A 54,634-nucleotide genomic window follows, 5' to 3' on the forward strand; every position below is an offset into this window, starting at 1 on the left:
GGGCGAACCCCGGTCCGGCGCACGACGTGTCACAGCTAGCTCACCACCGGTGCCACTTCACCTGGACCCCCTGGTAGACAACGAGGTTGCCGTCGTCCTGGATCTTCAGGTACGCACCGGGGCTGCCGCTGGTGGAGGTCGTCCAGAGCATGGCCCCGCCCGTGCCGTAGAGCACGAGGTTGCCGTCGGTCTGCATGGCGAGGTGGTCGCCGCGGCCGACCGTGTCCCAGGTCTGGGCCACGCCTCCGCCCGGGGCGTACATCACCAGGTTGCCGTCGGTCTGCATGGCCAGCCGGTACCCGCCCGGCGCGGTGATGGACTCGCCGCGGTAGAGGGTCTCCCCGGCGGCCAGAACCGCGTCAGGGCCCTGGGCGAGGCCGAGATCCTTCCACGGGTAGGAGTCCTTGCCCGGCGTGTCGCTGGTGCCGGGCGCGACGTGCTGGGTCCACCACTGGGCGAGCCAGTTGTGCCCATTGAAGAACACCGTCCGGTCGGACGCGGCCTGGTCGGGCGTGTAGACGGCGCTGGCGTCCCAGTCCTTGGCACGGGGTGCCCGGGGGCTGTCGTTGAGGTACCACAGCTGGTTGGTGTTGCCGGTGTCGCAGCCGGCGACGAGCGGCTGGGCCATGGCGCCCTCGTACGTCAGGCAGTGCGTGCCCTGCTGGTTGTGCAGGTACACCGTGCCAGTGCCGTCCGGTCCCGGCGCGACCCACCAGCGCTGGCTGGAGCCACCGTTGACGCCCCTCGCGTACACCTTCCAGGTCGCCGGGTCCAGGTCGAGGGCGGCGTTGTCGGAGTTGGCCCGCAGCAGGAGCCAACCGCTCCGGTCGTCGACGCTCGCCGCCGTCCAGTCCCAGGCGTGGCCGTCGTCGGCGAACGGCCAGGTCTCGGCCGTGCCCGCGTTGGAGCCGGTCAGCAGCGCGCCGTTGGCGGCGGCGGACTGGATCCGGTAGCTGTTTCCGGCGCTCAGGGCGACGCTCGGCTTCCCGGCGAACATCGGCCCGCTCTGCGGCGGGTCCGGCACGGGCAGCACGCAGGTCCCGGCCGCGGCGGCCGGGGCCACCGTGCCGACGCCCCGCCGGTTGTCACTGGTCAGGCCGTAGGTCTGGCCGCCCTGGGTGAGGGTGAAGTCGACCGGTCCGGTGATCGGCAGGTAGTACTTCAGCGGGATATCCCTGGACGCGCCGCTCGGCAGATCCTCGCACGCGCCGAGACGGATCGTGACGCGGTGGAAGTCGCCCTTCAGGCCGCCGACGTTGCTGCCGGTGTGCCCGGGCGCGACGTTCTTGATCTCCTTCCAGTTGCCGTCCTTGACCAGCGCGGGCGCGGAGGTCGGGATGTCGAAGGCGATCTGCGCGTCGCCGCGCAGCGTCACACCGCTGTTGTTGGTGATCCGCAGGGTCGGCTGGAGCGGCCACAGGTCCTTGACGGCCGTCGGGAAGGCGACCAGCTCGGCCTTCACGTCGGCCACCTGGGAGGGCAGCGTCACGCTCGAACCGGCCGCCCGGGAGTTGCCGTAGGCACCCTGGCCGCGCAGCTTTGAGTCGAGCAGGCTGGTCATGGTGTAGCCCGTCCCGCACTCGCCCTGGGCGGGGCAGGCGTAGTCGCCCGCCAGCTCCCAGATCATCACGCCGCCCGCGCCCTTGGCGGACACGTAGTCGGCGACGGCGCCCACGCCCTGCTCGTCCTCGGTGGAGATGAACGTCTTCGTGGTGTCGTTCCACAGCCACGAGGACTTGAGGGTGTCGTCCCACTGCCGGGTGTAGCCGGTGGAGACGCTCTGGCCGCCGAGGCCGTAGGCGGGCAGGTAGGAGGGCGTGATGCCGCGTTCGAGGTTCTTGGCGTGCCACATCGGGTTCGACCCCGCGCCGAGCTCGCTGCCGTCCGGGTTGGTGTCGTGCCACAGGTTGTCGACGCCCGTCGCGCCCGCGCCGCAGGGCGAGGTCCCTCCTTGCTGACCGGTGCCGGCGGGGCACTTCGTCTGGTCGGGCATCGACGCCGTGCCCCACAGGCCGTTGCCGACTCCGCCAGTCACTCCGCTCCAGCCGCGGGTGTAGTACGGCACGCCGAGGTTGATCCGCCCGGCTTGCAGGGCGCCGCGGTAGTAGTGGTACGCCCAGTCCGTGTTGAAGTAGCCCTCCGCACGGTACTCGGGGTTCTTCGCCGTGTCGTAGATGCCGGCCGCGGCCAGCTCGCTGTCCCGGCCGTCGTCGTACAGCGGCGCGTTCGGGCCGACGTTGTTGTTCCAGCTGCCGTGCAGGTCGTAGGACATGACGTTCGCGAAGTCCAGGTACTGGAGGGCGGCGAAGTTCTCCATGCCGCGCACCATGTAGCCGGAGCCGGAGCCGGCCGTCGTCAGGAGGTAGTACCGGCCGTCGGCCGTCGCCGCGCGGTCGAGCTTCTCGCGGATCGTCTTCATCAGCGCCGTGTAGCCCGCCGACAGGCCCGGGCGGCGGCTGTCCGACACCGGACGGTCGCTCGGGTTGCCGGCCTGCGGGAGGGCGGTCGGGTACTCGTAGTCGATGTCCACGCCGTCGAAGGAGTACTGGCGCAGGAAGTCCACGACGGAGTCGGCGAAGGTGTCGATCCGGTCCTGGGCGACGCTGCCGTCGCCGTTGACGGTGAGGGCGTAGAAGCCGCTGGACTGCGCCCAACCGCCCACGGAGATCAGGGTCTTGACGCGCGGGTGCTGCCGCTTGTAGCGGGTGAGGAGGTTGAGCTCGCCTCGGTACGGGAGCGACTCGTCCATCTCCGCGCCCGGCACGCCCGGCCACGTCATGCCGACGTTCGGGTTGCTCGCGTCGGCGGGGTTCCCGACGGAGATGCGGTTTCCGTCGATCCAGGCGAAGGCGTAGTTGACGTGGGTGACCTGGCCCCACGGAATGCTGTTCGGGAGGTACATGTCCTGCCCGTTCTGCCCGGTGCGCCAGCTGCTTTGGTAGCCGACGACGCGACGGGGGTGGGCGGCACCCATGCGCTCGCGGCCCTGGTCGTCGTACGCGGTGCAGTACGGGGCCGAGACGCCCGCGGTCGGGGTCATGCCGTCGGGGCGGCAACTCGACTGGTCACCACCGGGGTTGGGGGCCCAGTGGTCGGCGGCGTCGGGGTCGGGCGGGGCGGTGGGGCCGTTGCGGGCTTGCACGGTTCGGTTGTTGATGGAGTTCAGCACGGTCACCATCGCGGCCATGGCGACCGCAGAATAGCCCAGATAGCTCTTCCGGTCCCGGATCGCACGAGAGATCTTGTCCCAGTCCTTGATCTCGGTGAACATTCGCGCCGCTCGCCAGACGTTCCCCGACCACATCGCGCTCCTGATGTTCTCCCGGACCAAGCGGTTACGGATCGATTCCGGGAACGCCACGACCAGGGTGGCCAGAGCACCCTTGAGCTCGTCGAGGCTTCGTAGGGACGCCGCGTTCAGAAGGGCGTCGACCGCAGCCTGCAGCGAATGGACACCGACGTCAATGTTGAGGGAATCACGCCCCATACCGCCGTAACTGGCGTCGAACGACAGCACTTTCCGCTCCACAACGACGTCCCTCGCCAGCCCAAGGACGTTCCTGATGGCGTCAGTGGTTAGCGCCTCACCCGAGAAGACGTAGGCCGTCTTCGTGGCAGTGACGTAGAAGGCATCAATGAACGTGTTCCTCTGCTTGAGGATCAACTGAACCGCGTTCTCGGCGACCTTGCCGTCGGTCCCCAAGTCACCTACCCCAAAAGCCAAGTACCCGGGCGTGGTGGGCAGAGTCGTCCCCGGGTGGGTGTAGTGAACGTTGCTCCCGCTCGCTCCCATCCCGTCGACGGCCACCCGGGCCGCGCCCGCGAGCGCCTGGAACGCCGTACGAACCACCCCGGTCCGCGTGAAGTACCGCGCGGCGTACGCTTGATCGGCATTCGGAGCGACGGCGACGGCCTCCGTCGGCGTCACCACGGCGAACAGGGCGAGGGTGAGCAGCGCGGCAAGCGCGCGCAGCGGGCGCCTCATGCCCAGTACTCATAGGTCGCACGGACATTCCACTTCCAGGTGAAGTACGCGATGGTGTACTTCTTGCCCTTCTGCAGGTCGAGGTCGTGCCGGCCCATTCCGCTGGTGTCGGTGACGAACGTCGACCCCATCGAATCGCAGGAACCGCTGCGCGGGCAGGCCCAGTCCCAGACTTTGTACTTCCCCAGGTCGGCGTCCGCGGGTAGATCACCCTCGTAGATCGCGATCCAGTCCGACGCGCCGTTCGGGTCGTTGTCGGCAGGTCCCGACCAGTTCACGGTGATCCCACGCACGGCGAACGTTCCGTCACCCACCGAGGCCTGTCCGACGGAGACATTCGTGATCTCGTACTCGACGTTCACCGACGGCTTGTTACCCGACCGCTCCGAGATCGTCCCCGGCCCCGAACGGGACACCCGGGTCGGCGGCGGCGCGTCGTCGCCGGACGCGGGCGTCATCTGGACCATGGTCGCCGCGAGCGCACTCACGAGGGCGACGGCGCCGACCGCGCGCCGCCACAGGGTTTTGGACATGAGGAAATGCCTTTCACGTTGTCGGGCCGGGAGGGCCACGGACCGGTGGCGGCAGTAGACCAGCCCGGCGTCGACAAAAGATCAACGACAGTCGTTGACCCACCGGATGCGGAGCTCGTGGGCGCCGAGGGGGATCGAAAAGGTGGGGTGGGTGGTGAGGTAGGCGGAGAGGGAGCGCTCGGCGCAGGGGCCGAGGAGGTAGCGCTCCAGGAAGTGGTGCTGGTCGCGGGGCATGGGGAGGAAGCGGATCGCATCCCAGAGGGAGGCGAGGTTCGCGGCGGTGAGGTCGAAGGCGACCGGCGGGCGGTGGATACCCGTGATCTCGACGGTGATGACGTGGTCGGCTCTCATCGGGCGAGGACCTCGCACCAGACGATCTTTCCGATGAGATCGCGGGGGCAGCAACCCCACGTGTCGGTAACGGATTTGACGAGCTGGAGCCCCCGCCCGGCCTCCTCGTCGAGGCCAGGCGGGGAGAGGACGGGCGCGCGGTCACCCCGGACGTCGTGGACCTCGATGCGGAGACGGGAGGGGGAGACGTCGAGCGCGAGGTAGATGAGGTACCCGGTGGGCGTGCCGTGGAGGACGGCGTTGGTCACGAGCTCGGAGACGGCGAGGAGCCCGGATTCGAGGAAGCAGCTGCTGTTCGGGACGTCGGCGAGCAGCGAGGCGAGCCGCCGCCGCGCCTCGCCCGGCGCCCGCCGGCTGCGCGGCAGCCAGATGGAGGAGATGTTGACGGACATGGCGAAGTCACCAGCGGTACCTGCCAACTGCAGATCTCGGCGAATAGGTCAAATGGACCTCGATGCTCTCACCGCCCCTCGACGCCGGGCAACGAACTTCAGATCGGCAGATCCCAACCCGGACCGTCCTCCGTCCCGATCCACACCCGCTGTCCCGACCCCGAGACGGTGATCCCGAAGCCTTCCTGGTGAGGCTCGCCCTACTTCTGCCACGCCTCGATCGCGCTCTCCACTTGGTCCCAGAGGCGGAGCGGGCCGCGCTGCCCGACGGTCCAGCCGCCGTCCGGGGTGGGCATGGTCCGGGCCTGTGATCCGGTGGCCACGTCGGAAAGGATCTGTTGCCCGCCGACCCCCATCCGTTCGGCCGAGGGAGCCGCGAGCTGGGCGACCCAAGCGCCGGTCCACGTGCCGATCATCTCGGGGTCGATCCGGGTCCGGCGTTCGTCCCCGAGGAGCAGCGAGAGGCTCTGGCGGTGCGGCCGGTCGTGCGGTCGGGCGATCATGAAGCTGGTGTAGCCGGGCAGGAAGCGGCCGGTGGCCTCGCCGGGGCGCGTGACGACCAGCCGGGCGAGCCCGAAACCGAAGGACCAGCCGGACAGGGTGACCAGGATGGCGCCGCCGGGCTTCACTTGGTGCAACCACGGGGGCGGGACGTACCGGACCGCACAGGTGGCGATGAGCCGGTCGTACTCTCCGCCGTCCGGGTCGCCGAGCAGCCCGTCAGCGATGATCAGCCGCGGGGAGTACCCCGCTGCCCTGATGGCCGTGGCTGCTGCCGCTCCGATTTCCGGGTCGTAGTCGATAACCCGGGCGGCGGCTGCCCGGCCGCGACCCTCGGCGCCGAGGCGGCGAGGGCCGAGCCCGGCAGCGCGGTCCGCACGGCGTTCACGGCCGGCCTGCGCGACCTCGTCGACGGCCTGCAACGGCTGGACGGCGACGGACGCGAGACCGCACTCGCCGACCTGTCCACCCTCGTGGGCGCGATCCTCCTCGCCCGCGCGAGCGACGACGCCGAGCTGTCCGAGGAGATCCTCACCGCCGCACGCCACCACCTGACCACCCCGGGCGCATAGGAAGTCGACCCCGCCGACTTCTCGCGCACGTGTCGCGGCGGCCCGTCGGTTGTGGGACGGCCCCAGGGCTCCGGGCGGTGCTCGAACTGTTGCCGCTCCGGCATTCGGGTGAAAAGACCCGGAATGGCCTGGCGCGAATGGAAGGCGGTTCGGGCGCTGCCAGAATTCGGTTTCCTTGAACTCCACCCCCACAGGCGGTTCCGCCGAAAGCTGGAGCAGACCGTGCGAATCATCACATCACGCAACACCCCGGAACAGGCGACCGGTGGAGTCGCGGGGCGTTTCCCGTGGACGTTGATGTACCACTCCGTGGCGGCCGCAAGTGAGGATCCCTATCTGATCACCGTCGACCCTGCGCGGTTTCGCCGTCAGCTCCGCTGGCTGGCTTCCCGAGGACTGCGCGGGGTGGCGGTCGGCACCCTGCTGCGCTGTCATCGGGACGGCACCGCCGGGGGGATGGTCGGGCTGAGCTTCGACGACGGGTACCGCGACTTCGCCGAGGAGGCCATGCCCGCGCTGGTGGAACACGGCTTCACCGCGACGGTGTACGTGGTGGCCGACCGCGTCGGCGGATACAACGACTGGGACCGGAAGGGCCCGCGCAAGCCGCTGATGACGGCGCACCAGGTCGACGAAGTCGCCGCCGCCGGGCTGGAGATCGGCTCGCACGGGCTGACGCACCGGCGGCTGGCCGGCCTGGACGCGCGGGACCTGGCGGCCCAGGTCACTGGCAGCCGCCACGCACTGGAGGACCTCACGGGCCGGGCGGTCGAAGGGTTCTGCTACCCCTACGGTTCGCTCGACGCCGCTGCCGTGGAGGCGGTGGCCCAGGCCGGCTACGACTACGGGTGCGCGGTCAGCCCCGGTGCCCACAGCGGGGTGTACGCGCTTCCTCGCTGCTACGTCGGCGACCGGGACGGGCCGCTGCGCATGACCGCGAAGCTGATGCGCGACCGCTGGCGGCGATGACGGCCGACGGAGGTCCGCCGGGCGCCACGGAGGGTGACGGCCGACCGGTCACGGCGCGACGGCGACGGGTTCCAGTCGCAGCCAGGACTCGTGCCAGAGCAGGGCGCACTGGCGGTCGCACCCTGTGATGAGCGGCTCGCCGCCACAGCGCAGCCCGTGAAGGATGAACCAGCGCCCCGCGGCGGGCTGTTGCCACCAGGCGAGCGACCGGTGGCGGAGTTCGGAGGCCCCGTGCCGGGTGCCGGCGTGACGTTCCATGCCCGGCTGGAACGGCACGCCGTTCAGGCGTCCGTCGGGCCCGAGGGTGGCACTGATCTCCGCGAGGCTGCGGACGGTCGCCCACCGAACGGCCGGCCGGGAGACGGGGACCGGCGCGGGCGCCGGCTCCAGCCACTCGTCGCGGAACAGCAGCGCGCAGTCCAGTCCGCAGCCCTGCGTGCCGTCGGCTCCGTGACAGGTGGCACCGGCCAGGGCGACGGTGCCCGACAGGCGTCGCATGCGGTAGTGGTCGTCGACCATGCGCCGCACGATGCGCTCGACCCGGTAGACACCTCCGCAGAACGACCACTGGCTGAGGGTGAACCACAGGCCGCGGTGGCGGTCCTTGGCATCGAGGGTGGCACGCACCGCCGCCTCGTCCTTGACACGGACCCAGTCCCCCGCGGAGAAGCGGGAGGGCCGGCCGAGTGCCGGAACACCACTGTGGCGCTCCCGCAGGCCTTCACGTGCGATCCGGGCGCGGCGCACGACACCGAGCGGGGGAAGATCGCGCAAGGGGAGGTTCTTGTACTGGCACCGGTTCGCGGCCGTTCCGCAGGGCAACTCCGTGGAACCGGTCAACCAGGATTCCTCGACGGTCATCGGTAAAATCCCATCGGGTCGGAGATATTGGCACAGGCTAGCGCACCCTGACCATTCCGGACCGGCCCACCGGACCCTGTGGCTGCCATGTCGAGAGAAATACAGGCCCCCGGTGCGGCCAGCCATAGGACGCGGGTTCGATTCTTCTCCCCACTCCCTTCTCCGGGGAAGTGGCACGGAGATTCCGGATCGGGGGAATTGCCGGATCAGTGACCCACGGAACCGGCCTCCACCAGGACGACTGCCTGGTGGAGGCCGGTTCACGAATGCCCTCGAACCCTACTCACGCTCCCGCGCAACGGGTTCGATCAGGTGCGCCGTCGGCTGAGCCGCATCGCGGCCGCGCCGGCCGCGAGGAACGCGGCGGAGAGCCCGAGGAGAACCGGCATCTCCGGAGCGCCCGTATGGGCCAGCTCGCCGTGGTGGTGTCCGGCGAGGTGCTCCTCGCCCCCTCCGTGGTGGCCGGGCACCACCTCGTGCCCGTGCCCGCCGTGGTGGGCCGGCTTGTGCGGCGGCCGCACCGCCAGCTCCTCCGCAATCAACTTGATCTTGTTCAGGTTGTACGCGGACTGCTGGTTGGTCTGGCTCTGCTGGTTGGAGAGGTTGTTGGCCTGCGAGGCCGACTGGTTGTTGAGGGCCGTGTTCTGGGCGCTGTTCTGCGCGGAGTTGTTCGAGTTGCTGGTGGCGCTGTTGTTGGCGCTGTTGTTCAGGTTGTTGGCCACGGTGTTCTGCACGATGACGGTCACGTCGACGTGCTGGTCCTGACCCTGGTTCTGGTCCTGCTGGGTGTTCTGGTTCTGGTCCTGACCCTGGTTCTGGTTCTGGTTCTGGTTCTGGTCCTGACCTTGGCCCTGGTTCTGGTTCTGCTGGTCGTTCTGACCCTGGCCCTGCTCCGAGCCGCCGTGTTGGCCGTGCTCGCCGTGGTCCCCGTGCTCCCCATGTTCGCCGTGCTCGCCATGTTGGCCGTGCTCGCCGTGCTCGCCGTGTTCCCCGTGCTCGCCGTGCTCGCCGTGCTCGCCATGCTCGCCATGCTCGCCATGTTCCCCGTGCTCGCCGTGGGGCTGGCCGTGCCCGGCGGGGGTGCCGGGAACAGCGGGCAGGCAGATGCACTCGCCGGGGCCTTGCCCGGGGATGTGGCCGTGCGACTCGTGGCCGGGCATCTGGTCGCAGTGCTCGCCGCCGTTGGCCCAAGCACCCTCGGGAAGCACCGATTCCGGCGCCTGCTCCATCGGCCGGTCCTGGTCGCCGGGCCGGAGGGCACCGTCCAGCGGCACTGCACCCGACTCCTGGCCATCGGCCGAGAGCCCCTCGGGCTCGCTGCCGCCGTCGGTCCGGTGGGCCGGTCGGGCGGCCTGCGTCGACTGGAGATCGCTGCGGCCGGCGGAGGCCCAGTCGCCGCCGAGCGAGACACCGTCCTCCTGGGCGAGCCGCAGAAGGCTGTCGACCCATTCGCCCTGGGCCTGCGGCGAGTCAAAGGCCACACTGTGGTCGCTGATGGGCGAGGCATGGGCCACCCCGCCGGCGCCCCACACGAGGGCGGCCGACGTCAGGCCCGACAGGACCAGGGTGGTGATTCGAGTTCGCATGGCGCTCCTGGATGATCCGCAAAACGGATCTTCTGAATACGCGCCTGTACCACCGGGCTGCGGCGCGCGGCGCCGCGAGTTAACCGGCCTGGCCCAATGAATTACCGAGTACGGGCGAATGCCGCCCGCGTGGGCCGCCCTACCGTCCCCGCCGCTGCTCCACAGCCACACCCGCGCCCCGACGACACCCCGTGACCGCGCGACCGCCTTCGGCGACATGCAGGGATCGTGGATTGCGGTGAGCATCCCTTCCATGAGGATCTCACTCCCGGCGGCGGCCCTTGCCTGCTGCACCGCCGCCCTGCTCGTCCATCCCTCGGTCGCCGCCGCGGACAGCCCGGTTGCACCTATGCCGCGCACCTCCGCCGGAGGCGGCTCGGTCACCTCGGTGGCCCTCACTCCCGGCGGAAGAGTCATACCCCGGGCCACCCGCGCGTTCGAACTCCTCGGCGTGGTCTGGGACGGCTCCCCCGCTGCCCTTGCCGGAGGGTCCGTGCGGGTCCGCACCCGCGACGCCGTCACCGGCCGCTGGAGCGACTGGCACACGCTGGAGACCGATGCAGTAGACGGCCCCGACACCGCCCCGCACGGTGCCACCGCCCCCTTGTGGGCCGGCCGCAGCGACGGCGTCGCGGTCGACGTGCGCCCCGGTCCGGCCGGTCTCCCGCGCGGGCTGCGGGTCGAGCTGGTCGACCCCGGCCAGGGCGCGGCCACCGTCGACGCCCGGACCCTTCCCGAGCGCCCGGCCGGGCCCGCCGCACCCGCCGCACCGCGGCCCGGCATCGTCACCCGGGCGGGATGGGGCGCGGACGAGTCCATCCGCGAACAGGGCTTCGTGTACACCGGCGCGGTCCGGGTGACCTTCGTCCACCACACCGCGACCGCCACCGACTACGCCTGCAGCGACGCACCCCGGTTGATCAGATCGATCTACCAGTACCACGTGCAGAGCAACGGCTGGCGGGACATCGGCTACAACTTCCTGGTCGACCGCTGCGGGACCATCTACGAGGGCCGCGCCGGCGGCGTCGACCAGCCCGTCTTCGGCGCCCACACCCTCGGCTTCAACACCAACTCCTCCGGTATCGCCGCCATCGGCACCTACAGCTCCGACGATCCCCCGCAGGAGCTGCAGGACGGCCTCGCGAAGATCTCCGCGTGGAAGCTCGGCCTCACCGGCCGGACGGCCGACGGGACGTACCAGCTCACCTCCGGCTCCGACGCCAGCCGCTACCCCAAGGGCACCGTCGTCGACTTCGACGCCATCTCGGGCCACCGCGACGGCTTCGCCACCGAATGCCCCGGTGACGCCCTCTACTCCAGGCTCCCCGCCATCCGCGGCACGGCGGCCGGCCTCCAGGGGTAGCTCCGGCCGCGTCAGCCGCGCAGAAGCGGAATGACCTGTGACTGCCGGTCGTCCTGCCCGAGGGTCAGGGCGACCGGCAGTTGGCGTTGCCTGCGGTCGGGGGAGCCGGACTTCGCGAACGTCAGGCCGGAGCCCAGCGGATGCGGAGCTCGTGGGCGCCGAGGGGGATCGAGAAGGTGGAGTGGAGAGTGAGGTAGGTGGAGAGGGAGCGCTCGGCGCAGGGGCCGAGGAGGTAGCGCTCCAGGAAGTGGTGCTGGTCGCGGGGCATGGGGAGGAAGCGGATCGCGTCCCAGAGGGAGGCGAGGTTCGCGGCGGTGAGGTCGAAGGCGACCGGCGGGCGGTGGATGCCCGTGATCTCGACGGTGATGACGTGGTCGGCTCTCATCGGGCGAGGACCTCGCACCAGACGATCTTCCCGATGGGGTCGCGAGGGCAGCAACCCCACGTGTCGGTGACGGATTTGACGAGCTGGAGCCCCCGCCCGGCCTCGTCGTCGAGGCCGGGCGGGGAGAGGACGGGCGCGCGGTCGCCACGGGCGTCGTGGACCTCGATGCGGAGACGGGAGGGGGAGACGTCGAGCGCGAGGTAGATGAGGCAGCCGGTGGGCGTCCCGTGGAGGACGGCATTGGTCACGAGCTCGGAGACGGCGAGGAGCCCGGGTTCGAGGAACTGGCCACCGCTGGGAGCGGCGGCGAGGAGCGAGGAGAGCCGCCGCCGCGCCTCGCCCGGCGCTCGACGGCTGCGCGGCAGCCAGATGGAAGACACATGGATGGACATGGCGAAGACACCTTCCGCACACATGACTTGGGGGTCAAAGCGCCAGCCATGTCACGCAATGCCAGCACTTCGTCACTCACAGCATGGAGCATCACGACTACGCACCGCAAGGCATGTCGTCGAAATATGAAAACTTTCAGCTCTCATCGCAAGGTGCCGCCTCTAGGCTCACGAGGGTGGTGGCGAACCGTCACCACTCGCATGCACACTGGTGCCTGGACGTTCTGGAGGGCTGGGTAGATGGCAGTAGCAGTGCCAGCGGTGCGGTACCGACGCATCGCCGCCGAGCTGAGGAGGCTCCGCGAGCTCAAGAGCCTGTCGGCAGAGGAAGTTGCCGCCCAAGTCCCGGGCATCAACCTCGTCAAGCTCAGCAGGTACGAGAACGCCCGCGTCCAGCTGAAGCCCGACGTCGTCCGCGCGCTGCTCGACTTCTACGGGTGCGAGGAGGAGCTCAAGGAAGTCCTCGTCGAGATCCTCCGCGACAAGCGCCGGCCCGGCTGGATGGCGGGCTACGAGCAGCTGAACCCGCTCTACACGGATCTGATCCGCCTTGAGGAGACGGCGGTAGGCAACAAGACCTACCAATCCGCCTACGTCCCCGGCCTGCTCCAGACTCGCCAGTACGCGCACGCCATCATCTCCAGTGGCGTGATAAACAGGCCCAGCGTCGAGGAGCGCGTCGAAGTACGGATCAACAGGCAGTCGGTCCTCACTCGATCCGAGAACCCGCTCAAGCTCTGGGCCGTCGTTCACGAAGCAGCCCTGAGTATGAGCGCCGCCCCAGGCGTCATGGCTGACCAGTTGGACAAACTGCTGCAGTTCAGCCAGCTTCCCAACATCAGGGTGCAGATCATGCCCGCGATGGCGCCACCACATCCCGGGATGACAGGCCCCTTCGCGCTCCTGGAGTTCCGGCAACGCGATCTCGATCTGGTCCTGTTGAGCGGAATGCTCAGCAGCGACTGGGTCGAAGACCCGGATCAGGTCGACATCTATCGAGAGGCGTTCGACGAGATCATGGCGACCGCCTTAAACCTGGACCAGTCTCGCAACCTCATCGCACAGAAGAGAGACACGCTCAAGTGACCCACTTCCCTGTCGCCTCCGCACTCCCCGCCGAGTGGAGGAAGGCAACCGCCAGCAACCCGAACGACGACTGCGTCGAAGTAGCCGACGGCATCTCGAACGTCATCCCGGTCCGTGACAGCAAGGACCCCCACGGGCCGGCTCTCGGCTTCAGCCCCGAGGCCTGGCGGGCGTTCATCACCGGCATCCAGGCCGGCGACTTCCCGACCACCCTCTGAACCTCTGCCTTGGGGAGGCCCCCGCGAAGCGCGCGGGGGCCGCCCGATCGGCCAGCTCGGAAGGGCACGCATGTCCACTGACTTGATGTGGCGCAAGAGCAGCTACAGCGGCGGCGAAAGCGGCAACTGCGTCGAAGTTGCCGACGGCATCTCGGACATCGTCCCGGTCCGCGACAGCAAGGACCCTCACGGGCCGGCTCTCGGCTTCAGCCACGAGGCCTGGCGGGCGTTCACGTCCTCGATGGTGCGCAGCCGGATGCCGGGCTGGTCGGGCACGGCGAACCCGCGCGCCGCCAGCAGCGGCCGGACCTGCCGGATCGCGGCGGACAGCATGGAGCGGTCCACTCCTAACAGCGCTGCCAGGGCCGAGTACGGAAGATCGTGTCGCAGGTGCGCGAGCGTGGCCGGCACCCGGTCGACGAACACCAGACGATGCTTCGGGTCGGCACCAGCCTCGCGGCGGCGGTCGCCGCCGCGCCGCTCCCGCAGCGCAGACTCCTGCTGTGCCTCCCAGGCAGGGACGAGCTCAGCGACGAGTTCGGCACGATGCTGCCGGGATGTGCCCGATAGGGCGTGATGAGACAAGGCCGCGCGGGCCGATGACGTCACATCCACGGGCGCCGCGCCTCGCGCCACCTACGCCTGCCGCCGCTCCCACTGCTCCTTCGTGATCTCGTACCGCACACCCCCGTGCTCGGAACCCTCGACCGCCATCATGCTGTCCGGCGTGGGGATGTTCTCCGCGAGCGTCATCCCGAGCTTCTCCATGACGTTACGCGAAGGGCGGTTCACGGTCATCGTCTCGGCCCAGACCATGCGGATGCCTAGCTCGGCGAACCCCTTCGCCAGCAGCGCCTGCGAGACTTCGGTGGCGTAGCCCCGGCCCCAGGCCGCCTGGCGCAGGCGATAGCCGAGTTCGGCCTCCTCACGCGGGCCGCTGCGCCGCGGACGCAGGCAGAACCAGCCGACGAACGCGCCGCCGTCCTTCTCGTGCGCGGCGAACAGGCCGAGGTCATGATTCCAGCGCTCGTAGCCGGCGAGGATGCTGGGGATGGCGAGGTCGCGGACCTCCTCCGGCGGGGTTGGAGCGCCGCCGGTCAGGTAGCGCATCACCGCCGGGTCGCTGTCCAGCTCGATCAGCAGGTCCGCGTCGGCGGCGGCGAAGGGGCGCAGGGTCAGGCGCTCGGACTCGAGGTAGGTGGCCACGTGAGGATCATGGCCGAGACGGGTCGGACGGTCCAGGGAGTTTTCGGGCCGCGTCCGTCACCGGGTGGCGTGCCGGAGGAACAGCAGCATGACACGGCCGCCTTCACGTCACGGTCGAGGACCCGCCTGTGTCCTCTGAAGCTCGAAGCCGCCCCCGCGAGACTCGTGGGGCGGCCTCCCTCTTGCTCACACGGGCGGGATCAGATCGCTCTCGCTGATGGTGTACGCCAGCGCGGGGTAGGCGAAGTCCGTCTCCTGGTTCTCACGCCGTCGTAGTTGGTAGAACTCGCGCTGCTGCTCGTCGTCGGCTGCCAAGAGGCGCGCGCCCTGCGGGAGATGCGCGTGTCCGTCGTGGAACCGGACCACAGTCTTCGACGTTCGGAAGGTCACGCCCAACCACTGGTTGTCCGGCGCCTCGTCGGGCGCGTCCAGGACGATCTTGTGCCTGAGCCGCCGATTCGCATCGACGGAGAAAACAACCACGCTGTTGTGGGCGAGGGGGATCTCGAACTCCTCCCCACCAGTCCCCTTGGACTCGAAGATCAGCTTCCTCTGCGAACCCTCCTCGGGATGCCGGTAGCAGGAGAAGACGGCGATGAACGAATCACCGGCCAAATCGAGGGCTTGGTCGGAATGGCCGCCCATCTTCCGGTAGGCGTTCGTGTAGCTCTCGATCAGAGCGTTGTTGAAGCCGACCGGAAGCGCCGCACGTTCCTGGATCCGCTGCGCCAGCCGCTCGTGCACTGCCCGGAATCGCTGCGCCGGGCTGCCGTACCGAGTGGTCGTCCGCACGAGAGGCACACCACCCGCCTCGTCGACCCTGGCAAGAACGGCTCCGCGCCGCCTCTTCCCCACGTCTTCCCAACGAGTCGACGCGGACAGCTCCGCGAACAGATCCTCCTCGATCGACAGATCGACCGTGCGGACCTCCTCCGAGATCCTAGATTCGCGGGGCACTGTAGTCCCCCGCGTTCATGCTGAAGCGGAACCGGTCGCCGTAGTCGATGAACGACGAGCTCCTGTTCTCCTCGGCGTACAGCCCGCGCAGCTCGTCCATGCCTTCCTCGGTCGCCGGCCCCAACTTCACCAACTCCCCCTCCCCCTTGAGGAACGTCTCCCCGTCCTTGTGAACGGCTTCGGCGCTCGAGCAGCGCACGACGTATCCCAGTCGGGTCGGAAGCAGCTCGGCGTCCAGCGCCGAGGGCTTGATCTCATGCGTGTACAGGCGGTTGGTGGACAGCGGCATGAAGAACACGGAGCCGGGATAGAGCGTCACCGTGAACTGCGCGGGCAGCGCGACCGCGTCGTGGTCTTCAGCCGGCCCCTTCAGGCGGAACTGAAGCCTGGTCAGCCCGCTGACACCCCTCACCCCGTAGTCGAAGCCGTCTTCGCCCAGCGGCCGCAGCTTGTCGAGCCCCTCGTAGAAGGTGCAGAAGGCCATGATGCCGTTGGCGGGCATGTCCTTGGTCTTGTCCGCGTGGGACGAGATCTTGGCCTTGGACTGCTTGCGCTCAGTCGTGGCAGCGGTGTTGCGGTAGATCTGCGCGAGGACGTGATTGAGCGGCGCCTGGCCCCGGAAGATGCCGGCGGCCTCGCGATTCAGAGCATCGACGATGCCCGTGTCGGTGGGGCGGAAGCCCTCGGTCGGCCCCGAGAGGTTCGTGGAGCACCGGAGCAGGCGGAAATGCAGTTCGTCACCGTCCTGCGTGACGGGCGTCAGGTAGATCCCGCTGCGATGAGCCGATCCGGGTTTGGTGGACTCCGTCAGGGACTGGAACTCGTGCTCCGCGCGGATCCGGCCGAAGTGATCCCCATCGAGTGCGAAAAAGCGCCGGTAGTACACGCCGACACCGTGGACACGGACGGGAACTCGCCCGACCTCGACGAACTCCCAAGCCTCCCCGGCGTCCTCGCGGAAACCGTGCGACAGCTCCCGAACGACGAAAACCCGCGCGGCACCGCCCAATTGGCGTCCGCCGATCCCGGAGATGTCGCCACACAGGTAGACGGTCTTCTGTGCGAGATCGAGCGAACCGGAAGCAAGCTCCTCCGGCGAGATCACGGACCCGAAGAAGTCCCGAACCACGTCATCGTCGTGCAACGTCGAAGGAGCGACCAGGATGTTGTTCCCATCCTCGATGCACGCCTCTATTGGCCCCGTTGTGTTCATCAGCGGTACCTGCCACCTGCAGATCTCGGCGAATGGATCAAATGAGCCTCGATGCTCTCACGGGGCCTCGACGCCGGGCAACGGAAATGGCCCCCGGCCCGGCGTCGGCCGGGCCCGGGGCTGGGGTGGTGCGGGGTGGGTCAGCCGACCGGGGCGAGGGTGAAGCGCTCGTTGTCGTAGCGCGACCCGCCCCATTGGACGAGCGGAGCGCCGTCGTCGTGGCCGGCGCCGTACACGTCGAGGACCAAGTCGCTGTCGAAGCTGACGACGGCCAGCGTGTTGCCGTCGACGTTGACCTTGCCCCAGCGCTGGTTGTCACCGCCGTTGCAGTCCCACTGGCCGATGGCCGTGCCCTGGGTCTTGCTCCAGCCCGGCACCTCCAGGCACTTGCCGCTGTTGACGTTGACGGCGAAGCCGTCGGAGATGTTCCACCGCTGGCCCGGGGCGCCGTTGCAGGTCGCCTGGACGACGGGAGCCCCGTTGTCGGTGCGGGAGTCCGCGATCTGGAGGCACTTGCCGACGAAGGTCCGGATCTGCACGGTGGAGTCGGCCGCGAGCGGGTGGTACGTGAAGCCGGCCGCGGCCGGGGCGGCGAGCAGGCCGACGGCCAGGCCGAGGCCGAGCCCGGCGGTGGCGACGGAGCCGATGCGGCGCTTGGCAGTGGAGTTGATGGTCATGGCCCCCCCTGTGGGTCCTGACTGATGTCGTATGGCGCGAACGGAACTTGGTGTTCCCCCCACTGTCCGCAGCGCCGAGGATCGGCGCCCTGACGCGCCGAAGGTGGCCCCCGGCCCGGTGGTGGCCGGGCCGGGGGCCGGGGTGGTGCGGGGTGGGTCAGCCGACCGGGTTGAGGGTGAAGCGCTGGTTGGCGTGGTAGTCCGAGTACCACTGGATCACCGGGGTGCCGTCGGCGTGGTTCGCGCCGGAGATGTCGAGGATCAGGCCGCTGTTCCAGTTGGGGATGGCGATGGTGTTGCTGCCGACGATGTTGATCTGACCCCAGCGCTGGTTGTCGCCCTGGTTGCAGGTCCACTGGTCGATCGCGGTGCCCGCGGTGCGGCTCCAGGCCGGCACCTCAAGGCACTTGCCGCTGTGGACGTTGAACGCGTAGCCGTTGGTGATGTTCCACTGCTGGCTGTCGTCACCCGTGCAGGCCGCCTCGACGACGGGCGCGCCGTCGTCGGTGCGGGCGTCTGCGACGGCCAGGCACTTGCCGCTGAAGTCGGCCTGGATCTGCACGGTCGTGTCGGCCGCCAGCGGCGTGAACTTCGGCCAGGGGTTGTTCCCGGCCGAGGCCGGGGCGGCGGCGACCAGGCCGGCCGTGAGGCCCAGGACGAGCACGGCGGCGGCAGAGCGGATGGACATGGTTCCCCCTATGGAGCCATACGTGTGTGTTGTGGAAGTGAGAGGCACTTGGCGATTCCCCCGCCTCTCACTTCCACAGACGTGTGGGTGCCACGGAGGTTGCAGGTCCGTTCGAAAAAATATTTCTGCCCGTCAGCTGCCCACGGCAGCGGCCGTTCTCACCGTTCCGGTACCCGCCGTCCTGCGGACTTGGAGGGCGAGGACGGCGGACGCGGCGACGATCACCGTCACCGCGCCAGTGCCTGCGGCGATGGACAACAACGGGGTACCGCCCTGAAGGAGCCCCGCCTCGCCCGTCGGTCCGGGCCATCCGGTTTGCCGTCACTTGCTCAGTGCCCTAACTCTGCTCCTGGTGAGCGGAGTTCGTCACAGAGGGAGCGGCGAGCCCCCCGGCAGGTGATGGGCGTAGCCCAGCCGACTGTCGGCCCAGGCGACGCGGGCGTCGATCAGGCGGGTGAGCTTGTAGCCGACCGGTGCGAAGCCGCGTCCGCGCCAGAAGGAGTCGCTCACCGGGTTCGCGGACGACCAGCCGACGGCGACGTTCGCGAAGCCCCGGCGGGCGGCCCAGTCGCAGACTCCGGCCAGGAGCGCCGTGCCGAGGCCCCCGGACCGGACGGACGCCGTCACCGAGGCGATGCCGATCACCGCCGTGGAACGGTGCCGCTGGTCGGCCTCCGCCTGCATCATGCCGACGACGCGCCCGTGCTCCTCGGCGACGAGGAGCAGCCGCCGGTCGTCGCCGAGAGCGGCGAGGAAGCCGTCCCGAACGGCGGGGACGTCGAGGAGCGCGGGCCGGAGGATCGGCGAGGTGGCGTGGAACTGCTGCAGCTCGACGGTGAGTTCGAGGAGTCTGCGGAGGTCCGTCGGCCCGGCCTCGCGCAGCCGGACGTCCTGCCCGGTGGAGGCGACGGCGGGCCGCAGGCCCTTGATCTGGTCGATGCCGAAGCCGAGTTCGAACAGGGCCGTGGTGACCTCCCCGTGGACGGCCGAGACCGTGATCGTGTGCTCGAACCGTCCGACGGCGGCGAGTCGACCGGCCAGGGCCGCGTAGAGCCGGCGGTAGGCCTCGCGCTTCCGGCCGCCGACGGCAGCGTGCTGCTGGAGCCGGATCGACGCCTGCTGGGGCCCGGGAACGCCGTCGACCGACGCCGCCAGGAATCCGACGAGCTCGCCGCCCTCGACGGCGGCCACAGCGGGGCCCGCACCCTGCCACGCCGCCACGAGGCGACGGGCCACGACCGGGTCGGCGAGGTCCAGCCCGCCGTCCGGATGCTCCCCGGCGAGCAGCGTCGCCGCGGGCTCCGCGAACCGCTCCTCGAACGGGACGACGTCCAGGCCCATCCGCTCCCCTTTCGAGTCCCGGCCATCCTCTCACCGGGAGCCTGTGGCTCTCCTCCGGCCGAGCCGCCACGAGACCAGGACCACCAGCGCCGCGGTCCCCAGCGCGTAGACCGGCAGCCACAGCGTCGTCGTGGCCGCGAGGCACGCGTCGACGGCGTGCCGGGCCTGGTCGGCCTGGGCGTGGGCCACCGCCGCGCCGTCCTGTACGGCCAGGCCGCCCACCGCCTGCCGCGCGGTCAGGGCCTGGTAGCGGCCCAGTTCGGCGCAGCCCGCGCGCGTACCCGGCATCGGGAACAGCCACCGCCACCGCTGCATCGCCGGGGCCAGCGCGATCGCCACGCACAGGCCGACGACCAGTGCGTACGCCGTCAGGCTGCGCACGTACCCGGTGACCGGCCCGGGCGCGCGGGTCGGCAGGCGGGTGCAGGCGAGGACCACCGCGAGCAGCATCACGCCGAGGTAGGTGGAGAACCACTGCCACGAGCCCTGGGCGAACACGACCGCCAGGACCGCGCCGAGCGCGATGCCGAGGACGCCGACCTGGCCGTCGGTCTTCTCCCGGGGGCTGTTGTCGGCCACGGTCTCTCCTGTCCGGCGGCGGGCGGCGACGGCCCCCAGTCTCCGGCCGCGAACCGCCGCTCCCCCGCAGCCCGGGCCGGGCGGCACGCCCCCTCGCCCGTGCGGGTCAAGCACCGCGTGGGTCGAGCGGCACGTGGGTCGAGCGTCGCGTGGGTCGAGCGTCGCGTGGGTCGAGCACCGCGTGGGTTGAGGGGCACGTAGGTCGAGCACCGCGTGGGTCGAGCGCCGCGTGGGTCAAGCGCCGCGCACGCCGTGACGGGCCGCATACGACTCCAGGCCGTCCGCCGTCGTGCCCGCCCAGCCGACGTAGCCGTCCGGACGGATGAGGAACACGCCGTCGCCGTACGCCTTGTAGGGCGGGATGCGGACGGCGGGGACGCCGAGGTCGGGCAGGTCGGCGTCGGTGCCGACGGCGAGCAGGGTCCAGTGCGGGCCACGGAAGGCGTCGAAGAGGCGGACGCCGCCGCGGCGGCCGTCCGGGGCGCGGTCGCCGGCCCGGAGGGCGTCCGCCGGGAGGCCGGCGCGGGTGTCCTCCGAGAGCGTCGACTCCCGGTAGCCGAGGCCGAGTTGCTGGGTCGCGCGGCCACGGCGGACCTCGCCGCGGTGCACGCGCGTCGAGAGGTCGAGCATCTCCGCCGCGTTGGCGCGGCGCTCCTCCTCGTAGGTGTCGAGCAGCGCCTCCGGGGCGGCGCCGGAGAGCACGGCGGCCAGCTTCCAGGCGAGGTTGTACGCATCCTGGATGCTGGTGTTCAGGCCCTGCGCGCCGGCCGGCGAGTGCACGTGTGCGGAGTCGCCGGCGAGCAACGCGCGTCCGTCGCGGAACCGGTCCGCGAGTCCCGTCCGCGGCCGGAACTCGGATGCCCAGCGCACGTCGACGACATGACCGGCCGCCAGGTGGGAGCGCGCGGCGACGACCTTGCGGATCCCCTCCAGGGTGGCATCCACGGCCGTCCCCTCCGGGAACCTCGCGACGAGCTGGAAGTCGTCCGTCCCGGCGAGCGGGCAGAGCGCCAGCAGGTCCTCGCCCGCGGGGAAGACGTGCCAGTGATCGCGGTCCAGCGCCCCGTCGGCGAGCCGGACGTCCGCGACCAGCATCGTCGCCGGGTCGATGTCCTCCCCCGCCATGCCGATGCCGAGCAGTCGACGGACGGTCGAGCGCCCACCGTCGGCCGCGACGGTCCACCGGGCCCGGACCGGGCCGCCCGACGCGAACGCGGCCGTCACGCCGTCCGCGTCCTGCGCGAGGCCGACCAGCTCGCGGCCGAAGGCGACGTCGCCGCCCAGCTCGCGCAACCGCCCGTACAGGACGCGCTGCGTGCGCCACTGCGGCAGCATCAGCGTCTCGGTGTACGGCTCGGCCTCGGAGGGCTCGGTCGGGTCGTACATGCGGCGCTCGCCCTGGGGCTCGCCGTCCTTCCAGAACAGGTTCGCCGGGTAGTGCCCGGCCACCGCGCGGACCCCGGCCAGCACGCCGAGGTCGTCCAGCACCTCCAGCGTGCGCGGCTGGAGCCCCTTGCCGCGCGAGCCGGGGAACAGCTCGGCGGCGCGCTCGACGAGCAGCGCCCGGACGCCGCGCCGGGCGAGGTCGAGGGCGAGCGCGAGGCCGGTGGGGCCGGCGCCGACGATCAGGACGTCCACGGATTCGGGCAGCGCGGATTCGGACGGCACGGATTCGGGCGACGCGGACACGGGCAGCGCGGACACGGGCCACTCTCCTTAACGTTGTTAAACGGCGGCTGTCCGCAGCCTGCCCTTAACGGCGTTAAACTGTCAACCGTGACGCCGCAGAGAACCCCGGGAACCCCGAAGCTCGACCGGAAGCTGGTCGCCGACACCGCGCTGAGACTCCTCGACGAGGTGGGCCTCGACGGCCTCACCCTCCGCGCGATCGCCGCCGAACTCGGCGTCAAGGCACCGGCGCTGTACTGGCACTTCAAGGACAAGCAGGCGCTGCTCGACGAGATGGCGACCGAGATGATGCGCCGCATGTCGGCCGGGTCCGCCTGGCCGGCCGGGGGCGACTGGCGCGACGCGTACCGCGTGACGATGCGCGCCCTGCGCGCCGAGCTGCTGCGCCACCGCGACGGTGCCAAGGTCTACAGCGGCGCCCGCTTCACCGACACCTCGTACGCGCCCGGCCTGGACGGCGCCCTGCGCCTGCTGGTCGACGCCGGCTTCGCACCGTCCGCCGCCGCCCGCGCCTGGTACACGGCGTACAGCTACACGATCGGCTACGTGGTCGAGGAACAGGCCATGGGCGCCGACCCGTTCGCCGGCGGCGAGGCGTACGACGTCGACTCGCGCGCCGAACGCCTCGCCGCCCACCCGCTCGCGGCGGAGGCGGGCCGGGTGATGTTCCGGGACTTCGACGAGGGCTTCGAGCTGGGGCTGACCGCCGTCCTCGCCGGGGTCGAGGCGACGCTGCTCACCTGAGCGGCGCCGCCCCTGACCCCGGACCCGCCCCCGGCCGCCCCTCGGCCGCTGCTCAGCCCCGCCGGACCGCGTCGAGGTGCGCCGGCGCGGCACCGAGCCACCACGTCGGATCGGCGCTGCCGTCGACGGTGCTGCCGTCGCGGCGGACGTAGTGCCGCACGTCCCGCCCGGGCGTCGCGAACTCGCCCGCCAGCGCCCGCTCCAGCCACTCGGCGCCGAACCGGAAGACCTCGGCCGCCACACCGCCGAGCGGGTGGAACTCGTCCTCGTAGACCCGCAGTTCCTTCGGCACCCGGACCTTCTCGAAGCTCTCCAGCGCCTGCCCGAGGTCGGTCAGCTCGTCGAACTCGCCGATGCCGTACAGCACCGGGCAGGTGATCCGGGCCACCAGGTCACCGAGGGGCAGGTGGCGGACGAGGTCGCGGTCGAAGGCCTCCTCGTCGGTGTACCCGGCCATGTACATGTAGTTGTTCTTGAAGGTCGGCTGGGCGCGCTCGAAGATGGTCGCGAAGTCGCCCGTGACGGCCTCGAACGCGGCGAGCGCGGCCAGCCGGCCGTCGGTGGCGGCGGCGCGCGAGCCCCAGTAGCCGCTCATCGAGATGCCGAACATGCCGATCCGTGCCGCGTCGACCTCCGGCAGCGCGGCCAGGTGGTCGAGGTAACGGCCGATCGCGCGCTCGTAGTTGGTGAGGTCGACGGCGAGCCCGCCGGCCCGCGTCTCGCCCTGACCGGGGCCCTCGATGGACAGTGCGACGACCCCGCGCGAGGTGTAGTAGCGCTCAGCCGCCCAGATGTAGTCCTCCTTGATCATGTCCATCCCCGGGCCGAGGATGACGGCCGGCGCGTTCTCGACCGGCCCGGCGGGCAGGTGGAGCAGCGCGTGGATCGCTCCGCCCTCGAAGTCGAGGACGACGCGCCGCACCCGGCCGTCACGCAGCGCGCCCAGGCGCTCGACGCAGTGGTCGGTGCGCGTGCGCATCGCGGCCTTGCGCGGATCGGTCGCGTCGAAGATCGAGTACTGGGCGCGGCCCCACATCACCGCGGCCCGCCCGTAGAGGTCGGCGGCGGTCCGCGCGAAACCGCCGCGCTCGTGGTGCGCGGCGCGCTCCTCCGCCTGGGCGGCGACCGTCGCCCAGGCCTTGGGCAGCATCGCACCGCTCCTGACCAGTGCGAAGACCTTCGCGAAGTCGGTGTGGTCGTGGCCGAGCTGCTCCATGGTGCCGACGGCCTCGGGGTGCAGCGCGTCGAAGCCGCCCTGGGCGAGCGCGGTGTCGAGGGCCCAGCTCTGGCCGGTGGAACGGGTGGTCATGGCGGTCTCCTTCTCGGGTTCCGGATCACTAAGTACTTAGTGATTAAGTACTTAGTTATTAAGTACTTAACCTAAGCTGGTGTCAAGCCACCACCGCCGAGGAGACCCGCACATGACCGAGCCGACCCGCGAGCCCGCCCCCGAGCCCGCCCCCGAACGCGCCGACGCCCTCGACCGCCTCGCCCGGGCCGCCTACCGCCTCAGCGCCGCCGACGCCCGCCTGCGCGGCCGCGCCACCCGCACCCCCGGCGCCCTCTCCCTCACCCACGCCCGAGCCCTGCGCACCCTCGCCGACCGGGGCCCGCTGACGATCAGCGGACTCGCGGCCGGCACCGAGACCACCGGCGCCGCCGCCACCCAACTGGTCAACGGCCTGGTCGCGGCCGGTTACGTGACCCGCACCCGGCCGCCCGAGGACAAGCGCTCCGTCGTGGTCGCCCTCACCGACGCCGGCCGCGAGCGGCACCGCCGGCGCCAGCAGGCGCTCACCGACGCCCTGCACGCCGACCTGTCCGACTACGACGCGGACGCCCTCGACCGCGCCGCCGAGGTGCTCCAGCGGCTGTCGGCCGTCTACGACCGGCTGTGAGGACCAGCCCGACCGACTCGGCTGTCGGTGGGGTGCGCCAGGATGTGCGGCCATGAAGATCAACGAACTGCTGCAGGACCTGGCCGACGAGTACGTCCAGGGCGACCCCACCGAGTTCCACCGCATCGGTGACCTGAAGGTGGTCGAGGGCGTGGTGTTCAGCTGCCCGGCGCCGCCCGAGTGGAGCGCGTGCGGTGACGTCCCGCCGGGCTCGCACCCCGTGTACGTCGGCGTGCGGCGGTTCCGGGACCCCGGGACCGGCCGGGAGTCGAGCACGGTGGAGATGGTGTTCGTCCCGCTGGCCGGCCCCGAGGAGATCGCCGGGGCCGAGTTCGAGGACGCCGTCGAGGACTGGCAGCCGCTCGGGCCGGACTTCGGCTTCCTGTGGGACTCGACCGCCATGGACGCGTTCCGCGACCGCTCCGTCCGGCCGGACGCCTTCGAGGACCTGGCCGCCTTCGTGGACCACGTCGGGGCCGAGCTCGACGCCGCCGACGCGGCCGGCAAGGTCCCCGCGTGGGTCGACGCCGTGGTCAACGAGGAGACGGGCGCCAACGTCCTGGCCTTCCGCGTCGGCGACGAGTCCGCCCTCTGCCTCGAAGGCCGGGACGACGCGGGCAATCTGGTCGCCCTGCTGTTCTCCGGCACCGTGTGACGGAAGCCCGGGACGGCTCCGCCCGGGACCGCCCGGGACCGCTCCGCCCGGCGCGCTGACGGCGCCGGGCGGTGTCAGGCCGTCGGCGTTGATCAGGACGGCCGCCGGCTACTACTGGGCCCGGATCAGGACCAGCGAGCCTTCCAGCACCGCCTGCTGCCGGAGGTGGCCGTACCGCTCGTCCCACGCGCCCGAGGCCAGGTCCCGCTCCAGCCGGTCGGTGTACTCGCGGGCCACCTCCGCCGGGACGAAGCTCCACGCCGAGCAGGACTGCCGGGCGGCCGGGTCCAGCAGCATCTCGGGGCGCGCGTAGTAGGCCTCGTTGAAGCCGTCGACGCAGTCGGCCGGGACGGGCACCACGGTGACCTCGACCTCGCCGCCCAGGGCCTCGGTGATGTCGGCGACGGACGGGTAGCGCCGCGCCTCGGTGTCCAGCACCAGCGGCGCGTACTCGTACAGCCAGAAGTCCCGCACGAGGTCCGGGTCGCAGGTCAGGACGACCACCGGGCCGCGCGTGACCCGGCGCAGCTCGCGCAGGCCGGCCTTCACGTCACTCCACTGGTGGACACTGAACGTCGTCATCGCGCCGTCGAACGCGTCGTCCGGGAAGGGCAGGTCCTCCGCCACCGCGTCGACCGCCTGCGGCAGGTGCGCGGGCCGCTGCGCACGCATCGACGCCGACGGCTCGACCGGCGTCACGTCGAAGGCCTCCGACTCGTACGAACCGGCCCCGGCACCGACGTTGAGCACCGTACGGGCCCCGCCCAGGGCCTGCTCGATCAGTGCGGCGATCCTCGGTTCGGGGCGCCGGTAGGCGGCGTACGAGCCGCCGATCGCACCGTAGTCCGCGTCGCCCGCACTGCCGTCCGCCGTCCGCCCGGTCCGCTGCGCCATGAGGTCCCCCTTCAGCCGGTCCAGCACCCGCCCGGCGTGCTCGCCGGGCTCGTCGGCGGGCCGGGGCCTCCCAGGCCGGTCCTGCCTGCCGTTGGTGTGATCGTAGACCCAGCCCCGAAGGCGAGGTCGGCTCAAGGCCGCACGGAAGTCGCCAACCGTCTCGACCTGCCCCTGCGCCTCGTCCCGTGCTCCGGCCGGGCGTCCGTCGCCGAACTCCCCTGGCGCCCGAGCGCCTCGGAGGTGCGACTCGCGGGCGTTCCGGCCCGCTAAACGGTCTCCTGGCGATCAAGAGCGCTGGGGACAGGTGCAGCCGGACGTGGCGACGAACACGATCGCTACCGCTCGACCACCGCTTAACGTGCCGGCCCGATCCCCTCCGGCAGGACGGCGACCACGAAGGCGACGGCCTCCTCCGGCGTCTCGAAGCGCGCGAGCAACTCGCTCCGGTTCCGTACCCCATAGAACCCCTCATCGTGCGGCCAGATCATGTACCCGACCCGTGTCGTATTCCATCGCGCCGTGGTACCGGTGGAGAACCAGAGGTTGAAGTGGCTGGTCACCGGCATCAGTTGGCGGAGCACCGGCTGGGCGTACGCGGCCGCCAACAGCGCATGCACGCGCGGGAACCGGTTCATCGGCGGCATGTGGACGCCGTCGAGCTTGAGGCACCACGCCAACTCGACAGCACCGAGCGGCTCCCGCTCGTGCGCGAGGGCCCAAGGGCGGAACTCGATGCACGGAGCCTGCTCCTTGGTCTCCTCGAGCCCCGCTCCGCCGGTCCAGGCCACCGCCGCCCTGACCACCTCGGCCGGATCGGCGGTCCACCCGCAGGCCAGGCGCCGGCCGTTGCTCTGGAGGTACACCCAGAAGGCACGCCGCTGCTCGCCGGCCGGACGCACCGACACCCGCCGGCCGAGCCCCGCGTCGACGTACACCGCTGTGCCGCTCCACTGCCCGTCCGGCTCAGGCAAGACGACCCCGAGGCCCTCCGCCACACGCCCCAACGTCTCCTGGAGCACCCCGCCACCCCAGTTGCTCTCGCCGGACCCCACCCCGAAGCTCATCCCGCCAGTATGCCGCCGAGCGCATCGACGGTCCCGGTCGATCAGGTGCCGGCCCTCCCGGCTCCGGGCAAGGCGGCCCCGGGTTCGACCAGGTGCCCTTCGACGACCCAGCCGGCCCGGGGCTCCTGGCTAGCCGATCGGCGGGCTCTTCGGCCAGTTGCGCAGGAGCGTGTCGAGGGCGTCGAGGATGCGCGCCCAGGTGTCCTCGGTGTCGCGCGGGGTGTGGGCGAAGCTGCCGCCCGTCTCCAGCGTGACGTAGCCGTGGAAGGTGCTGCCCAGGAGCCGGACGGCGTCCGTCTCGTCCGGCTCCACGAAGTCGTAGCCGCGCAGGATAGCGCGCGTCATCTGCGAGTGGCGGACGGCGGCGCTGGCGCGCGCGGTCTCCGGGTCCAGCTGGAGCCGGGCGGCGGCGTAGCGGCCGGGGTGCTCGCGGGCGTAGTCGCGGTAGGCGTCGGCGAAGGCGGTCAGCGCGTCCTTGCCGGCCCGCCCGGCGAGGGCGGCGGACACCCGGTCGGCGAGCTCCTCCAGGGCGAGCAGGGCGATCCTCGTCTTGAGGTCCTGCGAGTTCCTGACGTGCGAGTAGAGGCTCGCATCCTTGACGCCGAAGCGCCGGGCGAGCGCCGAGACGGTCACCTTGTCGAAGCCGACCTCGTCGGCGAGTTCCGCCCCCGCCCTGGTGAGGCGTTCGGCGGTCAGTCCTACGCGCGCCATGCGGTTCCCCTCTGCTTCCCACGGTCTCCTGGAGCAATAATACATTTGCCTAATGCTCCTAGGTAATTTACGTTGATCCCTATGAAGCCGCTGACCGAACGAGACATCCGTGCCGCCTTCGTCAACACCACCAAGGGCGAGGCCTCGCGCCTGAACGTGCCGCGAGACCTCGCCGAACAGCCCTGGGAGGACCTGGACTTCCTCGGCTGGCGGGATCCCCAGGCCCCCGACCGCTCCTACCTCGTCGCCGAACTCCCCGGCTTCGGCGACCGCCCGGTGGCCGTCGCGCTGCGCTCGTCCTCCGGGGCCTCCTGGCAGGCCCGGCGCAGCATCTGCTCGCTGTGCGTGACCACGCACACGGGTGGCGTCTCGCTGCTGGTCGCCCCGCGGGCCGGCAAGGCGGGCAAGGAGGGCAATTCGGTGGGCGCGTACATGTGCAGCGACCTCGCGTGCTCGCTCTACGTGCGCGGCAGGCGCGAGGTCGGCACCAAGCTGCACGAGTCGCTCACCGTGGAGGAGAAGATCCAGCGCACGGTGGCGAACCTGGCCGCCTTCGTCGCCAAGGTCACCGCATGACCGCGGGTGGCGGCCCGCTGTGGGACGTCACCCTGAGCTGGCTCCTCTCCCCCGCCCCCGCACCCGCACCATCCCGGCGCCGGCCGTCACCCGACGGCTGGCGCCCGCAGCTCGACGTGCCCGTACCGGAGAGCGGTGCGGTGCCCGTCGGTGAACTCCACCCGCAGCCGCCCGTCCGGCCGGACGTCCACGACCACGGCCCCCTCGACCGCACCGAACTCCGAGTCCCGGTACACCCACACCCGGTCCCCGACGCGGAACTCCACCGTCTCCGAGCTGATCACCGGACTCACCTTCCCGCTTCCCCGCCGCACCCGCCCCGCCACTGACCCATACGTCCCCCCGGGCCGCGGGACTCAACGCATCAGCCGCAGGCCCGCGGGCTACAGCTCGTACGGGTACAGCCGGAGCGATGTGACCCGTGCCGCCACGACCTCGCCGGGCCGCACGTCCCAGCCGTCCGCCGGCGGCTCCAGCAGGACGATGTCGTCGCCGAGCCGGAGGTCGACGACGGGGTCGTCCGCGTCTCCCGTCCCGAGGACGGTCCCGGTGAGCACGGCCCCGCCCGCCGGGGTTCCGGTGATCGCTCCCGGTCCGGTGGTGGCTCTCGCCCACGCGGCGATCGGCTCCCCCACGTCCAGCTCGACGTCGAAGAGTCGGCCGGGGCCGGGCGACATCGCCCCGGCCCACAGGGCGTGCGCCCGGCCGAGGGCGCAGCGGAAGTCGACCCGGCCGCCGTCCAGGACGGCGACGATCTCGACCCGCATCTCAGCACCCCTCCGGCGACTTCGACGACTTCGACGAGCGCTTCGAGCTCGGCCTCGACCGGATCATCGGCGCCGGCCCCGACGGGAGCCGGGTGAGGGCGCGGTCCGGGGCTTGCTTCTTGGTCACCGACCCAGTCTTACTGACAACCAGTCATTGGTCACCGGCCAAGACGGTGGGGACCGCGCACCTGGGCCGGGCCCCCACCTGACCGCTCCCACCAGGGCGGTACGCTCGCCCGCGTGCGGAACACGATCGAACAGCTGGTCGACGGCCTCGCCGGCAGCGTCATCATCGGGGGCGTCCTCGACCTCGCCGACGAGCATCTCCGGCGCGGCGACGCGGACTTCGTCGCGGAGCTCACCGCGGCGGTCCACGCGCGCTACGGCGCGCGCGCGAAGGGCACCGAGCACCACTACCTCTTCTCCCTGCTCCTGTGGAGGCTCGCCACCACCCACCGGCGCGACGCCATCGCCCACGCCCTTCGGCTGGGCTTCGCCGACCTGTCGCCCACCAAGCGGCCCGAGCGCAGGGCCGCCGCCGTGCTCGCCGCCAACCAGTCCCCGCGCGACCTCGCCCAGCTCTTCGCTCCGGGCGAGGCCGCGTACGGGGACACCCCCGACGAGCTGCGGGCCTGCCTCGTCCACGAGCTGGTGCTCCGCCGCTCCACGCCCCCGCCGGAGGCCGTCGAGTGGGCGGCGAACTCACTGTTCTGGCAGGGCCATCCGCTCGCCTGGCTGCCCTGGTCGCTCTCCCCGCTGGAGGGCACGCCGCAGCTGACCCGCTACTGGCTGGGCGGCGGAGGGGGCGGCATCGGGTACGGCCTGCCCGAGGGGCGCGAGCTGCCGAACGACCCCGCGCCCGTCCCTGCGGTGCGCGCCAACGACCTCGACTTCGCCCTGACCACCGCCGTCGACCGCTGGGACGGGCGCCACAACGGCCGGGTCGAGGCCGGGATCCACGTCACGGACGCCCCCGTCGACGCCGACGCCCTCCACCCGATGCTGGCCTCGCTCCCGCTGGACTGCCTCGACGGCCTGACCGGCGCCAGGAACCTCGCCGTCGTCGCGACCACCCCCGCCGAGGCGTGGCGCCAGCTCTTCGCCGCGGCGTCCACCGGCGGCGGCCGCGAGGACGAGTGGTGGTACGGCGCGCACGGCCGGCTCGCCGCCTGGCGGTCCCTGGCCGCCCTGGCCGGCGCCCCCGGCGACGCGACGCCCGCCGAGGTCGAACGGCGGGTCGCCACCTGCGCCTGGTACGGCTTCCGGGCCTGGACGGACTGGTTCAACTGCGACCTGTGGGACCTCGGCCTCGCGACCCTCTCCCCCGACCGCACCCGCCTCACCGTCCTCGCGGCCACCGACTACAACGGGGGCTGAGCCGTGCCCGCACCCGAATGGTCCGGCCGGCTCGGCTGCCTGTGCGCCGAGCTCCGCACGGCCGACGACGGCAGCCAGGTGCTCACCGCCGGCGACCGGCAGGTGGTCATGCGGCCCGACGCCGCCGTCCGGCACCGCGGCGGCCTGCTGCACCACCGGATCACCGTCGAGCAGCCCGGCGAACCGGTCTTCACCGTCCGCTACCGGCCCTCCTGGCACGCCCGGCTAGGGCCGCTGCCGGACGCGACCCACGACCGCTGGGCCGCCGAATCCGACGACCCCGGGCTCGAACTGACCGCACGCTGGGGGGCACCGACGACTGGGTGGACGACCGGGCCGATACTTGACCGTCGGGTTCTCCGTCAGGTTCTCCGTCGGGTTCTTCGTCGGGTTCGAGGCGTTTCGGGGGAAAGCCGATGATCAACGATGCCGTCCCGCTGTCCGTCGACCACGACGCGGCGTCAGGGCTGTGGACCGTCACCGCGCCCAAGGACAGCCTCGGCCCGATCGCCGTCGCCGACGGGCAGGTGCTCGTCCCGTTCGACGGGCGGATGACCGCGTTCGACGCCCGCGACGGCGGGATGCTCTGGCGGAGCCCGCACCCGCTCGGCGGGACCGGGCTCCGGCTCGCGACGGCCTTCACCACGGCCGGGCAGCACGTCGTCGTGCCGAGCCGCAATCCGAGCCCGCACGGCACCGAGCCGATCGGTCTCACCTGCCTCCGCCGCACCGACGGCGCGCTCGCCTGGATCCGGGACGCCGCCCCGCTCTCCGGCTACCTCGCGGACGGCCGCACGCTCGTCCTCTGGCAGAGCCACCCCGACGCGCCGCGCCACGTCACCGCCGTCGACCTCGTGGACGGCCGCCGCCTGTGGCGGCACGACTACGTGGACTTCGGGAGCGTCCTGCTGACACAGGGCCGGGTGATCGTCACCGTCGGGACCCAACGGCGCCACTACACCCGCGCCTACGACGCCCGCAGCGGCAAACAGCTGTGGCGCACCGCCATGAACCGCTACCCGGCCCGCCTGCACCTCGTCGCCGTCGATCACCTGCCCGGGCCGGTCGTCTTCACCGCGCACCCGCGCAGGGACACCGTGCAGTGGTTCGACCCCGCCACCGGCACCGCACTCGGCTCCCTCACCACGGGGTACCCCTCCACTCGCTGGCGCGGCGCCGGGACGGACGGCGAGGTGCCCTCGGCGGCCTGGGCCCGGGTCGACGACCGCCGGGTGGCACACCTCCGGCCACTCGGAGAGATCGGAGAGGTCGGAGAGGTCGGAGGGATCGGAGAGGGACGGGTGCGGACCTTCTTCTCCCCGCGGCGACCCCTGCGCCTCTCGGACCCGCAGGTCGTCGAGGTAGCCGGCAGGCTCTACACGACCGTCCGGCTGGACGGGACGCACGACGACCCGGCCGCGATCCGCGGGGAGCGGATCGTCTCGGCCCGGCTCGGCGGCCGCGGCCGGCCGCCGCGGCTCACGGGGCTCCGCTGGCCGCTGAAGGTCCCGCGGCGCGAGCGCCGGAACTTCTACGCCCACCTCGTCCCGGCACCCGGACGCCTCTATGCCCTGCTGATCCACCGCGCGGCGTGGGCCGTCGTCGCCGTCCGGGGCGGCCGGGTGCTCTGGCGGCGCGGCTCGCGGGCCACACCGCCCGTCCCGCTCGGCGACCGGGTGCTCCTGCTCGACGACTGCGGCGAGCACGACCACCTGCGGCTGGTCGACGGCCGGACGGGCGCCACGACGAGGCCCTGCCCACGCAAGTGAAGCCCAGCGACAGTGAAGCCCGGCGAGAGTGAAGCCCGGCGGGCACGCTACTCGACGGACTCCGCCGGCCGGCACGGCTGCCGCCGCCGGAACGGGTACGTCGGCAGGTCGACCCGGCGCGCGCCGGGCGGGAGCATCGGCGTCCAGTCCACCGGGGCGCCCCGGACGAACGCCTCCGCGAGCGAGCGGGCGAACCGCTCCCGGCCGCCCTCGCCGCGCGCCAGCGTGCCGCACACCACGGACGCTCCGGCGGCCACGCCCGCGTCGGCCAGCGTCGCCCCGATCGCCGTCGTCATCACCGGGTGCGCGCTGACCTCCACGAAGCCGGTGAACCCCTGGGCCGCCAGCGCCCGCACGGCGGGGTCGAGCAGCACCGGTTCGCGCAGGTTGCGGTACCAGTACCCGGCGTCGACCGGGCCGGCCACCCACGCCCCGTCGACGGTCGAGAACCACGGCACCGTCGGCGTCAACGCCCGCACATCGCCCAGGAGTTCGGCGATGTCGCGCTCGACCCCGACCACCTGCGCGGTGTGCGACGCGTAGTCGACCGGGACCATCCGCACGTCGATGCCGCGCCCCACCAGCTCGGCGTGGAAGGCGCCGAGCGCCGAGCTCTCCCCGCCCACCACCGTGCGCTCCGGCCCGTTGACCGCGCCGACCTCGACGCCGTCCCCGCACGCGCGGATCCAGTCCCGCACCCGGCCCTCGGGCAGCGGCACCGACACCATGCCGCCCCGGCCGGCCAGCCGGTCGCCGATGGCGCGGCTGCGCAGCGCGACCGTCCGGGCGGCGTCCTCCAGGGACAGCGCGCCCGCGACGCAGGCCGCCGCGATCTCGCCCTGCGAGTGGCCCAGCACGGCCGCCGGGCGGACCCCGTACGCCTCCCACAGGGCCGCGAGCGAGACCATCACCGCGAACGTCACCGGCTGGGCGATGTCCACGCGCTCCACCGGCGGTGCGCCGCCGACACCGTGCACGACGTCCACGAGCGACCAGTCCACGTGCGGGGCCAGCGCCCGCCCGCACTGCGCCATCCGCTCCGCGAACACCGGCTCGTCGTGCCACAACTCCCTTCCCATGCCCGCCCATTGGCTGCCCTGGCCGGGGAAGACGAAGACCACGCCGCCGTCCCGGCGGCCCGGTGGCGCGGCACCGGCGACGAGACCGGGCGCCGCGCCGCCCTCGGCCAGCGCCCGCAGGGCCGCGCGGACGGCGTCCGAGTCGGCCGCCGCCACGACGGCCCGGTGCTCGAACAGGGCCCGCCCCGCGAGGAGCGAGAGCGCCGCGTCCTGCGGGCGCACGCCGCCGTCCAGCGCATCGGCCAGCCGCCCGGCCTGCGCCGCCAGCGCCCCCGGCGTCCGCGCGGACACCACGAGCGGGGCGAAGCCGGCCGACTCGCCTTCCACCCGGGGCTCTTGCGGCACCTGCTCCGGGAGGCCGTCCCGAGCCGCCCGCCGCGGGACGATCCGGGGCGCGGCCGCCAGCAGCAACCGCAGGGCGGTCGGGTCCGCCGTCCCGGCGCCGTTGCGCGGGATCGCGTCGACGAGGTGCAGCCGGACCGGGAGCGCGTGCGGTGCGAGGCGCCCGGCGCCGAACTCCCGCACCGCGTCGAGCGTCGGGGCGCTCCCCGGCTCCGCGACGGCCACCAGGGCGACGGCCGCGCCCCGCTCGTCGTGCGGCGCGCCGACGGCGGCGAGCTCCCGCAGGCCGGGGCAGCCGGTGAGCGCGCGCTCGACCTCGGCCGGGTGGACCGTCCCGCCGTCCCGGACGAGCGCGTTCGCCAGCCGGTCGACCAGGTACAGGCAGCCGTCGGCGTCCAGCCGGCCGAGGTCCCCGGTGCGGAACCAGCCGTCGTCGTCCCGCAGGGCCTCCTCGCCGCGCCAGTAGCCCGGTGAGACGTGCTTCCCGCTCACCCACACCTCGCCGGGCTCGTCCGGCCCGGACACGTCCGCGCCCGAGTCCGGGTCGACGATCCGCAGCCGGGTGAACGGCATCGGCCGGCCCGCCGAGCCCGCCTTCGCGACGGTGAGTTCCGGCGGCAGGTAGGAGGCGAAGGACGCCGTCTCCGTGAGCCCCCACGCCTGTTGCAGCATCACCCCGCGCGCCGCGTAGTCGAGGACCAGCCGCGCGGGCACCGGGGCGCCCGCCACGACGGCGCAGCGCAGCGCGGACAGTTCGGCGGCGGCGAACCCGGGCAGGCGAGCGAGCGCCGCGTACATCGAGGGGGCGGCGAAGAACGTGTTGACCCTCAGCTCGACGAGGTCGCGCAGCGTCCGCTGCGGGTCGAAGCGGCGCCGGACGACGGTGGTGCCGCCGTGGCCGAGGCTGCGCAGGGTGAAGCACGCGAGCCCGCCGACGTGGGACAGCGGGGTGACGACCAGGTTGACGTCCTCCTCGCGCGTGACCATCGCCGCGTCGACGTTGGCACCGCTCCACCAGAGGTTGCCGTGGGTGATCCTGACGGCCTTCGGGCGGCCCGTGGTGCCCGCGGTGTGGAGCAGGACGGCGAGGTCGTCGGCGTCCAGGGACGCCGGTTCGCGCGGCGGCTGCGTGGCGGCGGCGAGCGCGGCGGCGAGCGGCGTCCAGTGCGGACCGGGCACGTCCGTCAGGGGCGCGGCAGGGTCGTCGTCGATGAGCAGCAGGCGCGCACCCGGCGCAGGGCCGACCAGTGGCGCGCGCCCCGGCTCGGCGACGACGGTGTGCGCCCCGCAGTCGCGCAGCACCTCCCGGATCTCCGCCGCGCCGAGCCGGTGGTCCACCGGGACGAAGGCGGCGCCCAGCCAGCCGCAGGCCAGGTAGGTGGTGAGCAGCGTCGGGCTGTTGAGCCCCAGGTAGGCGACCCGCCGCCCGGCCGTCACCCCGCCCGCGGCGAGCACCTCGGCGAGGCGGCCCGCGCGGTCCAGCAGTTCCGGGTAGCCGACCGCGGATTCCTCGTAGTGCAGGGCGGGGCCGCCGAGGGGGCGGGCGGCCGCACGGCGCAACGCGTCGATCGGGGTGATCTCCAGGTGCATGGCTCGTCCTCCTGTGGTGCGGGGGCGGTCAGGCGCACGCACCGTGGTCGGGTGTGCGATCTCTATCAGATGTGACTCACCGTGACCACCGCCACCCGAAAAGTATGGAGAGCTGGTAAATCAGGCCGCCGCATCGCACCCGGCGCCACGGCGTTGCGCCGCCGGGTGCCCGCGCCCGGCTGGGATCCTCGCCCGGTGGAGACGGTGGAGCCGGCGCGGCCGGTGGCGACAACGGACACGGGCCGGGTCGAGGCGTTCAGCGACGGGGTGTTCGCGATCGCGATCACGCTGCTGATCCTGGAGATCAAGGTCCCGCAGGGCCACGGCGCGGCCGAGCTGTGGCGGGCGCTCGGCGCGCAGTGGCCGTCCTACTTCGCGTACGCGGTGAGCTTCCTGGTGATCGGGGTCATCTGGGTCAACCACCACACGCTGTTCGTGCACCTGGCCCGGGTGGACCGCACGCTGGTGTTCGTCAACCTGCTCCTGCTCATGCTGGTCTCGGCGCTGCCGTTCCCGACCGCGCTGGTCGCGCAGAACCTGCGCAACGGCTCGGCCGCGAACGTCGCCGCGGCGGTGTACGGCGGGGTGATGGTCGGGCACGCCGTGCTGTTCTCACTGTTCTGGAACCACGCGACGCGCACCGGCCACTGCTTCGACGCGCGGGTCGACATCGCGGCGGCCCGGGCCGCCCGATGGCGGTTCGAGGTGGGCATGGTCGTCTACCCGCTCACCGTGGGCCTGGCGTTCCTGTCCGCACCCGCGGCCCTCGCCGTCCACGGACTGCTGGCCGTCTACTACGCGTTCAACCAGGTCAAGGTGCCGACGCTGCCCTGAGACAGGCCCTACGACTTCCGCTTCCGCCGCACCAGCGACACCGCCGGTTCGGGCCGGTCGAGTTCGGTGGCCGTGCGCACGGCCTCCATCGCCCGCAGCTCGGTGGGCACCCGGGGCCGGGCGCCGAGGCCGAAGAAGCCGCCCTCGTTGTTGGCGTCGGCGACGACCGTGGCGATCTCCAGCAGGAACTCCCGGAACCCGTCGACCTCGTCGGGGGCGACCCTCGCGACGATCCGCGTCGCCTCGCGGATCACCGCCAGCGCGGGCCGCTCGTAGTCGGCGTAGCGCGTCGCGGGCTGGAGCCCGGTGTCGAAGGTCGACGACGCGGCCAGCTCCCGCACGAAGCGGCGCGGGTGGGTCACGCCGGCCTCGCGCAGCAGCTTGACCAGCGCGATGATCTCCTCCGCGTCGGCGACGCCCTCGGCGAGCGCCACCAGCACGCCGGAGGCCATCAGGGACCGGCCCAGCGTCGCCCACTCCTCGGGCGTGAAGTCCGGCTCGCCCGGCCCGTCGGCGCCGTGGCCGGTGCGCAGCACCTGGAAGCCGACGTCGGCGAGCACGGCGGGCAGGCGGCGCACCGAAGCGACCGTCCGCGCGCGGGCGTTCGGGGACAGCTCCGCCCACGGCACCTGCTCGGCGTCCCGGCCGTCCCGCTGGCCCGGCAGCGCGCCCGGGCCGAGGACGGCGGGCGCGCTCAGCCCGTGCTCGTGCTCCAGCCGGGCGAGGACCTCCGCCTCCTCCTCGGTGAAGTCGACGGGCGGCGGGCCGTCGGCGCCCGGCGGCTGCTCGGAGGTCGGCACCATCAGGCAGCCGACGGCGGCCAGCCGGTCGCCGAGCCGCCGCGCCTGGCGGCGGTTGGCCTGCCGGAGCTCCTCCGGCAGTTCGTCCCAGGGCAGCAGCCCCGGCCCGCTGCCGGGTTCCCGGCCGTCCTCGACGGCGGCCTCCAGGCGGCTCTGGTGGATGGCCCGCGCCAGGTGCTTGGTGACCTGGGCGCTGGTGTAGTCGGCGAGGCTGTCGATGACGCGGTCCTGCGCCTCCAGGCGCGCCTTCATCCGGCGGCACTCGTGCAGGACGGCCTCGGCGTCCAGCAGCGTCTGCTCGGCGCGGCGGTCGCCGGCCCGGCCGATGACGTCCTGTCCGACCATGATGACGATCATGAAGACCAGCTGGGCGAGGGTGGACAGGAAGCTCATGAACGCGAACGGGTACGGGTCGAAGGTCTGGAGGCCGGACTCGGCCATCCCGATCCACACCACCTGCGTGCCCGCGGCGACGTAGAACGCCCACATGCTGCCCAGCCGTCCGGTCAGCCACGCGGCGATCCGCCCGTTGACCGTGGTCGCCTGGTCGATCGCCTGCGGCGGGTGCTGCACGCGGTGGCGCTCGATCCACGGGTGGCGGCTGGTCTCCAGCAGGCTGACGCCGCGCCCGAGCGCGAGGTCGTGCCGGTCCAGGTGCGCCTGGAGGTCGGCGACCCGCTCGAAGATCGCCTCGGCGCTCTCGTAGGTCTGCACCGCCCGCCGGTCCGCCGCCATTCCGAGCACCCGCTGGCCGACCAGGATCACCAGGCAGAGCACCAGTTGGACGACGTTGTCGAGGAACAGCAGGAACGCGAACGGGTACGGGTCGAGCGTGTGCAGCGGCCCCCAGGTCGCGAGCGCCATCCATCCGCCGACGATCGCCAGCGTCACGTACAGCGCGGGCATCGAGCCCACCACACGGGTCAGCGCGGCCGCGAACGCCCCGTTGAACCCGACCTGTTCGTACGCCATCGCCACCGGCTGCTGCCGCGGCGCCTCCGGCCCCGCACCGACCGCACTCACGTCCACTCCTCACGCAGATTGCCGAGGACGCACTGAACCCGTTTCCGGACGCTCTGTCAACGTCCTTTCTACGGACCGTGATTCCGTGTCGCCCGGAACCCCGAAGGCTGGCACCGGTCCGGCCCGACCGCCGATGATGGCCCCATGTGGATCAAGTGGATCAACTGCCGCGTGCTGCCCGGCGGACGGGAAGCCTTCGCGGACGCGCAGCGCGAATGGGCGGCCATCGCGGACCAGCCGGGGCTGGTCGGGCAGGTCGGGGGCTGGGAGGCCGGCGGCGAGCGGGCGCACGTGCTCGGCGTCTGGGCCGACGAGGAGGCCTACACCGCCTTCATGGCGGTGCGCCACGACGAGATCGTCACGGCGGCGTCCGCCGAGCGGTCCGGGCGTCGCGACGGGGAAGGACCCGAGCCGAGGAGCTGGCAGGTGACCTCGGTGACGACCGGCGCCTCCGTCCTCGACATCCCGGGGGAGGCCGCCGGCCTGGACGACGCGCTCGCCCGCGGCACCGCCCTGCGCGTCGCCGACTGCCACCTCCACCCGGGCCGCGCCGAGCACTTCCTCGACGCCCAGCGACGCGTCTGGAACCCGGCCATGGCGGCGGCCGGCGGCATGCTCGCCGGCGCCGTCACCCGCCTCGCGGACGACCGGTACCTCGTCGCGACGCTGTGGACGGACGCGGACGCCCACCAGCGCTACGCGGAGCGGGACGTGGCCGCCCTGCGCGCACGCGCGGACGTCGCCGCGGACGTCCGCGCGCTGACCGGGCTGGCCCTGCCGCTCGAAGCCGACTGGCAGGTCCTGCCCGGCCTCGGATGAGCCGTCGGCTCGGACAGCCGGCCGGCGCGGGCCGCTTGACGCCGGCCGGGCGCGACCGCCGATGATGGTCCGCATGTGGATCAAGTGGAGGGACTGCCACGTCCGGCCGGAGGCACTGGAGCGCTACCGGAGCGGGCGGAGCGAGTGGACGGCGCTCCCGGGCCACCCGGGGCTGGTCGGGCAGGTCAGCGCCCGGGAGCCCGACGGCCCGCGCGCGTGCGTGCTGGACGTCTGGGCCGACGAGGCCGCGTACCTCGACTTCAGGGACGAGCGCAACGCCGCCATCGACGCCGACCAAATGGGCTACGCCCGCTTCCGCATGAGCGAACCCGCCGAGGACGAGCCGACACCGGAACAGCGGTACGCGGTGCTGGAGAACGCGGCCGGCCCCACCGTCCTCGACATCCCGGGGGAGGCCGCCGACCTGCACGAGGCCCTGACGCGCGGCACCGTGCTGCGCGTCGACGACTGCCGCCTCCACCCCGGCCGCGAAGAGCACTTCCTCGCCGCCCTGCGCTCGGCCCGGGGCCTGGGGTCGGCCGCGGCCGGCGACCTGCTCGGGGGCGTGGTCGCCCGCGTCGTCCCGGACGTCTTCCGCGACCGCGAACACCACCTCGTCGTGACGCTCTGGGCCGGCCCGGACGCCCACCGGCGGTACGCCGAGGCCGGCGCGGGCGCCCTGACCGCCTTGGACGCCCGCGCCGACCGCGCCGACCGCACCGCCGACGTCCGGGAGCGGACCGGGCTGGTCCTGCCGGTCGAGTCCGACTGGCAGGTCCTGCCCCGCGTCTGGTTCTGATGCGCCGGCTCCGCCGACCTCACGAACCCGGCAACAAGCCTTCAATCCCCCAAAAGAAGCGTTTCCGCCGTCAGCTCAGGCAGCCGACGTGCGCCAGCGCCCGCTTGAGCAGCACCCCCTGACCACCCGGCATGTCCTGCTGCACCAGCGGCGAGGCGGCCTCCGCCGGGCTGAACCAGACCAGGTCGAGCGCGTCCTGGCGCGGCCGGCAGTCGCCGGAGACGGGCACGACGTAGGCGAGCGACACGGCGTGCTGGCGGGGGTCGTGGAACTCGGTGATGCCGAGCGTCGGGAAGTACTCGGCGACGGTGAAGGGCTGCAGCGAAGCCGGGATCCGCGGCAGCGCCACCGGCCCGAGGTCCTTCTCCAGGTGCCGCAGCAGCGCGTCGCGGATCCGCTCGTGGTGCAGCACGCGCCCGGACACCAGCGTGCGGCTGACCGTCCCGTCCGGCCCGATCCGCAGCAGCAGCCCGATCTGGGTGACCTCCCCGGACTCGTCGACCCGCACCGGCACGGCCTCGACGTACAGGATCGGCATCTGCGCCCGGGTCGTTTCGAGCTCCTCGGGCGCGAGCCAGCCCGGCGTGGTTTCCGTGATGTCAGACATTGCTTGATCGTACGATCCCCGGACGGCCGGACGACGGCTGCCCCGCCCGGTGATGACCGTCCGTCACCGGCCGCCCGGCCCGGGCGGCCCGCCCGGGCGCCGTCCAAACCCGCCCGACGGCTAGAACCGCACGAGAGTTTGGCATAGGCACGGCAAAGCCTTCGCGCCGCCGCTTCCGCACGTCTGGACGGACGCCGCCCGAACTGGTGAGGTGTCGGGGCTCCATCCGAACACCCTTCCGCACGCAGGCAGTTCGCCCCGCCCTCACACCCTCACATCCGGGAGCAGACGCATGCGCACAACCTTCAAGGCCGCCGCCCACACCCTCGCGGCGCTGGCCCTGGCGGCCTTCGGGACCACCTCGCTGGCCACCGGCGCCCAGGCGGCGCAACCCGCCACCGCCGCCGCCCACTTCGGCCTCAAGCCGCTCGACCCCGCCGCGGCCGCCTCGCAGCGCGCGGTCACGGCCGCGTCCGACACCCTGTCGGTCGGGTCCAGCGCGAGCCAGGGCGTGGTCTCCCCCACCCCGAAGGTCTACCTGGTCTTCTGGGGCACCCAGTGGTCGTCCGACCCGGCCGGGGTCGCGACCGACATGCAGAACATGTTCAAGGGCCTCTACGGCGCCAAGGACACCTGGGGCACCATCCTCGACCAGTACTGCGAGGGCGTCCCCAAGGGCACGGTGACCTGCGGCACCAAGGGCGTCCACGTCAACCACCCGGCCACCTCGCCGTTGGCCGGGGTCTGGTTCGACAAGTCCGCCGCCGCGCCGGCCAACGCGACGGCCGCGCAGATCGCCGCCGAGGCCGGCAAGGCCGCCGCGCACTTCGGCAACACCACCCAGGCGCCGAACCTCAACGCCCAGTACGTCGTGCTCTCCCCCACCAAGACGCACCCGGACGGCTTCCCCAACTCCGGCTTCTGCGCCTGGCACGACTTCACCTCCACGTCGTACGGCAAGCTCGCCTACACCAACCTGCCGTACATCCCCGACAACGGCGCGGGCGCCTGCACCACCTTCACCGACGGCCGCCTGCTCTCGGGCATCGAGTCCACCGAGACCCACGAGTACGCGGAGACCGTCACCGACTTCTGGCCCAGCATCGGCTGGAACGGCGGCGGCGGCGAGATCGGCGACGCGTGCGTCCAGCTCGACGCGTACGTGACGCTGAGCACCGGCACCTTCGACCTCCAGGGCCTGTGGTCGAACAGCGCCAACAAGTGCGTGACGCACGGCTGACGCGTCCCACCCCTCGCCACGGCCCTCCCGGACCGCACCCGCCCGAATTCGGGGTGCGCGGCCCGGGAGGGCCGTGGCATCCTCCGGAGATGAGCCTGCCCGAACCGGTGATCGACCTGAACGACGGCCTGCTGCTGCGCACCTTCCGCGGCCAGGCCGACCTCCCCGAGCTCTTCCGCGTCATCGAGGAGTCGCTGGAGCACCTGCGCCCGTTCATGCCGTGGGTGGCCGGGCACAGCCTGGAGTCCACCACCGACTTCCTGGCCCGCCGCGAGGAACAGTGGGCGAACGACAACCACACCTACGCGATCGTGCAGGACGGCTCCATCGTCGGCGCCTGCTCGCTGTACCGGCGCGAGGACTCCCCCGACGAGGGCCGCGAGATCGGCTACTGGCTGCACCCGGCCGCGACCGGCCGCGGCATCGCCACCCGGGCCACGCGCGCCCTGGTCGAGCAGGCGTTCCGGCTGCCCGGCGTCGAGTACGTCGAGGTCTGCCACGACCCGGCCAACCTGGCCAGCGGCGCGATCCCGGCCCGGCTCGGCTTCACCGAGCACCGCCGCCTGCCCGCCGAGCCCGTCGCCCCGGCCGAGACCGGCGAGGACCTGTTCTGGCGCCTGACCCGCCCGGCAGCCCGGTAGCGCATGACCGGATCGTTCCGCATCGGGGCCCGATGGTGTCTACGCGCGGGCCCCCGCCGAGCGCCATGATCGAGGCATGAAGAACGCACTCCTCGTCATCGACGTCCAGGAATCCTTCCGGCAGCGCGAGAACTGGGCCGCCGTGTCCAACCCCGCGATCGTCGAGCGGGTCAACGAGCTCGTCGAGCACGCCCGCGGCCGCGGCGACCTCGTCGTCTGGGTCCTGCACTCCGAGCCCGGCACCGGCACGGTCTTCGACCCGGCCCGCGGCTTCGTCCGCCTCATCGACGGCCTGGCGCCCGCCGAGGGCGAGCCCGTCGTCACCAAGACCTCGCACAACGCGTTCACCACGACCAACCTCCAGCAGGTGCTCACCCAGCACGGCGTCGGCGGCGTCGTCGTCAGCGGCATCCGCACCGAGCAGTGCTGCGAGACCACCACGCGGGTCGCCGGCGACCTCGGCTACGAGGTCGTCTTCGTCACCGACGCCACCGCCACCCACCCCATCGAGCACCGCGACGCGCCCGCCGGGCGCAGCCTCGCCGAGGTCCTCGCCGACCCGCGCACCCTCTCGACGGACGACATCATCGCCCGCACCGAGTACGCTCTGGCCGGCCGCTTCGCCACCGTCACCACCGTCAAGGAGCTGACCGGATCGTGACCCGAGTCGTCTTCCTGCTCGTCCCCCACGTACACCTGCTGGACCTCGCCGGGCCCGCCCAGGTGTTCTCCACCGCGGCCGACCACGGCCTCGGCTACGCGAGCGCGTACGTGGCCGAGCAGGAGGACGTCCCCACGGCGCAGGGCATCGCGCTGCGGGCCGCCACCGCGTGGCCGGAGCTGTCGCCCGGGGACCTCCTGGTGGTCCCCGGCTGGCGGTCGGTCACGCTGCGGCAGAACGGCGCGCTGAGCGCGGCCACGCTGGAGCGGCTGGCCGCGCACCACGCCGCCGGCGGGACGGTGGCCAGCGTGTGCGCCGGCGCCGACGCGCTCGGCCGCGCCGGGCTGCTGGACGGCCGGCGGTGCACCACCCACCACGACCTCCAGGAGGAGCTCGCCCAGCGCTACCGGCGGGCGAGCGTCGTGCGCGACGTGCTCTACGTCGTCGACGACCGGGTCGTGACCTCGGCCGGGATCGCCAGCGGCATCGACCTCGCGCTGCACCTCGTGGCCGTGCGGAACGGCCCGGCGGCGGCCGCCCGGATCGCCCGCGAGATGGTCGTCTACGCCCGGCGCAACGGCGACGAGCGGCAGGCCAGCGCGATGCTGCGGCACCGCGGCCACCTCGTCGACGCCGTCCACCGCGCCCAGGACCTCATCGACGCCCGCTTCGACACCCGGCTCGGCCTCACCGACCTCGCCGCCGCCTCCGGTGTCAGCGAACGCACCCTCACCCGGCACTTCACCGAGGCCACCGGCCGCACCCCGCTGCGCTACCAGCAGGAGCTGCGCGTCGAGCGCGCGGAACACCTCATCGCCCACGGCGCGACCACCGAGACGGCCGCCCGCGCGGTCGGCTTCCAGGACGCCCGCATGCTGCGCCGCCTGCGCGCCCGCACCGGCCCGGGTGCCGGTGCGGGCGCTGGCGCCTGAAGGCCCGGGTCACGCTCTGGCGGCGGCCTCGATCCGCTCCTTGACGGCCCGCATCTGGACGACCGTGTTGGCCGTCAGGTGCTCGGCCATCTCCTTGTCCCCGAAGGGGAGTTCGTCCCGCACGTGGAAGTCCTGCACCCAGCGCATGTGGACGCCGTCCGGGGTCTCCCGGTACTCCCAGAAGATCTTCATGTACTCGAAGGGTCCGGTCTCGACCCGGTGGGCCCGCACGCTGCGGGTACTCAGGTCGCTGGTGCGCTCGGAGACCCAGGTGCGGGCCACGCCCGCCTCGTCGGGGTGCATGGTGAGCCTGAACCGCACGGTGTCGCCCCGCTGTTCGAGGATCTCCGCGTCGGCGTACTCGGTGAACAGCCGCGGCCAGCCTGCCACGTCGTTCGTCATCTCCCAGACCAGGTCGAACGGCGCCGCCACGACCGTGCTCGACTCGGTGTGCCCGTGTTCGGTCATCGCGCTCAGGCCTCCGCGCGCTGCCGGTTGACGTACTCCAGCAGGGCCGCGGGGGTGCGCAGGTCGTCGATCACCTCGTCCGGGATGGCGACGCCGAGCCGGCCCTGGACCTGGGTGACCACCTCCAGGACGGCCAGCGAGTCGTAGCCGAGCTCGCCGAAGTCGGCGTGCAGGATGTCGCCGTCGAGGTCGACGGCCTCGCCGGTGCCCACGCACTGGCGCATGATGTCCCGCAGGCCGTCCAGGTTCAGGGTGTCCATCGCTTCAACTCCGTTTCCGTTGAGCACTGTTCGTGCACTTCTTGTACGCGCAGGGCCCGTTCGTGCAGAGCCTGTCCGCGCAGGGCCCGTTCGCGCAGGGCCTGTTCACACGGCCCGGACGACGACCGCGGCGTTGAAGCCGTTGTGGCCGCGGGCGATCACGAGCGCGGTGCGCACCGCCGCCTCCCTGGGGTCGCCCAGGATCAGGTCGACCGGGCAGTCCGGGGAGGGCGCGGTGACGTTCACGGTCGGCGGGACGACGCCGTGGCGCACCGCCAGCAGCGCCGCCACCAGGTCGACCGTCGGGCCGGCCGCGTAGAGGCGGCCGGTGGTGGTCTTGGGCACGGTGACCGGCACCCCGGCGGGGCCGAACACCTCGGCGAGCGCCCGGCTCTCCAGCCGGTCCAGCGCCGGGACGCCGTAGCCGTCGGCGAAGACCACGTCGACGTCGGCCGGCGCGCACCGGGCGTCGGCCAGCGCCCCCTCGATGGCCCGGCGCAGGTTGGGCCCGCGCCCGGTGGCCGGGTGCGGGTCGAAGGCGGTGGCGTAGCCCGCGATCTCGCCGTACGGGCGCACGCCGCGGGCGCGGGCCGACTCCGCCTCCTCGACCAGGAGGATCGCCCCGCCCTCCCCGGGCGCGTAGCCCGAGGCCTCGGCGTCGAAGGGCAGGTAGGCCCGGGCGGGGTCGGTGCTGCGGCTGACCAGGCCGGGCGGGATCTGCCCGACCAGGCCGGAGGGGGAGAACGAGGAGTCCGTGCCGCCGGACAGGACGAAGGTGGTGCCGCCCCGGATCGTGCGCCGGGCCTGGCCCACGCAGTCCAGCCCGCCGGCCTGGTCGGTGATGAAGACGCCGCTCGGCCCGCGCATGCCGTGCCGGATCGAGATCTGGCCCGAGTTGGCCGCGTAGAACCAGGCGATCGCCATGTAGGCGCCGACCTGCGAGGGCCCCTTGGAGTAGAGGTTCTGCATCTCCCGCTGGCCGAACTCGGCGCCGCCGGTGGCGTTGGCGGTGACGACGCCCATCTGGTACTCGGGCTGCTCCTTGGGATCCAGCTCACCGTCGAGCAGGGCCTCCTCGGCGCAGACCAGGCCGAACTGGGTCATCAGCGCGGTCTCCACGACGACCCGGCTGGGCAGCAGCGCGTACGGGTCGAAGCCCGGCACCTCGCCGATGACCTTGATCGGGTAGCCGGTCGGGTCCATCCGGGTCATCGGCGCCAGCCCGCTGCGGCCGTCGAGGGTGTTGGCCCAGTACGTCTTCACGCCGATCCCGGTCGGCGCGACGACGCCCAGGCCGGTCACCACGGCGCGTCTGTCCGGTTCCGCGGTCATCGGAGCACCCTCCCCTCGTCGGCCAGCACGATCGCGCTCTGGAACCCGCCGAAACCGCTGCCGACGCTGAGCACGACGTCGGTCCGCTGGTCCCGGGCGGTGACCGGGACGTAGTCCAGGTCGCACTCCGGGTCCGGCGTCTCCAGGTTGGCGGTCGGGGGCACGACGTCGTGCTCGATCGCCAGGCAGCAGGCGGCCACCTCGATGGCGCCGATCGCGCCGAGCGAGTGCCCGATCATCGACTTGATGGAGCTGACCGGGGCCCGGTAGGCGTGCGCGCCCAGGGCGCGTTTGAAGGCCGCGGTCTCGTGCCGGTCGTTCTGCCGGGTGCCGGAGCCGTGCCCGTTGACGTAGTCGATCTCCTGCGGGTTGACCCGGGCCTGGTCGAGCGCGGCCCGGATCGCCTCGGCCATCTCCCGGCCGTCCGGCTTGAGGCCGGTCATGTGGTAGCCGTTGGCGCGGCTCGCGTAGCCGGCCACCTCGCAGTAGATGGACGCGCCGCGCTTGCGGGCGTGTTCCAGTTCCTCGAAGACCATCACCGCCGAACCCTCGCCCAGGATCAGGCCCTTGCGGTTGAGGTCGTAGGGACGGCAGGCGTGTTCGGGGTCGTCGTTGGCGGTGGACTGGGCGCGCAGGGTGTCGAAGCAGGCGACCGTGACCGGGGAGACCGGTGCGTCGGTGCCGGCCGCGAGCATCACGTCCGCACTGCCCTCGCGGACCAGCTCGAAGGCGTGGCCCAGCGCGTCGATGCCCGAGGTGCAGCCGGTGGAGATCAGGCCCACCGGGCCCTCCGCGCCGCAGGCCCAGGCGAGTTCGGCCGCCATCGAGCTGGGGACCATGACGTCGTACAGGTGCGGGACGGCGTACTGCGGGTCCACCAGCCACTTGCTGCCGCCGTCGCTGAGCACCACGTACTCGCGCTCCATCAGCTCGGTGCAGCCGATCGCGTTGCCCAGCGAGACGCCGACCCGGCCCGGGTCGGGTGCGCCGCCGGCCAGGCCGCTGTCGGCGAGCGCCTCGCGGGCGGCGATCAGCGCGAACTGGCCGGCCCGGTCCAGACGGCGGGCCTCCTGCGGGGAAAGGCCGCAGGCCAGCGGGTCGAAGTCGATCTCGGCGGCGACCTGGCAGCGGAAGTCCGACGGATCGAAGTGGGTGATGCGGCGGGTGGCGGTGCGCCCGGCCGTCAGGGTGTCCCAGAACGCGCCGGTGCCGACGCCCTTGGGTGCGATGACCCCGATGCCGGTCACCACGACGCGGCGCCCGGTCATGAGGTCACGGCTCCGACCTGCGGCAACTCGCCGCCGGAGGAGGGAAGTTCCTCGGTGTCCACGTGGCCGAGCTCGGGCTTGGGGGCGAGCGGGCCGAGGAAGAACACGGCGAACATCTCCTCGTCGCCATGGTTGTCCATCCGGTGCCGCAGCCCCTTGGGGATCATGAACGAGTCCCCCGCCACCAGCTCGATCGGCCGCCCCTCCAGGAGCAGCGTCATCCGGCCGCCGACGATGTAGAAGTACTCCTCGGAGTACGGGTGGTAGTGCTCGCTGACGAACTCGCCGGGCATGAGCGACCCCGCGCCCAGGAAGCCGGCGGTGGCCGCGCACGTCCTCGGGCTGAGCAGGACGCGCAGGTCGCCGCCGCGCCGCCGGTTCGGCGGGACGTCCGCGAACGCGACCTTCCCGGGCTCGCCCGCAGGGGTTGAAGTCATGGCCTCTCCTTCTCCGGTGGTCCGACTGACGGATCGTCAGACGGCAAGCTGTACGCGGTACTCGGCCAGCCAGGTGTTGAGCTGGAGTGCGAACTCGATGTTGGTGCGGGCCAGCCAGTCCGACCCGCCCGGCCATTCGGCGCCGGCCGCCGCGCGGGCCGCCGCGCCGTCCAGCAGCGGGGCCACCGGGGCGGCCGGGTCGCGCAGCACGGCGGCCAGCTCGCGCTGGAGCATCCGCGCGTACGCCGGGTCCTGGTTGACCGGGAACGGGCTCTTGCGCCGCTGGGCGACCGACCGCGGCAGCAGCGGGGCGACGGCCGCCCGCAGCAGGCTCTTCTCGCGCCCGTCGAAGGACTTCATCCGCCAGGGCACGTTGAAGGCGTACTCGACCAGGCGGTGGTCGCAGAACGGCATCCGGGCGTCCAGCCCCACCGCCCGGCTCAGCCGGTCGTCCCGGTCCAGCAGGCGCGGCAGCCATCGGGTCAGGTGCAGGTGGCACAGCTCGCGCATGCGGCGCTCGGCCGCGTTCTCGCCGTCCAGCCGCGGCACCTCGCCGATCGCCTGGCGGTAGCTGTCGGCGCCGAACCCGGCCAGGTCCAGGCCGCGCAGCAGCCCGCGGTCGAACAGGCCGAGCCCGAGCCCGTCCCTGGACTGCTCGTGCGAGCGCTCGTACGCCACCCACGGGAAGTGGCCGGTGCGCACCAGCTCCGGGTCGTGCATCCACGGGAAGCCGCCGAACAGCTCGTCGGCGGCCTCGCCGGAGAGCACGACGCCGGCGCGCTCGCGCACGGCGGCGAAGAGCAGGTGGGCGGCGACGTCCATCTCGGCGAACGGCGTCGGCCGGTCCTGGGCGCGCAGCACCGCCAGGCGGCCGGCCGGGTCGGCCAGGTCGGCGGTGCCGAGCACCACGTCGACGTGCTCGGAGCCCAGGTGGCGGGCCAGTTCGGCCGCGTACGGGGCGTCCGCGGTGGCGCGCACGTGGTCGGGGCGGAAGTTCTCGGCGTGGCCGAGGAAGGTGCCGGTGGCGGTGAGCAGCGGCTTGGCCCCGCGCTCCGCCGAGGTGCGGGCGGCCAGCGCGGCCACCGCGCCCGAGTCGAGGCCGCCGGAGAGCAGCACGCAAGGCGTGGGCTCCTCGGGCAGCATCCGGTTCACCGCGTCGGACAGCAGCAGGCGCACGGTCGCGACGGTGGTGTCCCGGTCGTCGGGGTGCGGGCGGCTCTGCAGCCGCCAGTAGGCGCGCTCGGTCAGCCACCCGTCGGCCAGTTCCACGACGTGGCCCGGACGGACCTCGTCGACGCCCCGGAAGACGCTGCGGCCGGGGGTCTTGATCTGGGTGAACAGCTCGCGCAGGCTGTCCGCGTCCGCCGCCGGGTCGACCGCCTCCCCGGCGAGCAGGGCCTTCGGCTCCGAGGCGAAGGCCAGTTCGTCGCCGAGCCGCGCGTAGTGCAGCGGCCGCACGCCGAGGCGGTCCCTGGCCAGCAGGAGCCGGCGGCGGCGGACGTCCCACAGCGCGAACGCGAAGGCGCCGTCCAGCCGGACCGGACAGTCGGCGCCCCACTCCCGGTAGGCGTGGAGCACGGTCTCCGGGTCGCCGCCGGACCGGGGCCGGTGGCCACGGGCGTCCAGCACCCGGCGCACGCCCTCGGGCCCGTACAGCGTGCCGGCGAAGGCGATCACGGCCGTCACCTCGCCGTCCTCGACCAGGGCGGCCGGGCGGGCCCCCGGTGGGCCGGGGAACGCCAGCAGGGCGTTCCCGTCGGTCCAGGTCCCGTGGGCCGGCGGGCCCCCGGGCGTCATCGCGGCGGCCATCGCGGCCACGCCCGCCGTCCTCCGGTCCGAGTCGGGCCCCAGCCCCACCCACCCGGCGATGCAAGTCATGCGGATCCCCTCGGTCGCGACGTCCCCGGTCGGTGCCGCGACACAGCATGGGGAGCCGCCCTCTCGGGTGGATCGAGCCCGCCTGAACGTCCGGCGGGCGCGTCCGGGGCTCAGAGCGTTTCGAGGACTCCTCTACCGGCAGCCGGAACGCTGTCCCCGGCAGTACCGCAGGGCCACCTCACCCTCACGTAAAGAGGCTTCAACCGTGGCGACTTCCACCAGCCGGCCCGCCGGGCTCCCGCACTTCGCGGTCGCGGGCATCGGCGCGGGCCCGGCCAACCTGAGCTTCGCCGCCCTCGCCGAGGGCACCGTTCCCGGGGCGGTGGCGCTCTTCGACCGGCGGGGCTCGCACGCCTGGCACCCCGAGCTGATGCACCCGGGGGCCCGGCTGCAGACCTCCTGGGTGAAGGACCTGGTCACCCTGGTCGATCCGCGCAACCGCTTCTCCTTCCTCAACTACCTGGTCACCACCGGGCGGATCTACGCCTTCCTGAACGCCCAGTTCGAGGCGATCCCCCGGCTGGAGTACGACCGGTACCTGGCCTGGGCCAGTGGTGAGCTGGGCACCATCCGGTACGGCGTCGACATCACCGCGATCTCCTTCGACGGCGTCTTCGTCCTGGGCTCCGGGGACCGCCCGGTGGCCACCGCCGACCACCTGGTGCTCGGCCTCGGCACCCGCCCGTACGTGCCGGACTGCTTCGAACTCCCCGGCCCGCACGGCGTCCTGCTCGCCGAGGAGCTCACCGGGCACTTCACCGGCTGCCGGCCCGGACCGCACGAGACGGCCGTGGTGATCGGCGGCGGCCAGACCGGCGCCGAGGCGGTGCTCTCGCTGCTGCGGCTCGGGCTGCGGGAGATCCGCTGGATCGGCCGGCGGCCGTGGTTCGCGCCGATGGACGACTCGCCGCCCGCCAACGACTTCTACCGGCCCGCATACGTGCGCCACTTCCAGAGCCTGCCGGCGCACGTGCGCGACAGCATCGCGACGAACCAGATCCTCACCAGCGACGGCGTCTCGATGGCCACGCTGCAGGAGCTGTACCAGGTCAACTACGAGATCCGGCTGGCCGAGGGACGTTCCCCGGTGATGATGCTGCCCGGCCGGGACGTGGTCGGGGCCGTCGAGCGGCAGGGCTCGGTGGTCCTGCGCTGCCGCCGGCTGGGCGGCGGCCAGGAGCAGCACTCGGCCCGGCACGTCGTGCTGGCCACCGGCCGGCGGCCCGCGCCGCTGCCGCTGGACCCCGAACTGCTCGACCTGGCACCGGGCGAGGAGCCGGTCATCGAGGCGGACTACTCGCTGCGCTGGAAGCACGGCGACACCAACCGGATCTTCGCCCAGAACCGCGCCCAGTCCAGCCACGGCGTGGTCGACCCCAACCTCAGCCTGCTCTCGGTGCGCAGCGCCGTGATCATCAACTCCCTGCTGGACCGGTCGGTCTTCAGCATCCGCGACGAGCAGGTCCACACCCTGTGGGCCTGACCCGCCCGGACCGCCCCGGACCGACCGGTCCCCGCTCCCCCGCCCAACGGCACCTGGAGGTAGACGAGATGCCCGACAACCGGCCCGACAACCGGACCGACGTACTGATCGTGGGCGCCGGGATGGCAGGCCTGACCGCGGCCGTGTTCCTGGCCTGGCACGGGCTGCGCCCGGTCCTGGTCGAGCGCCATCCGCAGGAACTGGTGCACCCCCGGGCCCGGGGGATCAACGCCCGCTCGGTGGAGGTGTTCCGTCAGGCCGGTCTGGAGGAGCGGCTCTTCGCCGCCCGGGGCGAGGGCATCGTGGCCTCCGACGCCGACTCCTCGCGGATGCTGATGGCCCGCACCCTGGCCGACCGGGACGTCGACTTCGTCGACCTGGCGACCGGCTCCGCGGACGGTGTCAGCCCGACCGAGTGGTGCCCGATCGACCAGGACCGGCTGGAGGTCATCCTGCGCGAACGGGCCCGCGAGCTGGGCGCCGACGTGCGCTACGGCGTCGAGCTGACCGCCCTCACCCCGCGCCCGGACGGCGTCACGGCGCGGGTGCGCGAGGCCGCGGGCGCCGCCGAGTACACCGTGGAGGCCGCCTACGTGGTGGCGGCGGACGGCCAGCGAAGCACCGTGCGGCGCCTGCTGGACATCCCGGTGGAGGGCCCCGGGGTGCTGCTCGACACTCTCTCCATGGTGGTCGAGGCCGACATCGAGGAGGTCGTCGCGGGCCGCCGCTTCGGCTTCGCCTACCTGGGCAGCCCGCGGCAGGGCACGGTGATCTTCCCGCACGACGGGAAGAACCGCTGGTGCTTCGGGGTGCCCTTCGAGCCCCGCAAGGGCGAGACGGTCGCCGACTACCCGGCCGAGCGCTGCCTGGAGCTGTTCCGGGAGGCGGTCGGCCTGCCGGAGCTCGACGGCCGGCTGGTGCCCCAGCTGCCGGACGGCACCGAGGTGCTGCCGTTCGCGATCGGGGCGTACTGCGCCGAGCGGTTCGTCCACGGGCGGGTCCTGCTGGCCGGCGACGCCGCCCGGATCGTGCCGCCGACCGGCGCGTTCGGCGGCAGCACCGGCATCCAGGACGCCCACAACCTCGCCTGGAAGCTGGCCGCCGTGGTCAAGGGCGAGGCCGGCCCCGGGCTGCTGGAGAGCTACGACGCCGAGCGCCGCGCGGTCTCCGAGTTCACCATGGAGCAGGCCATGGCGCAGATGGTCTGGCGCACCGGCACCACGGCGTCCGACGAGGTCGACGGCATGCGGCTGTGGGACTGGTGGTCCGTCATCCTGGGCTACCGCTACCGCTCGGGCGCCGTCGTCCCCGACCCGGCCGACGGCGCCGACGACGGGCTGCCCGCGGTCGAGACCGGCCGCCTCTCGGCCCAGCCCGGCACCCGCGCCCCGCACCTGGCGACCGGCGCGGGCACCTCCACCCTCGACCTGTACGGGCGGAACTTCGCCCTGGTGGCCGGCCGCTCCGGCGCCACCTGGGCGGCCTCCGTGCTCCGCGCGTGCGACGAGCTCGACGTCGAACTCGACTTCTACCTGGCCGGGTTCGACCTCGACGTGCCGACCGCTCAGTGGGCCGAGCGGCACGGCGTGCGCGACGACGGCGCGGTGCTGGTCCGCCCGGACGGCTTCGTCGCCTGGCGCAGCCGCACCGGCGCGGACCCGGACGGCGACCGGCTGGTCGCCGCGCTCACCCGCGTCCTCGCCCGCGACTGAAACACCCGATCCCATGTCAAACGAGAGGAGTTCGACAATGTCCGAGCTGGAGACCCGGTTCAAGGAACTGGTCGCGCTGGTGGACGCCACGCCCAAGGACCAGGTGGAGGGGAGGCTCGCCGGACTGCCCGGCGGTGTCCCGGCCGCGCTGGACACCGTGTACGAGCAGCTGGCCTCGACGTTCAACCCGGCCAAGGCGGGCGGCGAGAGCGGGATCTTCCAGTACGAGGTGGCCACCGCCGGCGGCGTCCAGGAGTACCACCTGGTGGTCGCCGACGGCGCGTGCACCGTCGGCAAGGGCACCCGGGAGGACGCCGACGTCGTCATCGGCGTCAAGGTCGTCGACATGCTGCTGATGGCCACCGGCAAGCTCTCCGGCCAGAAGGCCTTCGTCACCGGCAAGCTGAAGCTCCGCGGCAACGCGTTCTTCGGCATGAAGCAGGGTGAGTGGTTCGACTGATGGCCCAGACTCCGATGTCCGAAACTCCGATGACCGGGAAGCTGCACGAACGGCTGGGCGCCGCGGGCGCGCCGCTGCTGGACGCCGTCCGGGAGCACCCGTTCTTCGCCGGCCTGCGCGACGGCTCCCTGCCGGGCGGGGCACTGCTGCACTTCGCCCGGCAGGACGCCGACTTCCTGCTCCCGGCGTACGGCCGCGCCCTGGCCCGCTGCGCCGCGCTGGCCCACGACCACGACCACGCCCTGGTGCTGACCCGGATGGCGGTCGGCACCCTGGAGGCCCGCCAGGCCATGGCCCTCGGGTACGACCTGATGGCGGGCGAGCTGGCCGCCGACGGCGACGACTCCTGGCGCACCCGGCCGGCCGATCCGGCCACCCACGCGTACACGTCGTTCTTCGGCGCGGCGAGCGCCGGTTCGCTGGCCGAGGGGGTCGGGGCGCTGCTGCCCTGCTCCTGGTTCTACCTGAGCATCGCCGACGACCTGCGCGAGCGCCACGACCCCGGCGGCCGCTACGCCTCCTGGGTCTCCGCGCTGCACCCGGGCGAGGACTACCGGGAGGTCCTGGACGGCTTCCTGGCCCTCGTCGACGACCTGGGGCGCAGCTGCTCGGCCCTGGAACTCGCCAGGCTGGAGCGGAACTTCGCGATCGCCACCCGGTACGAGTGGAGCTTTGTCGACGCGGCGCTGCGCCAACTCGACTGGCCCATCGCTTCCATGACGTCCTGACCAAAGGAGGTGGCGCGTGCGCCTCGGCATCAACATCACCAACTTCGGCTGGCCGGGCTCGCCGGAGAACATCGGCAGTACGCTCGGGCGGATCGCGCGGACCGCGGAGGAGGTCGGCTTCGACAGCCTCTGGGTGATGGACCACTTCTTCCAGACCCCGCTCAACCGCGGCCCGGCCGGCCCGTGCCCGGAGGCGTACACCACGCTGGGCTTCGTCGCCGGGCAGACCTCGCGGATCCGCCTCGGCACCCTCGTCACCGGCGTGGTGAACCGCCACCCCGGCGTCCTGGTGAAGACCGTCAGCACCCTCGACGCGCTCTCCGGCGGCCGGATGTACTTCGGCATCGGCGCCGCCTGGTACGAGGAGGAGCAGCGCGGCCTGGGCATCCCGGTGGTCCCGCGGGCCGAGCGGTTCGAGCGGCTGGAGGAGACCGTGCGGCTCGCCAAGCACATGTGGGCGGGCAACGAGGAGCCGTTCCTCGGCAGGCACTACCGGCTGGAGGAGCCGCGCAACGAGCCCAACTCGCCGCAGCGGCCCCACCCGCCGGTGCTGATCGGCGGCCAGGGCCGGCGCAAGACCTTCGGCCTGGTCGCCCGGTACGCGGACGCCTGCAACGTCTACGAGCTGCCCGACCCCGAGCTCATCAAGGACAAGCTGGCGACGCTGCCGCCGCAGCACCCGATGCGGCGCAACGCCCACCTCAAGCCGACCGAGGTGATCCGCGAGCAGTTCGACGTCCTGCGGCAGCGCTGCGAGGAGGCCGGGCGGCCGTACGGCGAGATCGAGAAGACCACGCTCGGCACGGGCGCGCTCACCCGGACCGGCGGGGGCGGGGCCTACTCCCCGGCCGGCGCGGTCGAGCGCTTCGAGCGGCTCGCCGAGCTGGGGGTCGACCACGCCATCGTCGAGCCGCCCGACCCGTGGCGGGAGGGCGCGCTCGACGTGTGGGCGGAGGTCATTGCGGCGGTGGCGAAGATCGTTCCGGCTGGGCGCTCCTGAGCCGGGCTCCCGCTCCGGACCGCCGGGCGATCGCGGCCAGTGCGCGGTCGATCGCCCGGCGGCCCGCGGGCAGCCTCCGCAGCAGCACGCCGAGGGCGAGGAGGGCGGCGAGGGTCATGTCCGTCCTCCTCAGAACTCGCCGCTGACGGTGGCCGCCAGGTAGCCGTCGAGGTCGGGGACGTCCGGGCGCACCACGTGGCGCACCCAGGCGTCCCGCTCCGCCCCCATCGCCACCAGCT

At 72.6% G+C, this 54,634-nt stretch carries 57 protein-coding genes and 2 pseudogenes (1 of these 59 cut by a window edge); 24 read left to right on the forward strand and 35 right to left on the reverse strand.

Going from position 1 to position 54,634, the window contains the following annotated elements:
• Window positions 1-40 precede the first annotated feature (40 nt).
• From ACFVU9_RS27855 to ACFVU9_RS27880, 6 genes and pseudogenes are all read right to left on the reverse strand, one after another.
• Entirely contained in the window at window positions 41-3,985 is a 3,945-nt protein-coding gene (locus ACFVU9_RS27855; protein WP_380448341.1) for a glycosyl hydrolase family 18 protein, read from the reverse strand.
• Complete coding sequence (locus ACFVU9_RS27860; protein ID WP_380448342.1) at window positions 3,982-4,518, reverse strand: hypothetical protein; 537 nt, start codon at window positions 4,516-4,518, stop codon at window positions 3,982-3,984. The genes ACFVU9_RS27855 and ACFVU9_RS27860 overlap by 4 nt, the downstream gene beginning before the upstream one ends.
• A gap of 81 nt (window positions 4,519-4,599) precedes the next feature.
• Window positions 4,600-4,869 (reverse strand): hypothetical protein, encoded by a 270-nt coding sequence (locus ACFVU9_RS27865; RefSeq protein ID WP_380448344.1) that lies wholly within the window; start codon window positions 4,867-4,869, stop codon window positions 4,600-4,602.
• Window positions 4,866-5,261, reverse strand: a complete 396-nt coding sequence (locus ACFVU9_RS27870) for an ATP-binding protein (protein WP_380448346.1) — start codon at window positions 5,259-5,261, stop codon at window positions 4,866-4,868. The genes ACFVU9_RS27865 and ACFVU9_RS27870 overlap by 4 nt, the downstream gene beginning before the upstream one ends.
• Window positions 5,262-5,461: 200 nt before the next feature.
• Window positions 5,462-5,890: a hypothetical protein gene (locus ACFVU9_RS27875; RefSeq protein ID WP_380448359.1), complete on the reverse strand. Its 429-nt coding sequence runs from the start codon at window positions 5,888-5,890 to the stop codon at window positions 5,462-5,464.
• A 33-nt stretch (window positions 5,891-5,923) separates the two neighbouring features.
• A pseudogene (locus tag ACFVU9_RS27880) lies at window positions 5,924-6,526 on the reverse strand (hypothetical protein); the annotation flags it as partial.
• 213 nt (window positions 6,527-6,739) lie between these two features.
• Here ACFVU9_RS27880 and ACFVU9_RS27885 point away from each other — a divergent pair.
• Window positions 6,740-7,303, forward strand: coding sequence for a polysaccharide deacetylase family protein (locus ACFVU9_RS27885; RefSeq protein WP_387597935.1), 564 nt, complete (start codon window positions 6,740-6,742; stop codon window positions 7,301-7,303).
• A 48-nt stretch (window positions 7,304-7,351) separates the two neighbouring features.
• Here the strand turns inward: ACFVU9_RS27885 and ACFVU9_RS27890 are convergent, their stop codons facing one another.
• Both ACFVU9_RS27890 and ACFVU9_RS27895 read right to left on the reverse strand, forming a co-directional pair.
• Window positions 7,352-8,143: a hypothetical protein gene (locus ACFVU9_RS27890; RefSeq protein WP_380448350.1), complete on the reverse strand. Its 792-nt coding sequence runs from the start codon at window positions 8,141-8,143 to the stop codon at window positions 7,352-7,354.
• Between the two features lie 329 nt (window positions 8,144-8,472).
• Window positions 8,473-9,750 (reverse strand): hypothetical protein, encoded by a 1,278-nt coding sequence (locus ACFVU9_RS27895; RefSeq protein ID WP_387597938.1) that lies wholly within the window; start codon window positions 9,748-9,750, stop codon window positions 8,473-8,475.
• 253 nt (window positions 9,751-10,003) lie between these two features.
• On the opposite strand from ACFVU9_RS27895, the gene ACFVU9_RS27900 reads away from it, so the two are divergent.
• Window positions 10,004-11,116: a peptidoglycan recognition protein gene (locus ACFVU9_RS27900; protein ID WP_387597941.1), complete on the forward strand. Its 1,113-nt coding sequence runs from the start codon at window positions 10,004-10,006 to the stop codon at window positions 11,114-11,116.
• A 121-nt stretch (window positions 11,117-11,237) separates the two neighbouring features.
• Here ACFVU9_RS27900 and ACFVU9_RS27905 read toward each other — a convergent pair whose 3' ends face one another.
• Together ACFVU9_RS27905 and ACFVU9_RS27910 are read right to left on the reverse strand one after the other, a co-directional pair.
• Entirely contained in the window at window positions 11,238-11,501 is a 264-nt protein-coding gene (locus tag ACFVU9_RS27905; RefSeq protein WP_380448355.1) for a hypothetical protein, read from the reverse strand.
• Window positions 11,498-11,893: an ATP-binding protein gene (locus ACFVU9_RS27910; RefSeq protein ID WP_387597943.1), complete on the reverse strand. Its 396-nt coding sequence runs from the start codon at window positions 11,891-11,893 to the stop codon at window positions 11,498-11,500. The genes ACFVU9_RS27905 and ACFVU9_RS27910 overlap by 4 nt, the downstream gene beginning before the upstream one ends.
• 240 nt (window positions 11,894-12,133) lie before the next feature.
• Between ACFVU9_RS27910 and ACFVU9_RS27915 the strand changes: the two genes are divergently transcribed.
• The 3 genes and pseudogenes from ACFVU9_RS27915 to ACFVU9_RS27925 all read left to right on the forward strand — a co-directional run.
• Window positions 12,134-12,979, forward strand: coding sequence for a helix-turn-helix domain-containing protein (locus ACFVU9_RS27915; protein WP_387597946.1), 846 nt, complete (start codon window positions 12,134-12,136; stop codon window positions 12,977-12,979).
• Window positions 12,976-13,197 (forward strand): DUF397 domain-containing protein, encoded by a 222-nt coding sequence (locus ACFVU9_RS27920; protein ID WP_387597949.1) that lies wholly within the window; start codon window positions 12,976-12,978, stop codon window positions 13,195-13,197. Before ACFVU9_RS27915 ends, ACFVU9_RS27920 begins: the two co-directional genes overlap by 4 nt.
• Before the next feature lie 85 nt (window positions 13,198-13,282).
• Window positions 13,283-13,375, forward strand: a pseudogene (locus ACFVU9_RS27925) (DUF397 domain-containing protein); the annotation flags it as partial.
• 8 nt (window positions 13,376-13,383) lie between these two features.
• Here ACFVU9_RS27925 and ACFVU9_RS27930 read toward each other — a convergent pair.
• The 9 genes from ACFVU9_RS27930 to ACFVU9_RS27970 form a co-directional block, all read right to left on the reverse strand.
• Window positions 13,384-13,812 carry a transposase family protein gene (locus tag ACFVU9_RS27930; RefSeq protein ID WP_387597952.1) on the reverse strand — a complete coding sequence of 143 codons (429 nt, stop codon included), beginning with the start codon at window positions 13,810-13,812 and terminating at the stop codon, window positions 13,384-13,386.
• Between the two features lie 21 nt (window positions 13,813-13,833).
• Entirely contained in the window at window positions 13,834-14,403 is a 570-nt protein-coding gene (locus tag ACFVU9_RS27935) for a GNAT family N-acetyltransferase (RefSeq protein WP_380496998.1), read from the reverse strand.
• A 186-nt stretch (window positions 14,404-14,589) separates the two neighbouring features.
• Entirely contained in the window at window positions 14,590-15,360 is a 771-nt protein-coding gene (locus tag ACFVU9_RS27940; RefSeq protein ID WP_387597955.1) for an alpha-ketoglutarate-dependent dioxygenase AlkB, read from the reverse strand.
• The gene (locus ACFVU9_RS27945; protein WP_387597958.1) at window positions 15,344-16,573 is read right to left on the reverse strand and encodes a hypothetical protein; all 1,230 of its coding nucleotides are present in this window, start codon (window positions 16,571-16,573) and stop codon (window positions 15,344-15,346) included. Before ACFVU9_RS27945 ends, ACFVU9_RS27940 begins: the two co-directional genes overlap by 17 nt.
• Window positions 16,574-16,713: 140 nt before the next feature.
• On the reverse strand, window positions 16,714-17,250 hold the full coding sequence (locus ACFVU9_RS27950; RefSeq protein ID WP_380507141.1) for an RICIN domain-containing protein: 537 nt from the start codon (window positions 17,248-17,250) through the stop codon (window positions 16,714-16,716).
• A 157-nt stretch (window positions 17,251-17,407) separates the two neighbouring features.
• Complete coding sequence (locus ACFVU9_RS27955; protein ID WP_387597961.1) at window positions 17,408-17,938, reverse strand: RICIN domain-containing protein; 531 nt, start codon at window positions 17,936-17,938, stop codon at window positions 17,408-17,410.
• A 366-nt stretch (window positions 17,939-18,304) separates the two neighbouring features.
• Window positions 18,305-19,279: a GNAT family N-acetyltransferase gene (locus ACFVU9_RS27960; protein ID WP_380507144.1), complete on the reverse strand. Its 975-nt coding sequence runs from the start codon at window positions 19,277-19,279 to the stop codon at window positions 18,305-18,307.
• Between the two features lie 30 nt (window positions 19,280-19,309).
• Window positions 19,310-19,858, reverse strand: coding sequence for a hypothetical protein (locus tag ACFVU9_RS27965; protein ID WP_387597964.1), 549 nt, complete (start codon window positions 19,856-19,858; stop codon window positions 19,310-19,312).
• A gap of 234 nt (window positions 19,859-20,092) precedes the next feature.
• A complete protein-coding gene (locus tag ACFVU9_RS27970) occupies window positions 20,093-21,553 on the reverse strand; it encodes an FAD-dependent oxidoreductase (protein ID WP_387598055.1) in 1,461 nt (486 codons plus the stop codon).
• Between the two features lie 81 nt (window positions 21,554-21,634).
• Here ACFVU9_RS27970 and ACFVU9_RS27975 point away from each other — a divergent pair, with 81 nt between their 5' ends.
• Window positions 21,635-22,291, forward strand: a complete 657-nt coding sequence (locus ACFVU9_RS27975; protein WP_387597967.1) for a TetR/AcrR family transcriptional regulator C-terminal domain-containing protein — start codon at window positions 21,635-21,637, stop codon at window positions 22,289-22,291.
• Between the two features lie 52 nt (window positions 22,292-22,343).
• Here ACFVU9_RS27975 and ACFVU9_RS27980 read toward each other — a convergent pair whose 3' ends face one another.
• Window positions 22,344-23,600, reverse strand: a complete 1,257-nt coding sequence (locus tag ACFVU9_RS27980) for an alpha/beta hydrolase (RefSeq protein WP_387597970.1) — start codon at window positions 23,598-23,600, stop codon at window positions 22,344-22,346.
• A gap of 112 nt (window positions 23,601-23,712) precedes the next feature.
• On the opposite strand from ACFVU9_RS27980, the gene ACFVU9_RS27985 reads away from it, so the two are divergent.
• Window positions 23,713-24,189, forward strand: coding sequence for a MarR family winged helix-turn-helix transcriptional regulator (locus tag ACFVU9_RS27985; protein WP_380448739.1), 477 nt, complete (start codon window positions 23,713-23,715; stop codon window positions 24,187-24,189).
• A 52-nt stretch (window positions 24,190-24,241) separates the two neighbouring features.
• The gene (locus ACFVU9_RS27990) at window positions 24,242-24,844 is read left to right on the forward strand and encodes a hypothetical protein (protein WP_387597973.1); all 603 of its coding nucleotides are present in this window, start codon (window positions 24,242-24,244) and stop codon (window positions 24,842-24,844) included.
• 111 nt (window positions 24,845-24,955) lie between these two features.
• Here ACFVU9_RS27990 and ACFVU9_RS27995 read toward each other — a convergent pair whose 3' ends face one another.
• The 3 genes from ACFVU9_RS27995 to ACFVU9_RS28005 all read right to left on the reverse strand — a co-directional run bounded on the left by ACFVU9_RS27995 (window position 24,956) and on the right by ACFVU9_RS28005 (window position 27,513).
• The gene (locus ACFVU9_RS27995; protein ID WP_387597976.1) at window positions 24,956-25,873 is read right to left on the reverse strand and encodes a class I SAM-dependent methyltransferase; all 918 of its coding nucleotides are present in this window, start codon (window positions 25,871-25,873) and stop codon (window positions 24,956-24,958) included.
• A 218-nt stretch (window positions 25,874-26,091) separates the two neighbouring features.
• Entirely contained in the window at window positions 26,092-26,802 is a 711-nt protein-coding gene (locus tag ACFVU9_RS28000; protein WP_387597979.1) for a DUF6193 family natural product biosynthesis protein, read from the reverse strand.
• A 129-nt stretch (window positions 26,803-26,931) separates the two neighbouring features.
• Entirely contained in the window at window positions 26,932-27,513 is a 582-nt protein-coding gene (locus ACFVU9_RS28005; RefSeq protein ID WP_380497011.1) for a TetR/AcrR family transcriptional regulator, read from the reverse strand.
• A gap of 81 nt (window positions 27,514-27,594) precedes the next feature.
• On the opposite strand from ACFVU9_RS28005, the gene ACFVU9_RS28010 reads away from it, so the two are divergent.
• Entirely contained in the window at window positions 27,595-28,089 is a 495-nt protein-coding gene (locus ACFVU9_RS28010) for an FBP domain-containing protein (protein ID WP_380507150.1), read from the forward strand.
• Window positions 28,090-28,175: 86 nt separating this feature from the next.
• Here ACFVU9_RS28010 and ACFVU9_RS28015 read toward each other — a convergent pair whose 3' ends face one another.
• On the reverse strand, window positions 28,176-28,373 hold the full coding sequence (locus tag ACFVU9_RS28015) for a hypothetical protein (RefSeq protein ID WP_387597983.1): 198 nt from the start codon (window positions 28,371-28,373) through the stop codon (window positions 28,176-28,178).
• A 99-nt stretch (window positions 28,374-28,472) separates the two neighbouring features.
• A complete protein-coding gene (locus ACFVU9_RS28020; RefSeq protein ID WP_387597986.1) occupies window positions 28,473-28,856 on the reverse strand; it encodes a hypothetical protein in 384 nt (127 codons plus the stop codon).
• A 240-nt stretch (window positions 28,857-29,096) separates the two neighbouring features.
• Between ACFVU9_RS28020 and ACFVU9_RS28025 the strand changes: the two genes are divergently transcribed.
• Genes ACFVU9_RS28025 through ACFVU9_RS28035 form a run of 3 tightly spaced genes read left to right on the forward strand, consistent with a single transcriptional unit; the run spans window position 29,097 to window position 32,002 of the window.
• Window positions 29,097-30,233, forward strand: coding sequence for a DUF6183 family protein (locus ACFVU9_RS28025; RefSeq protein WP_387597989.1), 1,137 nt, complete (start codon window positions 29,097-29,099; stop codon window positions 30,231-30,233).
• Between the two features lie 3 nt (window positions 30,234-30,236).
• Window positions 30,237-30,653, forward strand: coding sequence for a hypothetical protein (locus ACFVU9_RS28030; protein WP_387597992.1), 417 nt, complete (start codon window positions 30,237-30,239; stop codon window positions 30,651-30,653).
• On the forward strand, window positions 30,650-32,002 hold the full coding sequence (locus ACFVU9_RS28035; RefSeq protein ID WP_387597995.1) for a PQQ-binding-like beta-propeller repeat protein: 1,353 nt from the start codon (window positions 30,650-30,652) through the stop codon (window positions 32,000-32,002). Before ACFVU9_RS28030 ends, ACFVU9_RS28035 begins: the two co-directional genes overlap by 4 nt.
• A 47-nt stretch (window positions 32,003-32,049) precedes the next feature.
• On the opposite strand, the gene ACFVU9_RS28040 is transcribed toward ACFVU9_RS28035, so the two are convergent.
• Window positions 32,050-35,013, reverse strand: a complete 2,964-nt coding sequence (locus ACFVU9_RS28040) for an acyltransferase domain-containing protein (protein ID WP_387597998.1) — start codon at window positions 35,011-35,013, stop codon at window positions 32,050-32,052.
• A gap of 222 nt (window positions 35,014-35,235) precedes the next feature.
• Between ACFVU9_RS28040 and ACFVU9_RS28045 the strand changes: the two genes are divergently transcribed.
• Window positions 35,236-35,847, forward strand: a complete 612-nt coding sequence (locus ACFVU9_RS28045) for a TMEM175 family protein (RefSeq protein WP_387598001.1) — start codon at window positions 35,236-35,238, stop codon at window positions 35,845-35,847.
• 8 nt (window positions 35,848-35,855) lie between these two features.
• Here ACFVU9_RS28045 and ACFVU9_RS28050 read toward each other — a convergent pair whose 3' ends face one another.
• A complete protein-coding gene (locus ACFVU9_RS28050) occupies window positions 35,856-37,670 on the reverse strand; it encodes a DUF1003 domain-containing protein (RefSeq protein ID WP_380501022.1) in 1,815 nt (604 codons plus the stop codon).
• Between the two features lie 144 nt (window positions 37,671-37,814).
• On the opposite strand from ACFVU9_RS28050, the gene ACFVU9_RS28055 reads away from it, so the two are divergent.
• Window positions 37,815-38,489 carry a DUF4937 domain-containing protein gene (locus tag ACFVU9_RS28055; RefSeq protein ID WP_387598004.1) on the forward strand — a complete coding sequence of 225 codons (675 nt, stop codon included), beginning with the start codon at window positions 37,815-37,817 and terminating at the stop codon, window positions 38,487-38,489.
• Window positions 38,490-38,562: 73 nt separating this feature from the next.
• Window positions 38,563-39,288, forward strand: coding sequence for a DUF4937 domain-containing protein (locus ACFVU9_RS28060; RefSeq protein WP_387598006.1), 726 nt, complete (start codon window positions 38,563-38,565; stop codon window positions 39,286-39,288).
• Between the two features lie 70 nt (window positions 39,289-39,358).
• On the opposite strand, the gene ACFVU9_RS28065 is transcribed toward ACFVU9_RS28060, so the two are convergent.
• Window positions 39,359-39,895, reverse strand: coding sequence for an NUDIX hydrolase family protein (locus ACFVU9_RS28065; protein WP_380448036.1), 537 nt, complete (start codon window positions 39,893-39,895; stop codon window positions 39,359-39,361).
• Between the two features lie 292 nt (window positions 39,896-40,187).
• On the opposite strand from ACFVU9_RS28065, the gene ACFVU9_RS28070 reads away from it, so the two are divergent.
• From ACFVU9_RS28070 to ACFVU9_RS28085, 4 genes are all read left to right on the forward strand, one after another.
• Window positions 40,188-41,135, forward strand: coding sequence for a hypothetical protein (locus ACFVU9_RS28070; RefSeq protein WP_387598009.1), 948 nt, complete (start codon window positions 40,188-40,190; stop codon window positions 41,133-41,135).
• A gap of 89 nt (window positions 41,136-41,224) precedes the next feature.
• Window positions 41,225-41,776: a GNAT family N-acetyltransferase gene (locus tag ACFVU9_RS28075; RefSeq protein WP_387598012.1), complete on the forward strand. Its 552-nt coding sequence runs from the start codon at window positions 41,225-41,227 to the stop codon at window positions 41,774-41,776.
• Between the two features lie 76 nt (window positions 41,777-41,852).
• A complete protein-coding gene (locus tag ACFVU9_RS28080) occupies window positions 41,853-42,437 on the forward strand; it encodes a cysteine hydrolase family protein (RefSeq protein WP_380497026.1) in 585 nt (194 codons plus the stop codon).
• Complete coding sequence (locus ACFVU9_RS28085) at window positions 42,434-43,369, forward strand: GlxA family transcriptional regulator (RefSeq protein ID WP_387598015.1); 936 nt, start codon at window positions 42,434-42,436, stop codon at window positions 43,367-43,369. Before ACFVU9_RS28080 ends, ACFVU9_RS28085 begins: the two co-directional genes overlap by 4 nt.
• A gap of 9 nt (window positions 43,370-43,378) precedes the next feature.
• Here the strand turns inward: ACFVU9_RS28085 and ACFVU9_RS28090 are convergent, their stop codons facing one another.
• The 6 genes from ACFVU9_RS28090 to asnB all read right to left on the reverse strand — a co-directional run bounded on the left by ACFVU9_RS28090 (window position 43,379) and on the right by asnB (window position 49,012).
• Window positions 43,379-43,837, reverse strand: coding sequence for an SRPBCC family protein (locus ACFVU9_RS28090; protein ID WP_380444030.1), 459 nt, complete (start codon window positions 43,835-43,837; stop codon window positions 43,379-43,381).
• Between the two features lie 5 nt (window positions 43,838-43,842).
• Window positions 43,843-44,097, reverse strand: a complete 255-nt coding sequence (locus ACFVU9_RS28095) for an acyl carrier protein (RefSeq protein ID WP_380444028.1) — start codon at window positions 44,095-44,097, stop codon at window positions 43,843-43,845.
• 105 nt (window positions 44,098-44,202) lie between these two features.
• Window positions 44,203-45,429 (reverse strand): ketosynthase chain-length factor, encoded by a 1,227-nt coding sequence (locus tag ACFVU9_RS28100; protein ID WP_387598018.1) that lies wholly within the window; start codon window positions 45,427-45,429, stop codon window positions 44,203-44,205.
• Window positions 45,426-46,697, reverse strand: coding sequence for a beta-ketoacyl-[acyl-carrier-protein] synthase family protein (locus ACFVU9_RS28105; RefSeq protein ID WP_380444024.1), 1,272 nt, complete (start codon window positions 46,695-46,697; stop codon window positions 45,426-45,428). Before ACFVU9_RS28105 ends, ACFVU9_RS28100 begins: the two co-directional genes overlap by 4 nt.
• Complete coding sequence (locus ACFVU9_RS28110; protein WP_380444022.1) at window positions 46,694-47,134, reverse strand: cupin domain-containing protein; 441 nt, start codon at window positions 47,132-47,134, stop codon at window positions 46,694-46,696. Before ACFVU9_RS28110 ends, ACFVU9_RS28105 begins: the two co-directional genes overlap by 4 nt.
• A gap of 36 nt (window positions 47,135-47,170) precedes the next feature.
• Window positions 47,171-49,012 carry an asparagine synthase (glutamine-hydrolyzing) gene (gene asnB, locus ACFVU9_RS28115; RefSeq protein WP_387598022.1) on the reverse strand — a complete coding sequence of 614 codons (1,842 nt, stop codon included), beginning with the start codon at window positions 49,010-49,012 and terminating at the stop codon, window positions 47,171-47,173.
• Window positions 49,013-49,217: 205 nt separating this feature from the next.
• Here asnB and ACFVU9_RS28120 point away from each other — a divergent pair, with 205 nt between their 5' ends.
• The 5 genes from ACFVU9_RS28120 to ACFVU9_RS28140 all read left to right on the forward strand — a co-directional run bounded on the left by ACFVU9_RS28120 (window position 49,218) and on the right by ACFVU9_RS28140 (window position 54,395).
• Complete coding sequence (locus ACFVU9_RS28120) at window positions 49,218-50,495, forward strand: lysine N(6)-hydroxylase/L-ornithine N(5)-oxygenase family protein (RefSeq protein WP_387598025.1); 1,278 nt, start codon at window positions 49,218-49,220, stop codon at window positions 50,493-50,495.
• Window positions 50,496-50,563: 68 nt separating this feature from the next.
• Entirely contained in the window at window positions 50,564-52,207 is a 1,644-nt protein-coding gene (locus ACFVU9_RS28125; protein WP_387598029.1) for an FAD-dependent monooxygenase, read from the forward strand.
• Window positions 52,208-52,244: 37 nt separating this feature from the next.
• The gene (locus ACFVU9_RS28130) at window positions 52,245-52,667 is read left to right on the forward strand and encodes an SCP2 sterol-binding domain-containing protein (protein ID WP_387598032.1); all 423 of its coding nucleotides are present in this window, start codon (window positions 52,245-52,247) and stop codon (window positions 52,665-52,667) included.
• 29 nt (window positions 52,668-52,696) lie between these two features.
• On the forward strand, window positions 52,697-53,395 hold the full coding sequence (locus ACFVU9_RS28135; RefSeq protein ID WP_387598035.1) for a TenA family protein: 699 nt from the start codon (window positions 52,697-52,699) through the stop codon (window positions 53,393-53,395).
• 16 nt (window positions 53,396-53,411) lie between these two features.
• A complete protein-coding gene (locus ACFVU9_RS28140) occupies window positions 53,412-54,395 on the forward strand; it encodes an LLM class F420-dependent oxidoreductase (RefSeq protein WP_387598037.1) in 984 nt (327 codons plus the stop codon).
• 129 nt (window positions 54,396-54,524) lie between these two features.
• On the opposite strand, the gene ACFVU9_RS28145 is transcribed toward ACFVU9_RS28140, so the two are convergent.
• On the reverse strand, window positions 54,525-54,634 hold the 3' portion of the coding sequence (locus tag ACFVU9_RS28145; RefSeq protein ID WP_380500994.1) for a hypothetical protein. The gene runs 358 nt beyond the window's last position; 110 of the gene's 468 nt are visible here — the last part of the coding sequence; the start codon falls outside the window, past its right edge; it ends in the stop codon at window positions 54,525-54,527.

It is taken from the genome of Kitasatospora sp. NPDC057936 (genome assembly GCF_042887525.1).
Lineage (GTDB): Bacteria > Actinomycetota > Actinomycetes > Streptomycetales > Streptomycetaceae > Kitasatospora.

Excerpts from the sequence above, each read along its gene's own strand:
- ACFVU9_RS27900 (WP_387597941.1), top strand. The coding sequence starts at position 10,004 with ATGAGGATCTCACTCCCGGCGGCGGCCCTTGCCTGCTGCACCGCCGCC.
- ACFVU9_RS27860 (WP_380448342.1), bottom strand. The coding sequence starts at position 4,518 with ATGTCCAAAACCCTGTGGCGGCGCGCGGTCGGCGCCGTCGCCCTCGTG.
- ACFVU9_RS27905 (WP_380448355.1), bottom strand. The coding sequence starts at position 11,501 with ATGAGAGCCGACCACGTCATCACCGTCGAGATCACGGGCATCCACCGC.
- ACFVU9_RS28035 (WP_387597995.1), top strand. The coding sequence starts at position 30,650 with ATGATCAACGATGCCGTCCCGCTGTCCGTCGACCACGACGCGGCGTCA.
- ACFVU9_RS28090 (WP_380444030.1), bottom strand. The coding sequence starts at position 43,837 with ATGACCGAACACGGGCACACCGAGTCGAGCACGGTCGTGGCGGCGCCG.
- ACFVU9_RS28075 (WP_387598012.1), top strand. The coding sequence starts at position 41,225 with ATGAGCCTGCCCGAACCGGTGATCGACCTGAACGACGGCCTGCTGCTG.
- ACFVU9_RS28060 (WP_387598006.1), top strand. The coding sequence starts at position 38,563 with ATGTGGATCAAGTGGAGGGACTGCCACGTCCGGCCGGAGGCACTGGAG.
- ACFVU9_RS28065 (WP_380448036.1), bottom strand. The coding sequence starts at position 39,895 with ATGTCTGACATCACGGAAACCACGCCGGGCTGGCTCGCGCCCGAGGAG.
- ACFVU9_RS27870 (WP_380448346.1), bottom strand. The coding sequence starts at position 5,261 with ATGTCCGTCAACATCTCCTCCATCTGGCTGCCGCGCAGCCGGCGGGCG.
- ACFVU9_RS27955 (WP_387597961.1), bottom strand. The coding sequence starts at position 17,938 with ATGTCCATCCGCTCTGCCGCCGCCGTGCTCGTCCTGGGCCTCACGGCC.
- ACFVU9_RS28130 (WP_387598032.1), top strand. The coding sequence starts at position 52,245 with ATGTCCGAGCTGGAGACCCGGTTCAAGGAACTGGTCGCGCTGGTGGAC.
- ACFVU9_RS27980 (WP_387597970.1), bottom strand. The coding sequence starts at position 23,600 with ATGACCACCCGTTCCACCGGCCAGAGCTGGGCCCTCGACACCGCGCTC.
- ACFVU9_RS27910 (WP_387597943.1), bottom strand. The coding sequence starts at position 11,893 with ATGTCCATCCATGTGTCTTCCATCTGGCTGCCGCGCAGCCGTCGAGCG.
- ACFVU9_RS28000 (WP_387597979.1), bottom strand. The coding sequence starts at position 26,802 with ATGAGCTTCGGGGTGGGGTCCGGCGAGAGCAACTGGGGTGGCGGGGTG.
- ACFVU9_RS27960 (WP_380507144.1), bottom strand. The coding sequence starts at position 19,279 with ATGGGCCTGGACGTCGTCCCGTTCGAGGAGCGGTTCGCGGAGCCCGCG.
- ACFVU9_RS28055 (WP_387598004.1), top strand. The coding sequence starts at position 37,815 with ATGTGGATCAAGTGGATCAACTGCCGCGTGCTGCCCGGCGGACGGGAA.
- ACFVU9_RS28010 (WP_380507150.1), top strand. The coding sequence starts at position 27,595 with ATGAAGCCGCTGACCGAACGAGACATCCGTGCCGCCTTCGTCAACACC.
- ACFVU9_RS28125 (WP_387598029.1), top strand. The coding sequence starts at position 50,564 with ATGCCCGACAACCGGCCCGACAACCGGACCGACGTACTGATCGTGGGC.
- ACFVU9_RS28005 (WP_380497011.1), bottom strand. The coding sequence starts at position 27,513 with ATGGCGCGCGTAGGACTGACCGCCGAACGCCTCACCAGGGCGGGGGCG.
- ACFVU9_RS28135 (WP_387598035.1), top strand. The coding sequence starts at position 52,697 with ATGACCGGGAAGCTGCACGAACGGCTGGGCGCCGCGGGCGCGCCGCTG.
- ACFVU9_RS28110 (WP_380444022.1), bottom strand. The coding sequence starts at position 47,134 with ATGACTTCAACCCCTGCGGGCGAGCCCGGGAAGGTCGCGTTCGCGGAC.
- ACFVU9_RS27865 (WP_380448344.1), bottom strand. The coding sequence starts at position 4,869 with ATGAGAGCCGACCACGTCATCACCGTCGAGATCACGGGTATCCACCGC.
- ACFVU9_RS28105 (WP_380444024.1), bottom strand. The coding sequence starts at position 46,697 with ATGACCGGGCGCCGCGTCGTGGTGACCGGCATCGGGGTCATCGCACCC.
- ACFVU9_RS28040 (WP_387597998.1), bottom strand. The coding sequence starts at position 35,013 with ATGCACCTGGAGATCACCCCGATCGACGCGTTGCGCCGTGCGGCCGCC.
- ACFVU9_RS28070 (WP_387598009.1), top strand. The coding sequence starts at position 40,188 with ATGCGCACAACCTTCAAGGCCGCCGCCCACACCCTCGCGGCGCTGGCC.
- asnB (WP_387598022.1), bottom strand. The coding sequence starts at position 49,012 with ATGACTTGCATCGCCGGGTGGGTGGGGCTGGGGCCCGACTCGGACCGG.
- ACFVU9_RS28020 (WP_387597986.1), bottom strand. The coding sequence starts at position 28,856 with ATGCGGGTCGAGATCGTCGCCGTCCTGGACGGCGGCCGGGTCGACTTC.
- ACFVU9_RS27895 (WP_387597938.1), bottom strand. The coding sequence starts at position 9,750 with ATGCGAACTCGAATCACCACCCTGGTCCTGTCGGGCCTGACGTCGGCC.
- ACFVU9_RS27990 (WP_387597973.1), top strand. The coding sequence starts at position 24,242 with ATGAAGATCAACGAACTGCTGCAGGACCTGGCCGACGAGTACGTCCAG.
- ACFVU9_RS27945 (WP_387597958.1), bottom strand. The coding sequence starts at position 16,573 with ATGAACACAACGGGGCCAATAGAGGCGTGCATCGAGGATGGGAACAAC.
- ACFVU9_RS27950 (WP_380507141.1), bottom strand. The coding sequence starts at position 17,250 with ATGACCATCAACTCCACTGCCAAGCGCCGCATCGGCTCCGTCGCCACC.
- ACFVU9_RS28095 (WP_380444028.1), bottom strand. The coding sequence starts at position 44,097 with ATGGACACCCTGAACCTGGACGGCCTGCGGGACATCATGCGCCAGTGC.
- ACFVU9_RS28080 (WP_380497026.1), top strand. The coding sequence starts at position 41,853 with ATGAAGAACGCACTCCTCGTCATCGACGTCCAGGAATCCTTCCGGCAG.
- ACFVU9_RS28100 (WP_387598018.1), bottom strand. The coding sequence starts at position 45,429 with ATGACCGCGGAACCGGACAGACGCGCCGTGGTGACCGGCCTGGGCGTC.
- ACFVU9_RS27915 (WP_387597946.1), top strand. The coding sequence starts at position 12,134 with ATGGCAGTAGCAGTGCCAGCGGTGCGGTACCGACGCATCGCCGCCGAG.
- ACFVU9_RS27985 (WP_380448739.1), top strand. The coding sequence starts at position 23,713 with ATGACCGAGCCGACCCGCGAGCCCGCCCCCGAGCCCGCCCCCGAACGC.
- ACFVU9_RS27855 (WP_380448341.1), bottom strand. The coding sequence starts at position 3,985 with ATGAGGCGCCCGCTGCGCGCGCTTGCCGCGCTGCTCACCCTCGCCCTG.